This window comes from Arsenophonus endosymbiont of Bemisia tabaci Q2, assembly GCF_902713415.1.
Taxonomy (GTDB): domain Bacteria; phylum Pseudomonadota; class Gammaproteobacteria; order Enterobacterales; family Enterobacteriaceae; genus Arsenophonus.
Map to the genome: position 1 here is coordinate 1 of NZ_CACTIE010000009.1, position 57,671 is coordinate 57,671.

At 37.4% G+C, this 57,671-nt stretch carries 56 protein-coding genes and 14 pseudogenes (1 of these 70 running past the window's edge); 51 read left to right on the plus strand and 19 right to left on the minus strand.

Going from position 1 to position 57,671, the window contains the following annotated elements:
- Positions 1 to 182: 182 nt before the first annotated feature.
- From pspF to fabI, 7 genes and pseudogenes are all read left to right on the plus strand, one after another.
- Positions 183 to 1,173: pseudogene (gene pspF / locus ARSQ2_RS00685) on the plus strand (phage shock protein operon transcriptional activator).
- 247 nt (positions 1,174 to 1,420) lie between these two features.
- Positions 1,421 to 3,091 (plus strand): ABC transporter substrate-binding protein SapA, encoded by a 1,671-nt coding sequence (gene sapA / locus ARSQ2_RS00690; RefSeq protein ID WP_181994014.1) that lies wholly within the window; start codon positions 1,421 to 1,423, stop codon positions 3,089 to 3,091.
- On the plus strand, positions 3,088 to 4,053 hold the full coding sequence (gene sapB / locus ARSQ2_RS00695; protein WP_181994015.1) for a putrescine export ABC transporter permease SapB: 966 nt from the start codon (positions 3,088 to 3,090) through the stop codon (positions 4,051 to 4,053). Before sapA ends, sapB begins: the two co-directional genes overlap by 4 nt.
- The gene (gene sapC / locus ARSQ2_RS00700) at positions 4,040 to 4,930 is read left to right on the plus strand and encodes a putrescine export ABC transporter permease SapC (RefSeq protein ID WP_181994016.1); all 891 of its coding nucleotides are present in this window, start codon (positions 4,040 to 4,042) and stop codon (positions 4,928 to 4,930) included. The genes sapB and sapC overlap by 14 nt, the downstream gene beginning before the upstream one ends.
- Positions 4,930 to 5,925: a putrescine export ABC transporter ATP-binding protein SapD gene (gene sapD, locus ARSQ2_RS00705; protein ID WP_181994017.1), complete on the plus strand. Its 996-nt coding sequence runs from the start codon at positions 4,930 to 4,932 to the stop codon at positions 5,923 to 5,925. Before sapC ends, sapD begins: the two co-directional genes overlap by 1 nt.
- Entirely contained in the window at positions 5,922 to 6,731 is an 810-nt protein-coding gene (gene sapF / locus ARSQ2_RS00710; RefSeq protein ID WP_181994018.1) for a putrescine export ABC transporter ATP-binding protein SapF, read from the plus strand. Before sapD ends, sapF begins: the two co-directional genes overlap by 4 nt.
- A 173-nt stretch (positions 6,732 to 6,904) precedes the next feature.
- Positions 6,905 to 7,696, plus strand: a complete 792-nt coding sequence (gene fabI, locus ARSQ2_RS00715; RefSeq protein ID WP_181994019.1) for an enoyl-ACP reductase FabI — start codon at positions 6,905 to 6,907, stop codon at positions 7,694 to 7,696.
- Positions 7,697 to 7,774: 78 nt separating this feature from the next.
- On the opposite strand, the gene ARSQ2_RS00720 is transcribed toward fabI, so the two are convergent.
- The 3 genes from ARSQ2_RS00720 to ARSQ2_RS00735 all read right to left on the minus strand — a co-directional run bounded on the left by ARSQ2_RS00720 (position 7,775) and on the right by ARSQ2_RS00735 (position 10,771).
- Entirely contained in the window at positions 7,775 to 8,104 is a 330-nt protein-coding gene (locus tag ARSQ2_RS00720; protein ID WP_181994020.1) for a hypothetical protein, read from the minus strand.
- A 39-nt stretch (positions 8,105 to 8,143) separates the two neighbouring features.
- The gene (locus tag ARSQ2_RS00725) at positions 8,144 to 8,485 is read right to left on the minus strand and encodes a hypothetical protein (protein ID WP_181994021.1); all 342 of its coding nucleotides are present in this window, start codon (positions 8,483 to 8,485) and stop codon (positions 8,144 to 8,146) included.
- 1,014 nt (positions 8,486 to 9,499) lie between these two features.
- Positions 9,500 to 10,771: a hypothetical protein gene (locus ARSQ2_RS00735; RefSeq protein ID WP_181994023.1), complete on the minus strand. Its 1,272-nt coding sequence runs from the start codon at positions 10,769 to 10,771 to the stop codon at positions 9,500 to 9,502.
- Positions 10,772 to 11,266: 495 nt separating this feature from the next.
- On the opposite strand from ARSQ2_RS00735, the gene ARSQ2_RS00740 reads away from it, so the two are divergent.
- The 5 genes and pseudogenes from ARSQ2_RS00740 (at position 11,267) to ARSQ2_RS14420 (ending at position 13,154) form a co-directional block, all read left to right on the plus strand.
- Positions 11,267 to 11,548 carry an IS630 transposase-related protein gene (locus ARSQ2_RS00740; protein WP_202880350.1) on the plus strand — a complete coding sequence of 94 codons (282 nt, stop codon included), beginning with the start codon at positions 11,267 to 11,269 and terminating at the stop codon, positions 11,546 to 11,548.
- Between the two features lie 94 nt (positions 11,549 to 11,642).
- Positions 11,643 to 12,074 (plus strand): IS630 family transposase, encoded by a 432-nt coding sequence (locus tag ARSQ2_RS00745; RefSeq protein WP_238334231.1) that lies wholly within the window; start codon positions 11,643 to 11,645, stop codon positions 12,072 to 12,074.
- Positions 12,023 to 12,265 (plus strand): YegP family protein, encoded by a 243-nt coding sequence (locus ARSQ2_RS00750; protein WP_181994024.1) that lies wholly within the window; start codon positions 12,023 to 12,025, stop codon positions 12,263 to 12,265. The genes ARSQ2_RS00745 and ARSQ2_RS00750 overlap by 52 nt, the downstream gene beginning before the upstream one ends.
- Before the next feature lie 166 nt (positions 12,266 to 12,431).
- Positions 12,432 to 12,592: pseudogene (locus ARSQ2_RS14415) on the plus strand (glutathione transferase GstA); the annotation flags it as partial.
- Between the two features lie 133 nt (positions 12,593 to 12,725).
- Entirely contained in the window at positions 12,726 to 13,154 is a 429-nt protein-coding gene (locus ARSQ2_RS14420) for a glutathione binding-like protein (RefSeq protein ID WP_202880351.1), read from the plus strand.
- A 67-nt stretch (positions 13,155 to 13,221) separates the two neighbouring features.
- Here the strand turns inward: ARSQ2_RS14420 and pdxY are convergent, their stop codons facing one another.
- The 5 genes and pseudogenes from pdxY to ARSQ2_RS14090 form a co-directional block, all read right to left on the minus strand.
- Entirely contained in the window at positions 13,222 to 14,085 is an 864-nt protein-coding gene (pdxY, locus tag ARSQ2_RS00760) for a pyridoxal kinase PdxY (protein ID WP_181994025.1), read from the minus strand.
- Positions 14,086 to 14,248: 163 nt separating this feature from the next.
- Positions 14,249 to 15,523 carry a tyrosine--tRNA ligase gene (gene tyrS / locus ARSQ2_RS00765; protein ID WP_181994063.1) on the minus strand — a complete coding sequence of 425 codons (1,275 nt, stop codon included), beginning with the start codon at positions 15,521 to 15,523 and terminating at the stop codon, positions 14,249 to 14,251.
- A gap of 115 nt (positions 15,524 to 15,638) precedes the next feature.
- Positions 15,639 to 16,295, minus strand: coding sequence for a pyridoxamine 5'-phosphate oxidase (gene pdxH / locus ARSQ2_RS00770; RefSeq protein WP_181994026.1), 657 nt, complete (start codon positions 16,293 to 16,295; stop codon positions 15,639 to 15,641).
- A gap of 34 nt (positions 16,296 to 16,329) precedes the next feature.
- A pseudogene (locus ARSQ2_RS00780) lies at positions 16,330 to 17,061 on the minus strand (anhydro-N-acetylmuramic acid kinase).
- A complete protein-coding gene (locus ARSQ2_RS14090; RefSeq protein ID WP_338078217.1) occupies positions 17,052 to 17,360 on the minus strand; it encodes an anhydro-N-acetylmuramic acid kinase in 309 nt (102 codons plus the stop codon). The pseudogene ARSQ2_RS00780 and the gene ARSQ2_RS14090 overlap by 10 nt, the downstream one beginning before the upstream one ends.
- On the opposite strand from ARSQ2_RS14090, the pseudogene ARSQ2_RS12125 reads away from it, so the two are divergent.
- Both ARSQ2_RS12125 and ARSQ2_RS12130 read left to right on the plus strand, forming a co-directional pair.
- A pseudogene (locus tag ARSQ2_RS12125) lies at positions 17,352 to 17,663 on the plus strand (IS630 transposase-related protein); the annotation flags it as partial. The gene ARSQ2_RS14090 and the pseudogene ARSQ2_RS12125 overlap by 9 nt on opposite strands.
- 62 nt (positions 17,664 to 17,725) lie before the next feature.
- Positions 17,726 to 18,103: pseudogene (locus ARSQ2_RS12130) on the plus strand (IS630 family transposase); the annotation flags it as partial.
- Here ARSQ2_RS12130 and ARSQ2_RS00795 read toward each other — a convergent pair.
- The gene (locus ARSQ2_RS00795; RefSeq protein ID WP_181994027.1) at positions 18,061 to 18,426 is read right to left on the minus strand and encodes an anhydro-N-acetylmuramic acid kinase; all 366 of its coding nucleotides are present in this window, start codon (positions 18,424 to 18,426) and stop codon (positions 18,061 to 18,063) included. The pseudogene ARSQ2_RS12130 and the gene ARSQ2_RS00795 sit on opposite strands and share 43 nt — an antisense overlap.
- Before the next feature lie 321 nt (positions 18,427 to 18,747).
- On the opposite strand from ARSQ2_RS00795, the gene ARSQ2_RS00800 reads away from it, so the two are divergent.
- Entirely contained in the window at positions 18,748 to 19,215 is a 468-nt protein-coding gene (locus ARSQ2_RS00800; RefSeq protein WP_181994028.1) for an outer membrane lipoprotein, read from the plus strand.
- Between the two features lie 98 nt (positions 19,216 to 19,313).
- Here the strand turns inward: ARSQ2_RS00800 and ARSQ2_RS12135 are convergent.
- Positions 19,314 to 19,556: pseudogene (locus ARSQ2_RS12135) on the minus strand (transcriptional regulator SlyA); the annotation flags it as partial.
- 105 nt (positions 19,557 to 19,661) lie between these two features.
- A pseudogene (slyA, locus tag ARSQ2_RS00805) lies at positions 19,662 to 19,853 on the minus strand (transcriptional regulator SlyA); the annotation flags it as partial.
- Between the two features lie 874 nt (positions 19,854 to 20,727).
- Here slyA and gloA point away from each other — a divergent pair.
- Positions 20,728 to 21,135: a lactoylglutathione lyase gene (gloA, locus tag ARSQ2_RS00810; protein WP_181994029.1), complete on the plus strand. Its 408-nt coding sequence runs from the start codon at positions 20,728 to 20,730 to the stop codon at positions 21,133 to 21,135.
- Between the two features lie 118 nt (positions 21,136 to 21,253).
- A complete protein-coding gene (gene rnt / locus ARSQ2_RS00815; protein ID WP_181994030.1) occupies positions 21,254 to 21,895 on the plus strand; it encodes a ribonuclease T in 642 nt (213 codons plus the stop codon).
- Positions 21,896 to 21,967: 72 nt separating this feature from the next.
- Here the strand turns inward: rnt and ARSQ2_RS00820 are convergent, their stop codons facing one another.
- Positions 21,968 to 22,315 (minus strand): Grx4 family monothiol glutaredoxin, encoded by a 348-nt coding sequence (locus ARSQ2_RS00820; protein ID WP_181994031.1) that lies wholly within the window; start codon positions 22,313 to 22,315, stop codon positions 21,968 to 21,970.
- Positions 22,316 to 22,571: 256 nt separating this feature from the next.
- Here ARSQ2_RS00820 and sodB point away from each other — a divergent pair, with 256 nt between their 5' ends.
- On the plus strand, positions 22,572 to 23,153 hold the full coding sequence (gene sodB / locus ARSQ2_RS00825) for a superoxide dismutase [Fe] (protein WP_181994032.1): 582 nt from the start codon (positions 22,572 to 22,574) through the stop codon (positions 23,151 to 23,153).
- Between the two features lie 224 nt (positions 23,154 to 23,377).
- On the opposite strand, the gene ARSQ2_RS00830 is transcribed toward sodB, so the two are convergent.
- Positions 23,378 to 23,785, minus strand: coding sequence for a hypothetical protein (locus ARSQ2_RS00830; RefSeq protein ID WP_181994033.1), 408 nt, complete (start codon positions 23,783 to 23,785; stop codon positions 23,378 to 23,380).
- Positions 23,786 to 23,893: 108 nt separating this feature from the next.
- On the opposite strand from ARSQ2_RS00830, the gene ARSQ2_RS00835 reads away from it, so the two are divergent.
- The 10 genes from ARSQ2_RS00835 to ARSQ2_RS00880 all read left to right on the plus strand — a co-directional run bounded on the left by ARSQ2_RS00835 (position 23,894) and on the right by ARSQ2_RS00880 (position 30,016).
- A complete protein-coding gene (locus tag ARSQ2_RS00835; RefSeq protein ID WP_181994034.1) occupies positions 23,894 to 24,079 on the plus strand; it encodes an IS630 transposase-related protein in 186 nt (61 codons plus the stop codon).
- 358 nt (positions 24,080 to 24,437) lie between these two features.
- Positions 24,438 to 24,590 (plus strand): hypothetical protein, encoded by a 153-nt coding sequence (locus ARSQ2_RS00840; RefSeq protein ID WP_181994035.1) that lies wholly within the window; start codon positions 24,438 to 24,440, stop codon positions 24,588 to 24,590.
- Between the two features lie 4 nt (positions 24,591 to 24,594).
- Positions 24,595 to 24,888: a hypothetical protein gene (locus ARSQ2_RS00845; protein WP_181994036.1), complete on the plus strand. Its 294-nt coding sequence runs from the start codon at positions 24,595 to 24,597 to the stop codon at positions 24,886 to 24,888.
- Positions 24,889 to 24,945: 57 nt separating this feature from the next.
- Positions 24,946 to 25,971, plus strand: a complete 1,026-nt coding sequence (gene mltG, locus ARSQ2_RS00850; protein WP_181994037.1) for an endolytic transglycosylase MltG — start codon at positions 24,946 to 24,948, stop codon at positions 25,969 to 25,971.
- Entirely contained in the window at positions 25,968 to 26,603 is a 636-nt protein-coding gene (gene tmk / locus ARSQ2_RS00855) for a dTMP kinase (protein ID WP_181994038.1), read from the plus strand. The genes mltG and tmk overlap by 4 nt, the downstream gene beginning before the upstream one ends.
- Position 26,604: 1 nt before the next feature.
- Positions 26,605 to 27,603, plus strand: coding sequence for a DNA polymerase III subunit delta' C-terminal domain-containing protein (locus ARSQ2_RS00860; RefSeq protein ID WP_181994039.1), 999 nt, complete (start codon positions 26,605 to 26,607; stop codon positions 27,601 to 27,603).
- A gap of 11 nt (positions 27,604 to 27,614) precedes the next feature.
- Positions 27,615 to 28,400, plus strand: a complete 786-nt coding sequence (locus ARSQ2_RS00865; protein WP_181994040.1) for a metal-dependent hydrolase — start codon at positions 27,615 to 27,617, stop codon at positions 28,398 to 28,400.
- A 38-nt stretch (positions 28,401 to 28,438) separates the two neighbouring features.
- On the plus strand, positions 28,439 to 28,801 hold the full coding sequence (hinT, locus tag ARSQ2_RS00870; RefSeq protein ID WP_032114612.1) for a purine nucleoside phosphoramidase: 363 nt from the start codon (positions 28,439 to 28,441) through the stop codon (positions 28,799 to 28,801).
- Between the two features lie 152 nt (positions 28,802 to 28,953).
- A complete protein-coding gene (gene lpoB, locus ARSQ2_RS00875; RefSeq protein ID WP_181994041.1) occupies positions 28,954 to 29,529 on the plus strand; it encodes a penicillin-binding protein activator LpoB in 576 nt (191 codons plus the stop codon).
- Positions 29,522 to 30,016: a protein kinase family protein gene (locus ARSQ2_RS00880; RefSeq protein ID WP_181994042.1), complete on the plus strand. Its 495-nt coding sequence runs from the start codon at positions 29,522 to 29,524 to the stop codon at positions 30,014 to 30,016. Before lpoB ends, ARSQ2_RS00880 begins: the two co-directional genes overlap by 8 nt.
- 400 nt (positions 30,017 to 30,416) lie before the next feature.
- Here the strand turns inward: ARSQ2_RS00880 and ydiK are convergent.
- A pseudogene (gene ydiK / locus ARSQ2_RS00885) lies at positions 30,417 to 31,534 on the minus strand (AI-2E family transporter YdiK).
- Between the two features lie 242 nt (positions 31,535 to 31,776).
- Between ydiK and ARSQ2_RS00890 the strand changes: the two are divergent.
- Positions 31,777 to 32,452: pseudogene (locus tag ARSQ2_RS00890) on the plus strand (FAD-binding oxidoreductase); the annotation flags it as partial.
- Positions 32,453 to 32,473: 21 nt separating this feature from the next.
- Here the strand turns inward: ARSQ2_RS00890 and ARSQ2_RS11800 are convergent.
- From ARSQ2_RS11800 to ARSQ2_RS12140, 3 genes are read right to left on the minus strand one after another with little or no spacing between them, the layout of a single operon-like run.
- Complete coding sequence (locus ARSQ2_RS11800) at positions 32,474 to 33,004, minus strand: IS630 family transposase (RefSeq protein WP_202880354.1); 531 nt, start codon at positions 33,002 to 33,004, stop codon at positions 32,474 to 32,476.
- A gap of 16 nt (positions 33,005 to 33,020) precedes the next feature.
- Positions 33,021 to 33,122 carry an IS630 transposase-related protein gene (locus ARSQ2_RS14425; RefSeq protein ID WP_202880355.1) on the minus strand — a complete coding sequence of 34 codons (102 nt, stop codon included), beginning with the start codon at positions 33,120 to 33,122 and terminating at the stop codon, positions 33,021 to 33,023.
- A 53-nt stretch (positions 33,123 to 33,175) separates the two neighbouring features.
- Positions 33,176 to 33,292, minus strand: a complete 117-nt coding sequence (locus ARSQ2_RS12140; RefSeq protein WP_238334230.1) for an IS630 transposase-related protein — start codon at positions 33,290 to 33,292, stop codon at positions 33,176 to 33,178.
- A 210-nt stretch (positions 33,293 to 33,502) separates the two neighbouring features.
- On the opposite strand from ARSQ2_RS12140, the pseudogene ARSQ2_RS00900 reads away from it, so the two are divergent.
- The 8 genes and pseudogenes from ARSQ2_RS00900 to ARSQ2_RS00935 form a co-directional block, all read left to right on the plus strand.
- Positions 33,503 to 33,783 (plus strand): annotated as a pseudogene (locus ARSQ2_RS00900) (hotdog fold thioesterase); the annotation flags it as partial.
- Positions 33,784 to 34,094: 311 nt separating this feature from the next.
- Entirely contained in the window at positions 34,095 to 34,466 is a 372-nt protein-coding gene (gene sufA, locus ARSQ2_RS00905) for a Fe-S cluster assembly scaffold SufA (protein WP_181994065.1), read from the plus strand.
- A 12-nt stretch (positions 34,467 to 34,478) separates the two neighbouring features.
- A complete protein-coding gene (gene sufB, locus ARSQ2_RS00910; RefSeq protein ID WP_181994043.1) occupies positions 34,479 to 35,978 on the plus strand; it encodes a Fe-S cluster assembly protein SufB in 1,500 nt (499 codons plus the stop codon).
- Between the two features lie 44 nt (positions 35,979 to 36,022).
- Positions 36,023 to 36,763 carry a Fe-S cluster assembly ATPase SufC gene (gene sufC / locus ARSQ2_RS00915; RefSeq protein ID WP_181994066.1) on the plus strand — a complete coding sequence of 247 codons (741 nt, stop codon included), beginning with the start codon at positions 36,023 to 36,025 and terminating at the stop codon, positions 36,761 to 36,763.
- Positions 36,744 to 38,063 carry a Fe-S cluster assembly protein SufD gene (sufD, locus tag ARSQ2_RS00920; RefSeq protein ID WP_181994044.1) on the plus strand — a complete coding sequence of 440 codons (1,320 nt, stop codon included), beginning with the start codon at positions 36,744 to 36,746 and terminating at the stop codon, positions 38,061 to 38,063. Before sufC ends, sufD begins: the two co-directional genes overlap by 20 nt.
- A 1-nt stretch (position 38,064) precedes the next feature.
- On the plus strand, positions 38,065 to 39,321 hold the full coding sequence (sufS, locus tag ARSQ2_RS00925) for a cysteine desulfurase SufS (protein ID WP_181994045.1): 1,257 nt from the start codon (positions 38,065 to 38,067) through the stop codon (positions 39,319 to 39,321).
- 29 nt (positions 39,322 to 39,350) lie between these two features.
- Positions 39,351 to 39,779: a cysteine desulfuration protein SufE gene (gene sufE / locus ARSQ2_RS00930; protein WP_181994046.1), complete on the plus strand. Its 429-nt coding sequence runs from the start codon at positions 39,351 to 39,353 to the stop codon at positions 39,777 to 39,779.
- Between the two features lie 80 nt (positions 39,780 to 39,859).
- The gene (locus ARSQ2_RS00935; RefSeq protein WP_181994047.1) at positions 39,860 to 40,777 is read left to right on the plus strand and encodes a L,D-transpeptidase family protein; all 918 of its coding nucleotides are present in this window, start codon (positions 39,860 to 39,862) and stop codon (positions 40,775 to 40,777) included.
- A 174-nt stretch (positions 40,778 to 40,951) separates the two neighbouring features.
- Here ARSQ2_RS00935 and ARSQ2_RS00940 read toward each other — a convergent pair whose 3' ends face one another.
- Together ARSQ2_RS00940 and pykF are read right to left on the minus strand one after the other, a co-directional pair.
- Positions 40,952 to 41,188 (minus strand): major outer membrane lipoprotein, encoded by a 237-nt coding sequence (locus ARSQ2_RS00940; RefSeq protein WP_181994048.1) that lies wholly within the window; start codon positions 41,186 to 41,188, stop codon positions 40,952 to 40,954.
- Positions 41,189 to 41,747: 559 nt separating this feature from the next.
- Positions 41,748 to 43,160, minus strand: a complete 1,413-nt coding sequence (gene pykF / locus ARSQ2_RS00945) for a pyruvate kinase PykF (protein ID WP_181994049.1) — start codon at positions 43,158 to 43,160, stop codon at positions 41,748 to 41,750.
- Between the two features lie 343 nt (positions 43,161 to 43,503).
- Here pykF and ARSQ2_RS00950 point away from each other — a divergent pair, with 343 nt between their 5' ends.
- The 14 genes and pseudogenes from ARSQ2_RS00950 to ftsQ all read left to right on the plus strand — a co-directional run.
- Complete coding sequence (locus ARSQ2_RS00950; protein ID WP_181994050.1) at positions 43,504 to 43,635, plus strand: IS630 transposase-related protein; 132 nt, start codon at positions 43,504 to 43,506, stop codon at positions 43,633 to 43,635.
- Between the two features lie 161 nt (positions 43,636 to 43,796).
- Positions 43,797 to 44,254, plus strand: a pseudogene (gene mraZ, locus ARSQ2_RS00955) (division/cell wall cluster transcriptional repressor MraZ).
- A 1-nt stretch (position 44,255) separates the two neighbouring features.
- Complete coding sequence (gene rsmH / locus ARSQ2_RS00960) at positions 44,256 to 45,209, plus strand: 16S rRNA (cytosine(1402)-N(4))-methyltransferase RsmH (RefSeq protein WP_181994067.1); 954 nt, start codon at positions 44,256 to 44,258, stop codon at positions 45,207 to 45,209.
- A pseudogene (gene ftsL / locus ARSQ2_RS00965) lies at positions 45,209 to 45,530 on the plus strand (cell division protein FtsL). Before rsmH ends, ftsL begins: the two are co-directional and overlap by 1 nt.
- A 22-nt stretch (positions 45,531 to 45,552) precedes the next feature.
- A pseudogene (ftsI, locus tag ARSQ2_RS00970) lies at positions 45,553 to 47,322 on the plus strand (peptidoglycan glycosyltransferase FtsI).
- Positions 47,309 to 48,799, plus strand: coding sequence for a UDP-N-acetylmuramoyl-L-alanyl-D-glutamate--2,6-diaminopimelate ligase (gene murE / locus ARSQ2_RS00975; protein WP_181994051.1), 1,491 nt, complete (start codon positions 47,309 to 47,311; stop codon positions 48,797 to 48,799). The pseudogene ftsI and the gene murE overlap by 14 nt, the downstream one beginning before the upstream one ends.
- Complete coding sequence (murF, locus tag ARSQ2_RS00980; protein WP_181994052.1) at positions 48,796 to 50,178, plus strand: UDP-N-acetylmuramoyl-tripeptide--D-alanyl-D-alanine ligase; 1,383 nt, start codon at positions 48,796 to 48,798, stop codon at positions 50,176 to 50,178. The genes murE and murF overlap by 4 nt, the downstream gene beginning before the upstream one ends.
- A complete protein-coding gene (gene mraY, locus ARSQ2_RS00985; RefSeq protein WP_181994053.1) occupies positions 50,172 to 51,254 on the plus strand; it encodes a phospho-N-acetylmuramoyl-pentapeptide-transferase in 1,083 nt (360 codons plus the stop codon). The genes murF and mraY overlap by 7 nt, the downstream gene beginning before the upstream one ends.
- A 2-nt stretch (positions 51,255 to 51,256) precedes the next feature.
- Positions 51,257 to 52,564 (plus strand): UDP-N-acetylmuramoyl-L-alanine--D-glutamate ligase, encoded by a 1,308-nt coding sequence (gene murD / locus ARSQ2_RS00990; protein ID WP_181994054.1) that lies wholly within the window; start codon positions 51,257 to 51,259, stop codon positions 52,562 to 52,564.
- A gap of 2 nt (positions 52,565 to 52,566) precedes the next feature.
- Positions 52,567 to 53,766 (plus strand): cell division protein FtsW, encoded by a 1,200-nt coding sequence (gene ftsW, locus ARSQ2_RS00995; protein WP_181994055.1) that lies wholly within the window; start codon positions 52,567 to 52,569, stop codon positions 53,764 to 53,766.
- A complete protein-coding gene (gene murG, locus ARSQ2_RS01000; protein WP_181994056.1) occupies positions 53,763 to 54,830 on the plus strand; it encodes an undecaprenyldiphospho-muramoylpentapeptide beta-N-acetylglucosaminyltransferase in 1,068 nt (355 codons plus the stop codon). The genes ftsW and murG overlap by 4 nt, the downstream gene beginning before the upstream one ends.
- Positions 54,831 to 54,933: 103 nt before the next feature.
- On the plus strand, positions 54,934 to 56,367 hold the full coding sequence (gene murC, locus ARSQ2_RS01005; RefSeq protein ID WP_420837716.1) for a UDP-N-acetylmuramate--L-alanine ligase: 1,434 nt from the start codon (positions 54,934 to 54,936) through the stop codon (positions 56,365 to 56,367).
- On the plus strand, positions 56,360 to 57,280 hold the full coding sequence (locus ARSQ2_RS01010) for a D-alanine--D-alanine ligase (protein WP_181994057.1): 921 nt from the start codon (positions 56,360 to 56,362) through the stop codon (positions 57,278 to 57,280). Before murC ends, ARSQ2_RS01010 begins: the two co-directional genes overlap by 8 nt.
- A 1-nt stretch (position 57,281) precedes the next feature.
- Positions 57,282 to 57,671: pseudogene (gene ftsQ, locus ARSQ2_RS01015) on the plus strand (cell division protein FtsQ); it runs 408 nt beyond the window's last position.

The window sequence follows — 57,671 nt, forward strand, 5'->3', positions numbered from 1 at the left end:
CAATATGGTGTAATCAAAATTAAGTCGCTTAGCTATAATATTAATTGATAAACAATATTCACACAAATTTTACAAAAAATAACCATATGAAATAATTAAAATTTTATTTTGTTATCTTTTATTCCAATTTTCGTTATAATTTGCTGATGAATTAAAATGACCAATAAATGGCTAAAATGACCATGCAACTCTCTACAGATAATATTCTTGGCACTGCAGATAATTTCTTAGAAATACTGGAGCAAACTTCTGCACTTGCCAAACTGAGTAAACCGGTTTTAGTTACAGGTGAGCGAGGAACAGGCAAGGAGCTGATTGCTAGCCGTCTTCATTACCTTTCACCACGTTGGCAAGAATCATTTGTTTCCCTTAATTGCAGTGCACTGAATGAAAATTTATTAGATTCCGAATTATTTGATCATGAAGCAGGCGCATTTACTGGAGCACAAAAAAGACATTTAAACCGATTTGAACGGGCAGATCGAGGCACACTTTTCCTTGATGAGTTGGCAACTGCCCCCATGATTGTACAAGAAAAATTATTACAGGTGATCGAATATGGCCAACTAGAGCTTGTCGGTGGTAGTCAAAGCCTTAAAGTCGATGTTAGGCTTATTTGCGCAACCAACGCTAATCTACTCCAATTAGCTAACAAAGGCTTGTTTCGTGCCGATCTACTTGACCGTCTAGCCTTTGATGTCATCCACATTCCGCCCTTACGTGAGCGATTAGCCGATATTATGTTACTGGCTGAACATTTCGCAATTAATATATGCCGTGAGCTCAACCTCTCTTTTTTCCCTGGATTTACTGTTAAAGCACAAAAAAACCTGTCAGCTTATCCCTGGCCGGGTAATGTACGTGAATTAAAGAATGTTATTGAGCGTTCCGTCTATCGTCATGGCGATAGATCTGAACCATTAGATTTGATTGTCTTCAATCCCTTTGCTAATGAGCCAATGATGTCGGTGGTAACAAACGATGAGCTACCTCAACTTCCCATTGATTTGAAACAATGGCAGCAAGTGGCAGAAAAAATTTGCTCGAACAGACATTACAAATAAGCCAGTTTAATCAGCGCTTGGCCGCTTCACAATTAAAATTAACTTATCACCAATTGTGAGGGGACTACTGAAAAAAGATAACTTGCCAGAGAATCACAATAACAAATAAGAATTAGTAATCGAGAAAGTGGCCATCCGATGCTGGCAAGAAAATTAAACCACTGGGAAAAATCTAAGCAATATGGTGTCAGCAATAAATTAAAGTTACTATAATTATCAATTTATCAATAACGTTAGCAAAGCAGTTCGTTGACAATTTTTATCAACAAATTACTGATAATTTTATTAACTCTATTTTGTTGCATAACAGGAGTTAAGCTACAATAAAACCATTCGCACTTATAATAGGTTTTTATATGCGGTACCTAATTTTATGGATTATTTTAATAAATGTAGGGACAATAAATGCATTAGCAGATACCCTTCCACCACAAATTCGTCAAAACAGTTTTATATATTGTGTTAATGGCATTGTCACTACATTTAATCCGCAAATTTCCAGCACCTGGCTGATTATTGATCCACTAGCCGCTCAACTTTATGATCGATTATTAGAAGTTAATCCATTTACTTACAAATTAAATTCCGAACTTGTCTCGCACTGGAAATCATTTGATAAAGGAGCAACTTATCGATTTTATTTAAAACGTAATATTCCATTTCAAACAACCGATTGGTTTACACCGACACGAACGCTCAATGCCGATGACGTTGTGTTCAGTTTTTCCCGTATGTTTGATAAAAATCATCCTTATCACTATGTTGGGGGAGGCAATTATCCTTATTTCGATAGCCTGCAATTAGCTAACAATATCCGTAGTATTCGTAAAATTGATAATTATACTGTTGAATTTAAATTATATACCCCCGATGCATCATTTCTCTGGCATCTTGCAACTCGCTATGCACCAATACTTTCACAAGAATATGCGCAATATCTCAATAAAATTAATCATAAAGAATTTATTGATTGGCAACCTGTTGGCACTGGTCCTTTTATGTTGGTAGGCTATCAAACCGGTCAATTTATCAAGCTAAATCGGCATGATAACTACTGGAAAAGCAAACCTTTAATGCAGCAAGTGGTGATTGATCTGGGTGCGGGCGGTACAGGACGCATATCTAAATTATTAACCGGCGAATGCGATGTATTAGCCTATCCAGCTACTAGCCAATTAAAGGTGCTACCTGAAGATGCCCGTTTGCGGCTATCGATCCGAGCCGGCATGAATATCGCCTATCTGATTTTTAACACTAGCAAACCACCGCTTGATCAATTAAAGGTTAGACAAGCCATAGCATATTCAATTAATAATGAAAGATTAATGCAATCTATCTATTATGGCACCGCTGAAACAGCAACTTCTTTTCTACCTAGAGCTTCATGGGCTTATGATAATCAAATTAACGTGACAGATTATAATCCTGAAAAAGCCAAAAAAATGCTAGAAGAGCTCGGTTTGTCGGGTATGAAATTAGATATTTGGGTTCCCGTTATTTCTCAATCCTATAATCCGAGCCCGTTAAAAACTGCCGAGCTTATCCAGGCAGACTTAGCAAAAGTAGGCATTAAGATGAATATTCATCCGGTAGAAGGCAATTTATTAGAAAATAAGCTGAGTGATCGTAACTATGACATGATTCTTGACGGTTGGTCGACGGATAGTAATGATCCTGATAGTTTTTTCCGCCCTCTACTTAGTTGCGCTGCTAAGGAATCACATGCTAATTTGAGTAAATGGTGTAATCCTTACTTTGATGAACTTTTATGTAAGGCGCTAGTAAGCCAAAGTATTTCATCTCGCATTAATTATTACCACCAAGCGCAATCATTACTAGCAAAAGAATTACCCGTATTACCGCTAGCTTATTCATTACATTTACAGGCTTATCGGTATGATATCAAAGGGCTAGTTATTAGCGCCTTTGGTAACTCCTCTTTTGCCGGGGTTTATCGTGATGGGTCGATTAAAAACCCACTACCGGCTGACTCCTATTTTAATGACGAAGAAGGAGCAGCGTGGTGATTATTTACGTATTAAGGCGGTTATTACTTTTAATTATTACTTTATTTTTACTAACGCTGGTTAGTTTTAGTTTGAACTATTTGACTGCTGATGCTCCATTAAGTGGACTATCATTATGGGATGCCTATATTTTTTATTTAACCGGCTTATTACATTGGAATTTTGGTTTTTCTAGTATTAATGGTCAACCGATTAGCAGTCAGCTGAATGCCACTTTTCCTGCCACTATGGAGTTGTGCTTTTTAGCGTTTATTTTAGCTTTAATAATCGGCATCCCTACCGGCATTATTGCGGGTGTCTGGCGCAATAAACCAATTGATTACATTATTAAAATTTTTACCCTACTCGGTTTTTCTATGCCAATTTTTGTGTTGGCTTTATTATTTATCCTGCTTTTTTCATTGAAATTAGGCTGGTTACCGGTCTCTGGCCGAATTAATTTACTGTACGATCTTGAACCTGTGACCGGTTTTGCCCTGATCGATGTGTGGTTATCGAATTCAATCTATCGTAGCCAAATGTTTATTAATCTATTAGAGCATTTGATCTTACCCGTTATTACATTAGCTATTGCGCCAATTTCTGAAATGATACGTTTAATGAAAAATAGTACTGAAGCTGTTATGGGTGAAAATTATATTAAAGCAGCAGCAACCAGAGGACTCTCTCGCATTACCATTATCAAACGTCATGTCTTACACAATGCGCTGCCTCCTATTATTCCAAAACTTGGTCTGCAGTTTTCTACTATGATAACACTAGAGATGATCACTGAACTTGTATTTAATTGGCCAGGCTTAGCGCGTTGGTTAGTCACAGCCATTCGACAAAATGATTACTCAGCAATTTCTGCCGGCGTAATGATTATTGGTACTTTAGTTATTTTCGTTAATGTCATATCAGATATTTTAGGCGCTATGATGAACCCTTCTAAATATAAGGATGGGTATGTCTTCAGATAATTTTTATCGTGAACAAAAGATGCCATCCCCTATCCGGGTTGTCTGGCGATTTTTCTCTAATGATATTCTAGCAATGACTGGATTTTATGGTATTGTTTTTCTCCTGGTTTTGACTTTATTTGGCAGCTACTTAGCCCCCTATACCATTAACCAACAATTTTTTGGCTACCAGCTACTACCTCCATCCTGTTCGCATTATGGTAATGTGGCATTTTTTTTGGGTACTGATGATCTTGGTCGTGATATTTTAAGTCGATTACTTATAGGTACAGGATCTACCTTTGGCTCTGCACTTGTGATCACCATTAGCACAATGCTGGTCGGATTAATATTAGGTTGTTTAGCCGGCATTACCCATGGGTTAAAATCAGCTATTTTAAATCATGTGTTAGATACGCTGTTATCAATTCCCTCGCTACTCCTGGCGATTATTATTGTCGCTTTTGCCGGTTCAAGCCTTGAAAAGGCTATGATAGCAATTTGGTTAGCCTTATTACCAAGAATTGTTAGAACAATTTACAGCGCTGTTCGCGATGAATTAGATACCGAATATGTTCTTGCCGCTCGACTTGACGGTGCTTCAAACTTTTATATCCTTTGGTATACCGTATTACCCAATATCACACCTATCTTGGTAACAGAAATTACTCGCACTCTCTCTATGGCCATTCTGGATATGGCTGCGTTAGGCTTTCTTGATTTAGGCGCCAGATTACCGACTGCTGAATGGGGCACTATGCTCGGTGATAGTTTAGAATTGATTTATGTAGCACCATGGACACTTTTTCTTCCTGGTGCAGCCATTATGATCAGCGTTTTATTTGTTAACTTACTTGGTGATGGCTTACATCGCGCCATTAATGCTGAGGTCGAATAATGCCATTATTAAATATCCGTAACCTCACTATTGAATTTATGACCGCCAAAGGACCAGTGAAAGCGGTCGATAATGTTTCTTTACAGCTCAATGAAGGCGAAATTCGTGGCTTAGCTGGCGAGTCTGGTTCAGGTAAAAGTTTGATTGCTAAGGCTATTTGTGGCGTTACTAAAGATAACTTAAAAATGACTGCCGATCGTTTTTATTTTCTTGATATTGATCTGTTAAAGCTCACCGCACGCCAACGACGTAGCGTGATGGGCCATAATATTTCGATGATTTTTCAAGAACCCCAGTCTTGCTTAGATCCAGCTGAAAATATTGGTAAACAACTTATCCAATCAATACCACAATGGACTTTTAAAGATCGTTGGTGGCACCGATTTAGTTGGCGTAGGCGACGCGCAATTGAATTACTCCATCGCGTCGGAATTAAAGATCACGATGATATTATGTACAGCTATCCTTATGAACTTACTGAAGGTGAATGTCAGAAAGTGATGATAGCCATTGCGTTAGCAAATCAACCACGATTATTGATTGCCGATGAACCCACCAATGCAATGGAATCGACAACTCAAGCACAAATATTTCGCCTGCTTGATAAATTAAACCAAAACAATAACATGACAATTTTACTAATTAGTCATGATATGCAAATGATGAGCAAACTCGTTGATCGGATTAGCGTACTCTATTGTGGCCAAACCGTTGAAAGTGCAACCCCTGAAGAGTTACTGGTCCGCCCCCATCATCCTTATACACAAGCATTAATCCGTGCTGTACCGAATTTTGGCAGCCCGCTTCCGCATAAAAGTCGACTAAATACCCTACCTGGGGCGATCCCTTCTTTAGAGCACCTACCAATCGGTTGCCGTCTTGGCCCTCGTTGTCCATATGCACAAAAAACGTGCATTATCACACCGCCGCTACGCAGCATAAAAAATCGGGCCTTTGCATGTCATTTTCCTCTTAATATGGAGGAAACATCATGAAAACACCGTTACTGGCAATCAAAAATCTGACTAAAACCTTTCGTTATCGCACCGGGTTATTTCAAACTCAACTATTAGAAGCAGTAAAACCGTTAAGTTTTACCTTAAGAGCTGGTGAAACCTTGGCTATTATTGGTGCTAACGGTTCAGGTAAATCAACCCTGGCCCGCATGTTATCGGGTGTTATTGAACCTAGTGGTGGTGAAATCTTTATTAATGGTCATCAACTTAACTTTGGCGATTATAGTTATCGCAGTCAACGCATACGCATGATATTTCAGGATCCAAGTACTTCGTTAACCCCCAGGCAGCGTATTGGGCAAATTCTTGAGATCCCTTTAATTCTAAATACTTCACTTTCCTTTCATGAACGGGAAGAACGTATAGAACAGACTCTTCGTCAAGTTGGGCTATTACCGGATCACGCTGGCTATTATCCGCATATGTTAGCAGCGGGTCAAAAACAGCGAGTAGCGCTGGCAAGAGCGTTGATCCTGGAACCAGAGATTATTATTGCCGATGAAGCACTGGCGTCATTAGATATGACTATGCGTTCCCAAATCATCAATTTAATGCTTGAATTACAAGAAAAACAAGGTATTTCCTATATTTATGTTACTCAACATCTAGGTATGATAAAGCATATCAGCGATAAAGTGTTGGTAATAGATAATGGTGTTGTCGTCGAAAGAGGTAATACCCCCGAAGTACTTGCTTCACCTTTACATGAAGTCACCCGACGCTTAATTGCCAGCCATTTTGGTGAACTTTTATCTGCCGATGCCTGGCGGCAAGATGTTAGCTAATATAAAGGCAGCAAAAACTGTTCGGATCAGCGAGATAATACAACATATTTTCTTCTGTCATGATAAACTCTCTGCCGTTTATCAAAAAAATAATGCATAAATACCATCTACAATAGATAATTTATGCCGTGTATATTATTGTTATTATTTAAAAATTTACAAGGATACGGCTTATGGGCTTTATGAGCGGCAAGCGCATTCTGATCACTGGTTTAGCTAGTAAACTATCTATTGCTCACGGTATTGCACAAGCAATGCACCAACAAGGGGCTGAACTGACTTTCAGTTATCAAGGTGATAAACTGAAATCTCGCGTAGAAGAGATAGCAAACAGCTTTGGCTCTAGTATTGTTTTGCCATGCGATGTCGCTTCCGATGAAAGTATCACTACCTTATTTGCCGAGCTGGCGAAAGTATGGCCAAAATTTGATGGTTTTGTCCATTCAATTGCCTATGCACCAGCCGATCAACTTGATGGTGATTATGTCGATACAGTGACACGCGAGGGCTTCCGGATTGCCCACGATATTAGTTCCTATAGCTTTGTTGCGTTAGCAAAAGCTTGTCGAAGTATGTTAAATCCTCACTCTGCCCTGGTTACCCTAAGTTATTTGGGGGCTGAGCGTGCGATCCCTCACTATAATATTATGGGATTAGCAAAAGCTTCTCTTGAAGCAAATGTTCGTTATATGGCTAACGCAATGGGGCCTGAAGCTATTCGCGTTAATGCCATTTCAGCCGGTCCAATCCGCACATTAGCAGCATCGGGCATAAAAGATTTTCGTAAAATGCTATCACATTGTGAATCAGTAACCCCCATTGGCCGTACGGTAACAACGGAAGATGTTGGAAATTGTGCTGCTTTCCTTTGTTCTAATTTATCAGGCGGCATGACAGGTGAAATTTTACACGTTGACGGTGGTTTCAGTATTGCTGCTATGAACGAACTAGAGTTAAAAGCTTAGTACAATAATCAGCCCCCAAAATCTATTGATTGATAATGACACAATTTAACGGCGGGCTTACTGTATAAGCAAGACAAATTAATGATACTGAATAAGATAATTTGCCATCAAATCGATAATTATCCCTCTTTGATCGTTATAACTAATAAAATTTTCAGGCGTTATATCGATAATCCTAGGTAACATTAATGTCACAATACTCGATTTTGTTAAGCCTTGAATACCCTGATTACTGTCAACCAAACGCAACGCCTCTGCCATTGAAGCAAAACAAGCTTGCAGATTATTTTGTTTTTGTTCTGAGCCGCTAGCATTAATTTTTTCCTTGATTAAACTATCAAAGTCCTCTTGCGCCAAGACCTTGTCTAATTGTTGCAATGCTTCTGGATTACTGTTATCGATTGACAAAATATTTTTTAATTCATTCCTATCGACGTTGGGGAAAATTCACCTAAAAAGGTTTTTAGCATCCATGATAAAGAAATAAGGTTCAGATTGAAGTGCTTCGTTGCGAAATGCCTTAATCAATTTGCTATTATCATCTTTATTGTATATTGCTTTATTCGGCTCTCCTCTAAAAATACCCTCAACATTTTTGTCCTTTATAAATTGATTTAACTTGTCACAAATTCCTGCGATATTAGCATGCATTGCTTGTTCTACTGCTATACGCTCTTTAGCAACTTGACCTGCTTTTATTTTGTTCTGCTCTACATTATCGCTGGCTGAGGACATTTTTCTCTGCCAAAAACTGGAATTACTCAATTTGAGTAAACCATCGTACAACATATTAAAGCCAGCTTTCTATGGTTTTTCATTTAAAATAGCACTTTCTGATTTTACTGTAGTTGATTGCGCTGACTCAGGCGATTTTTGCCAGTTAACGTCATTCCTTCTGATGATATTGAACTCACTCTACGCAATTCAACGGGAAATTTTTACGGTTGAGATGAATAACTGAATGAATCATGTGATTTCCAGTCAAATTCGCTGGAACTATTTTTTACGCCAATCAAACTGTTCACCAAACTAATTGTTAAATCTTTAAAATTATTAAAGCTTTTTTGAATGCTTGATAACAGTGAAGTGGTCGATGCTTCAGTATTATTGGTGTTGGAAAAACTATCTAAACGCATGTTAACTTCATTATTCATTTTATATATTTTCCCAAACAAGTGTAAATATAATTAAATAACACCAATACCAAATTTAGCTTTTATATTATTTACTATTTACAAAATAAATATCTGACTTTTTATAAACAGTAAATATATTATCTGTAGATAAATAACTATTTATAAAATAAATTTATTTAATTATGCTAATAACCAATACGAAAATAAAAAACATTAAAAATTGTAATGATATTGTTTGTTATATAATAAAGGTGAAATTTGTATAATTGTTGATATCTGGTTAAATTAAATAAAGAGTATTGCGTTTGATAAAGTTTAAGTATTAATATGAAAAATATCGAAATTATTACTGGCTAAATATTATAAACCCGTCAATAAATAAACTTTTTAAAACTAATTACTCTGTTATTAAAACATTATTTATAAGACGGGATTTTTTAATTTACTTATTGATAATTTTCAATAAGATAATTTGGAATTAAATCGTTAATCTGATTAGCTTCCTCTTTATGTGTTACGATATACATAATATCGACAAACGAGGGTAGCATTGAAATAACAATACTTTATGTTGTTAATCCATCAATCTTATTTTCACCAGTAGCTAAACGCAATGTGTTTGCTATTGTCGTCAAGACAGTTGGCAAATGTTGTTTTGCAGGATATTTCAACATGAAGTCTGCCAATTTTTATCTAACAACTGATTAAATTTATTAGTTGAAAAGCCTATATTAGTTAATTCTGATAATTCAATTTTAGGAAAATTACTCCCAATATAGGCCTTTATCAAAAATGATAATTCAATGTGATCGTGCTGACGGCTATATTTATTAAATGTATGTACCAATTTTTTATTATCAGTCAGGCTATACTCTGAGCCTGGTTGTTGCCTGAATGCACCTGAGATTATTTTCTTCTCTATACATTCATTAAATCTATCACAAATTTCTGTTATATTTTCACGCATAGCACAAGCGACTAACTCAGCTGGCGGTACTATCTTTGATTCATTTTTTGAACCAGACACAGCATTCCATATAGAGCTGGGAAGACGCGAAATAAAAGATTTAGCTAGAGCGAATGTTTGTTCTGCGAATCGCGTTATTTCATTTCGTACCATGTTAATTGCAACAGATTTTTCCAAGCTAGTCAGACCATTTTCTACATTCGTCTCTTTATTGCTATTTAAATAGCTCGATGTTTTATCACTAACATAATCAGAAATTGTTTCATAAATATAGCTAAGCGACTTAATTTTGATTACACCATATTGAGTGCGAAAAAAATATCTGTGTCGCATCCGAGCGCTCTTTTTTTGGCATTTATAGCTAAGCGACTTAATTTTTCCAAACCCATCATAGTAAGTTTCGTTTTCCATTTTTTCTCTTTTTTCTAAAACATAATCAGAAATTGTTTCATAAATATGCTCTTCATTTTTTCTAAACGCATCATAGTAAATTTTGTTATCAATTTGTTCTCCTTCTTCTAAAGCATAATCGCTGATTTTTTCATAGATATGTTTCTCTTGTCCTACAATAGAATATCCTTCTGCATCATAGTAAACGTCATTACTAGCATATTGTTGTTTTTCAACACTCTCATAACGAGCTGCATAAGTAGGCTCCACTTTTACACCGTCATTTTGATTGGTAAACTTTACTATGTCATTATCAGCATAATGAAGTTGGTTATTAGCGGCTGTTAAATTAGCTAAATTATTTTGCTCTAATGGATTGTTTGCATTCTTTATAGTAATATAAACATCAGCTAAATAGCTGTGAAGAAAACCAGAAACATTAGGCTTAATTGAAACCGTGTTTTGTTCGCTCGTTAATGCAAAATGATTAGATTTTACATTATTTGTAATATTTTGATGACTATTTTTAATATCCAAAATTTTTATGCAAACGTGTTCTGGATTAATAGCCATGACATCCATATTGGAATTTAGTGCTGTAAATTTAATTAACTGAACTGGTGCAATATTTTTTATAAAAAACCATTTTGTTCCCTTATTATTTTGATAATTCCCAATAACCATTATAAAATTTGCCAGTGAAAATAAATATAAAATTACGTTCAAATATTAATAATGTAAACCATGTTTATATAAGAATCAGTTATATTTAATCAGCCATTAAATAATATAATAAATATTTTTGTATTATATAAAAGAATATATATAGTTTTCATTTAAATAATAGATGACATTAATTTAATCTAACTGCCTATAAATTTGACAAATTTTCAAATTACTTCCATGTTTAGAGATGGTTAAATCAATATACTCTAGGGTGTTAAGGTTATAAAAATGTCATCCATATTCAATAAGTTATTAGTATTCTTTTCAATAGGAGCACGCATGAGTTACTATGAAATCAAAAAAAGTATTAAAAGTATAGCTAAGCGACTTAATTTTGATGACATTATTTATATGAGCTATTCAATTGATTTTAGACGTAAAGTGATATTTACGATCAAAGAAGGGTTGAGTATCCGAGAAACAGCGAAGCGATTTTGGATTCGCTCTGCATCTGTATCGCGTTGGATTAATCAAATAGAGCCAAAAGCATCGACTACGCGTCATCGAAAAATCGATAAATCCGAGTTGATAAAAGATGTTGAACAATATCCAGATGCTTACCAAAAAGAGCGTGCAGAGCGTTTTGGCGTTTGTCAGAAGGCCATTTGGCAAGCTCTTAAAAAATGGGATTGACCTATAAAAAAACTCTACGTCATCCGAAAGCCGACGAAAACACTCGACAAACGTTTCAACAAAAAAACAACAGTATGAAAAAGAAGGAAAGCATATTGTTTTTATTGATGAAAGTGGTTTTTCACACGATACCCCGCGGACTCACGGCTATTCCCCGAAAGGTCAACGGTGTGTTGGTCTCAAGAACTGGGGAGCTAAAGGAAGAACAAATGTTATCGGCGCTTTATTGGGCAAAACGCTGTTTGCTATCGGATTATTTGATATCAATATTAACAGCGATGTTTTCTATGCATGGGTCACCCAAGTCCTTATCCCAGTACTTTCTAAAAACAGTGTAATCATGATGGATAATGCAACTTTTCACAAGAAACAAAGTATTCAACAAGTCATCATCGATGCGGGGCATATGGTGAAATATTTGCCTACCTATTCGCCAGATCTTAATCCAATTGAACATAAATGGGCACAAGCTAAATGCAAAAAAAAGAACGCTCGGATGCGACACAGATATTTTTTTCGCGCTTAATATGGTGTATCAAAATTAAGTCGCTTAGCTATACTGAGCAACCATACTACTTTGTCTTAAAAGGCGCTAATCATAAAGTTATTGCCACTAGTGAGATGTATAAAACCAAAGCCGCAGTACAAAAAGGGATCGCTTCAGTGCAAAAAAATGGTCCAACCAAACAAGTTAAGGATCTTACCAGCGAAAGCTAAGCATGCATTATTTTTCTAAAAGCTGTAGCTACTGGCAGCTTTTCCTTTTGCCTGTTTTCTCTTGCTATCTCTAGCCTGACTAAAAATAAATCCATAAAATCTTTGGTAGCTGCTATGCTGTTACTTTAACCGCAATAAACCGGATCGAATCCAAAGGAAGGTCACCATGAAATTCTACTATTCTGCCGGCGCTTGTTCACTTGCCCCACATATTGTATTATAAGTGAAACCGGCTTAGATTTTAGTATTGAACGGGTTGATCTAAAGAAAAAATGTACCAAAAAAGACGTTGATTTGTATACAATTAATCCTAAAGGCCAGGTACCGGTATTACAGTTATAGCTAGGCGACTTTAAAATGATTACAAGTAATTACTCTATATCAGTAAATTTATATTGGAGAAAAACATATATTTTTGTAATCAAAATTAAGACGCTTAGCTATAGATAACCATGATATTTTGACTGAAAATGCAGTTATTTTGCAATATATTGCCGATCAAGCCGCTGACTCAAATGATAAATTAATCGCGCCAATGGCCAGCTTGCAACGTTATCATCAGCTCGAATTGGTTAATTACATTGCAACAGAATTACATAAAGGTTTTAGTCCGCTATTTTCACCTTTAAGACCGGATAAATACCGTAAGATTGTGATAAAATGCTTGATCACTAAATTTAGCTATATGGAAAATTTGTTGGTTAAGCGTAAATTTATCAGCGATGAACATTTTACTATCGCTGATGCTTATTTATTTACTATTTATCATTGGGCTACGTTAGTTAATATTGACCTCAGCCAATATCAACATCTAACACAGTATGTTGAAGAAAAAATTAGCCAACCTAAAAGTGTACAGGAAGCATTAACTACAGAAGGTTTAATCTGATTTTAGCCTTGTTTGTTGCTCTTCAGTTTTGATTTAGCTTGAAGAGCAATGTCCTGCGATAAAATGATTAATCAAGCTGTACCGCTTTAAAGTGATAAGCTGGATTTACCATTTTATCTTGCGCAGCAACCAGTTGTAATTCATATTTATCCATTGATTTCGTCTTTAACACCATTTCATAAACCGCTGCCGCTACATGCTCTAATGCACTAGATAACAATTTACCGTTTAATAAATTGACCAACATTAAGCCGCTGGTGAGATCGCCAACCCCAACCGGCTGCTGTTTACCAAAATCAATAAGTGGCCGACTGATATGCCAGCAATGCGCTTTGGTCACTAATAGCATTTCAAAACAGTCGGCATGATAACCGGCACGACTGAGATGTTTTACTAAAACCGTTTGGGGGCCTTGTTGACACAATTCTCTCGCTGCTAATTGCGCTTGTTCAACATTAGTAATTGATTTTCCAACTAATGTTTCTAGCTCTAATAGGTTAGGCGCCATTATGTCGCAGATAGGTAAAGCTTCATGACATAAAAACTCAGCCACACCCGGGGCAACAATACAGCCTTTTTCAGCATGTCCCATTACCGGATCACAGAAATAGCAAGCAGCAGGATTACTTATTTTTATCTGTTTAACAATATCAACAATCGCTTTACCTTGTTCGGCAGAACCAATATAACCCGTCAGAACCGCATCACAATGTTCTAATTGGTGGATCTTAGCAATTCCGTTAACAATATCTGTTAAATGTTCAAGCGGCATAACACTACCTGTCCATTGTGGATATTGTGTATGATTAGAAAATTGCACCGTATTCAGGGGCCAGACATCAATTCCCATCCGTTGCATGGGAAAAACCGTGGCACTATTACCCGCATGGCCAAAAACAACATGCGACTGAATTGATAGAACACTTTTCATATATAACTCATTTTATTTTTAATAATATTCGCTGTTACAAAACAAAGTCGTTACTTTCTAAACAAGCAATTAGCACATTAGTAATTAATCTAATAAATACCAATAAGTTAATCGCTATGTTAGACAAAACTTATAGTGATTAAATTTACCCTACTATGCCCCATTATTGCCAATTAACTAAGCAGTAATGTTTTTTACCACGCCTGATCAAAGAATAACGGCCAAATAGACAATCTTCCGCAGTAAAAACATATTCAGCATCAATACATTTCTTACCATTAATTGCGACCGCATTTGAGCTTATCATCGTTCTTGCCTGACCACGTGACGGGACCAATTTCGCCTCGACTAATGCCTGCTGTAAATCTGCCCCTGAATTTAATTTGATCATAGGCATGCCATCTTGCGCCAACTGAGCAAAATCAGCTGCAGTTAATGCAGTAATCCTATCGGAAAATAAGCTTTCGGTGATCCGCTTGGCAGCCTGTAAGCCCTCATCGCCATGTGCTAACTGGGTAACTTGCTCCGCTAATACATACTGTGCTCGTGGGGCTTTACCACTGTTTTGATCCTCACTTTGCAAGGCGTCAATTTCTTCAATTGGCATAAAGGTAAAAAACTTAAGAAAACGGTACACATCCGCATCAGCAGTATTAACCCAAAATTGATAAAACTTATATGGGCTGGTTTTTTGCGGATCTAACCAAACCGTCCCCGCTTCGGTCTTGGCAAATTTAGTTCCATCAGATTTAGTAATTAACGGCACCGTCAAACCAAAAACCTGTTTTTGATGTAAACGTCGAGTGAGATCAATGCCTGAAGTAATATTGCCCCATTGATCAGAGCCGCCTATCTGTAATTCAACATTATGTTGGTGACAAAGGTTGGCAAAATCATAAGACTGAAGCAAATTATAGGAGAACTCAGTAAAAGAGATGCCGGCATCATCGCGCTCAAGTCGTTGTTTAACAGCTTCTTTATTGATCATTTGATTAACAGAAAAATGTTTACCGATATCGCGCAAGAAAGTCAAGACATCCATTTGACAAAACCAATCATAGTTATTAACTACCTTGGCACTATTTTTACCACAATCAAAATCAAGAAATGGCGAAACCTGTTGACGAATTTTTTCTACCCATTGCTGCACTGTTTCATTGGTATTTAATTTACGTTCAGTGGCTTTAAAACTTGGATCGCCAATTAAACCTGTCGCCCCACCCACTAAAGATACTGGTTGATGTCCCATTTGCTGGAAACGCTTTAAACATAGTAAAGGAACCAAATGCCCTAAGTGCAAGCTATCAGCGGTTGGATCAAATCCACAATAGAGCGCTACTGATCCCTGGGATAGTTTCTCTATTAATGCCTTTTCATCCGTCAGCTGAGCTATTAAACCCCGCTCTTGCAATCGTTCAATTAGGTTCTTGCTAACCATCAATAACTCCATCAATTTTTTATTTCGTCGATTTTGTGGATAAATATAATATAAATAAGCGCAATAGAATGAAACGCGAGTCATATAAGTGCCAGTTAAAAATCATTTTTTCCATTTATGGCGCCAAGCGATCCATTTGCCAATGATCATGTTGCCATTGATACAAAAATCGATCATGTAGCCGTTTAGTGCCACCTTGCCAAAATTCAACACTGTTAAATCTGACGCAATAGCCGCCCCAAAAACTAAGTAAGCGAATTTCACCATTTTTAAATTTTTGTTTTAATTTAAAAAATTTATTTTCCAATAGACTTCTAGCAAAAATTTTTGCTGATTGTTGTGAAGCCCTTGCCGCTATTTGACTATCTTTTGGTCGACTATGAAAATATTTTATTACCTCAAGTAGAGTGAGTTTTTCTGCTTCACCTAAGAAGCAAACCTGACGCTCTAACTGATACCAGGGAAATAGCAAACTGACTTTATTGTTATGAGCGATATGTTGTGCCTTACGACTAGATAAATTGGTATAAAATATCAGTCCATTTTTATCATAATGTTTAAGTAATACAATGCGTTGGTATGGTTGTCTATCGCTGTCTACGGTTGCAACAGACATGGTTGTTGGATTGGCTAATTTTGCTTCATAAGCCTGCTTTAACCAACGGTCAAACAATACTAATGGCTGGTCGTCGGTTAAATCCTTACGTCTTAAAGCACCTTGGGTATATTCCCGTCTTAAACTAGGAATATCCAAGTGAATTTTTTCTACCATTTTTTTCCTCTGTCTTGTTACGATAGATATCATGTTATTCACTATTGGCCGGATAAATTGCGCCTAATACTGTTTTGTGATTAGCGCCAGTAACAGAGGGTAAATTGCCAGGCAAACCCGATAAGGTAAGAGCCGCTAGCCAAGAAAAAGCCAAAGCTTCGACATTATTTCCACTCAAACCATATTTATAGCTAGGCGACTTTAAAATGATTACAAGTAATTACTCTATATCAGTAAATTTATATTGGAGAAAAACATATATTTTTGTAATCAAAATTAAGACGCTTAGCTATATCTGTTGATGCGCCACCACAATATTGGTTAACAATTCGCTTAACCTTGCCATAAGATAGCTATTTTTAGCTCCTCCACCACAAACCAACAAACAATCCGCTTTGTCATGAAGCAAAACCTGATCAACGATTAAACGGATGGTTAATTCTGCCAAAGTGGCCTGTACATCCTAGGTTGATAAATTTAAGTACGATGTCAGATATTTTTGTAACCAAGCAGAATTGAAATATTCTCTACCCGTACTTTTGGGCGCTGGCCGCTTGAAATAGGGATCCGCTAGCATTTCAGTCAGCAGCGACTTATTAACCCGCCCTGAGCGCAGCCAATCACCGTTATTATCATAAAGTTTATTTAAATGTTGATTGGCCCAGATATCCAACAGCATATTTCCAGGTCCGGTATCATAGCCTTTAATTATTGAATTCCCAAATAAAGTAGTGAGATTAGCGATGCCACCTATATTTAAAATAATACGATTTTGATCAGGATGACTAAGTAAATTATGATGAAAAGCAGTACTAAAGGTGCACCTTGCCCACCATACACCATATCTCTACGACGAAAATCGCCTACTACGGTCATGTTTCTTAACGCAATAACTCTATTATTATCGCCTAATTGCAGAGTAAAAGGCCGTTGACCAGTAGGTTGGTGGCAAACTGTTTGCCCATGGCACCCTATCGCGGTAATATCTGTGGCCGATAATAATTTCTGTTTTAATAGGTTATAGCTAAGCGACTTAATTTTGATGACATTATTTATATGAGCTATTCAATAGATTTTAGACGTAAAGTGATATTTACGATGGAAGAAAAAGGGTTGAGTATCCGAGAAACAGCGAAGCAATTTCGGATTGGCTCCGCATCTGTATCGCGTTGGATTAATCAAATCGACCCAAAAGCATCGACTACGCGTCAGCGAAAAATCGATAAATCCGAGTTGATAAAAGATGTTGAACAATATCCAGATGCTTACCAAAAAGAGCGTGCAGAGCGTTTTGGCGTTTGTCAGAAGGCCATTTGGCAAGCTCTTAAAAAAATGGGATTGACCTATAAAAAAACTCTACGTCATCCGAAAGCCGACGAAAACACTCGACAAACGTTTCAACAAAAAAACAGTATGAAAAAGAAGGCAAGCATATTGTTTTTATTGATGAAAGTGGTTTTTCACACGATACCCCGCGGACTCACGGCTATTCCCCGAAAGGTCAACGGTGTGTTGGTCTCAAGAACTGGGGAGCTAAAGGAAGAACAAATGTTATCGGCGCTTTATTGGGCACAACGCTGTTTGCTATCGGATTATTTGATATCAATATTAACAGCGATGTTTTCTATGCATGGGTCACCCAAGTCCTTATCCCAGTACTTCCTAAAAACAGTGTAATCATGATGGATAATGCAACTTTTCAAAAGAAACAGAATATTCAACAAGTCATCATCGATGCGGGGCATATGGTGGAATATTTGCCTACCTATTCGCCAGATCTTAATCCAATTGAAGATAAATGGGCATAAGCTAAATGTAAAAAAAGAGCGCTCGGATGCGACACAGATATTTTGTTCGCACTCAATATGGTGTAATCAAAATTAAGTCGCTTAACTATATTGATCGCTTCACCATATAACGAGCCGAGCTGATAATCAATTTCACCTATTGTTGCTAAAGTGACCGCCTGACATTGACATATAGACAAGACTTGATTTTTTAATTCAATGGGAAAAGGAAAGGAAATCGCACCTAGCTGAATCACATTTTTGTCATCAATCTCAGGCAAAACAACATCAACCCTATCAAGACTGGTACCTGACATCACTCCTATATAGCGACCTGCTTTCATGTTTGACCTCTGATTATTTTATCTATACTTCGTTTTAGTCATTCAATATACTTATTGGCATAGTTTTTCACTTCAAAAATTTAACTCATTGAAATAAAATAAAAAAGCAACAGTATAAAAATATTTAAATTAAAATTAATTAAACTGAATTTATTACTTTAAGAAAAAATTATTAATATTTAGACTATATTTAGATTGTAGAAAGTAAATTAATTTTACTATTTTTCTAATTATACAGTTCGTTTATATACAATAAATTATGATATTTTTGTATGCATGATTATTATTACACTGTAAATCAGATTTCCAAAAGGAGTAATCATGTTAAAGCAAGTTCTCGTCGGTATTTTTACAATAACAGCGTTATCTGGCTGTATAAATACAGGTAGTCTTTCTGGGGACACTTATACCGCATCTCAAGCTAAACAAGTACAAACTGTCACCTATGGTACCCTTACTCGCATAACCCCGGTTAATATTCAGGCCGGTGGTGACGAAAACATCATAGGAGCACTGGGTGGTGCTGTTCTGGGTGGGTTATTGGGTAATACGGTTGGCGGCGGCACAGGAAAAACCCTTGCAACGGCAGCCAGTGCGATCGCCGGTGGTGTTGCCGGTCAAAATGTTCAAGGGGCGCTTAACAAAAAAAAAGGCGTTCAACTGGAAATCAGGTTGGATAATGGGCGAGTCATCTCTGTGCTGCAAAAAGGTGATCCAAACAGCTTCCGTAATGGCCAGCGTGTATCTATCATAGGTAGTGGAAATAACATTACTGTTTCACCTCGTTAATTCAACTTAAATAGCATACGCGACTAGGTTTAGATAATTAGCCGCGTATGCATTATATTATAACACCATTTTTTCTTTTTTTATTCCGCTATCATTTATTACGAATGATTATGTAACCGAATAATATTTTTCTCGAGTTTTAATATCAATGAATAAAGTGTATTTAATTCATCATCTGTAATAGCTCCTAATATCTCTTTTCAGGTTTTTTCAATCACATCATCAACTTGTTTAATAAATGGCATCGATTTTTCTGTTAATTTAATTCTTTTTGCTCATCTGTCGTTGACACAGCTGTGACGCGTGATCAATTTCTTTTCTTCTAATTGATCGAGTATTCTATAGCTAAGCGTCTTAATTTTGATTACAAAATATATGTTTTTATCCAATACAAATTTACTAATATAGAGTAATTACTTGTAATCATTTTAAAGTCGCCCAGCTATAACTAGCGACGGTTTTTCAATACCTATTGCTTTAGCCAATTGAATTTGTGATTGATCAGGTCGTAACTGGCTAATGTTATATAAGGTTACCCAATGATTTTGGGTGAGCTTTAATGGTTTCAGACGATGATCAGTCAATGCCCGCCAGACTCGAACTAAACGCGCAAGATCAGTTCCTATTTTTGATTCCAATTGTTCCTCCTTAAAAATAAAATACCATCTACATCTATAATTATTAAATTGCCAATTAATATCCCAGAAACATATATCCATTTCTATTCACTAAGATATTAATATAGAAATGGGTAAAGATTTAAATTTATATTTAGAATAATAATATATAAACTTATATTTCATTATTAGTATATTAAATTGACTTAATTAGTTTTCTAATCATTACCCACTTATTTACTATATAAAAAAGGCTATTAGTTAAATATCATTATAACAATAGCCTTCATATAAATTCTATTCTATATGTTTTTATATTAATATTTTTTAATTTTCAAAAATAGACAATAAAAATAAAAATTATTATAAAACAAGTTATTGTAAATATGCTTAAAAGTATTTATTCAGCTATACTTAGCTACTAAGTCTATATTGATTTTTAATAAATTGCCTGAAAGTTGAAAAAACTAATAAAACAACATTATATCTTAAATAAATAATACCAAATAAAATAAGCTAACAAGTCAAAAAATAATTTAAAAATAAAAATTATAGCAAGGTAATAAATTAATATATTGACCATTATCAATAATAAAAAAGCAATTTTTATGCATTACTAATGCATAACTTGTAAATGAAAAATATCTGTTCAGATTACAATATTATAATAACAAATAGCTTATAACAATATCAGTGATTAGTTATAATTAAATAGCTACTATAAAGTTAACTGAACGATATTTTCAAGCCATCAACAGTTGAGACTAAAGTAACGCAATCAATTATATTGTAAATTTTAATTAATAAACCAACTATATAAAATTTAAATAATAGTCAGGTTCACGTTATATTAATATCAGTAATGAATAGTTTTTAAACTTAAAAAGAGGCTTATATGCGCTTACTTCATACCATGTTACGGGTTGGCGATCTGCAACGCTCAATTCATTTTTATACTGAAATATTAGGTATGCGTCTATTACGTACAAGTGAAAATCCTATCTACAAATACTCCCTCACCTTCGTCGGCTTTGATGATGAAAGTAAAGATGCCGTAATCGAATTAACCTATAATTGGGGTCTTGAGCATTACCAGATGGGTACAGCCTTTGGTTACATTGCATTACGTGTTGATAACGTTCCAGATACCTGTAGTAGCATAAGGCGAGCAGGCGGCAAGGTGACGCGCGAAGCAGGCACCATAAAAGGTGGCTCAACAATTATTGGATTTGTGAAAGATCCTGATGGCTATCAAATTGAATTGATTGAAAATAAAAATACCAGTAATGCTTTAGGTAACTGACGCTTTTCGTCATTGATCGAGCATCTATCCATAGATTTTCTATACTTAAGCCAATTTTATGCATTTTAGCCAAAATTTGGCATAATATCTTTATTCTCAAGTATAAAGTCTTAAGCAAATGTCTAATAAAAAAAATGGTGTTAACACGCTGGAAAAGCGTTTTCGAGGTTATTATCCTGTCGTTATCGATGTAGAAACTGGTGGGTTTAATGCACAACAAAATGCGCTATTAGAAGTTGCGGCTATCACGCTAAAAATGGATCAATGGGGTTGGTTAGAGATTGATGAAAAACTCCATTTCCATGTTGAACCTTTTGCAGGAGCAAATGTAGAAGCAACTGCACTGGCTTTCACTGGCATCGACCCAACTAATCCTTTACGTAACGCTGTCGATGAGTATACCGCTTTACATGCAATTTTTAAGATGGTTAGAAAAGGCATTAAAAATAATGATTGCAATCGGGCAATTATTGTTGCCCACAATGCCAATTTTGATCATAGTTTTATTATGGCTGCCGCTCAACGAGCAAATCTAAAACCTAATCCGTTCCACCCTTTTGCGATTTTCGATACCGCAACCCTCAGCGGGCTGGTTTTTGGTCAAACAATTTTAGCTAAAGCTTGTTATACCGCAGGGATCCCTTTTGATGGTAAACAGGCACATGGCGCTCTTTACGACACCGATAGAACGGCATTACTGTTTTGTGAAATCGTCAATAAATGGAAAAAATTAGGTGGCTGGCCATTAATAACCGATTAATAATCGAAGGCAGTGGTAAGGCATAATTTTACTGCCTTATAATTAACTATTTATTTTATAAGGATTATTTAGCTATTCAGTGCCTGGCTGTTCTGAAGTGCGATATTTATCAGCAGTGGCGGTGATCAATTGTTGTAATTTACCCTGCTGATACATTTCAATAATGATATCGCAACCACCAATTAACTCACCATCAACCCATAACTGAGGAAATGTTGGCCAGTTTGCATACTTAGGTAACTCACTACGAATATCAGGGTTTTGCAAAATATCTACATAAGCAAAACGTTCACCACAAGCAGAAAGAGCTTGAACCGCCTCGGCAGAGAAACCACAGCTTGGAAATTTAGGTGAACCTTTCATGTATAAAAGAATTGGATTTTCTTTTACCTGGCGTTTAATTTTTTCTATTGTCGTCATTGTTACTTCCTTAAAAACTAAATCTATTATTTTGCACTACGCGAACATAACATTGATATAGAATACCATTTTCTATCAATACTTGATAACCCTTTGCTGCTATCTTTATTATATTCCAATCGTATTTAATAAAAATTGATTAACATAATTATTAAGTTATCTATATAAAAAATGATAATTCCAATATGTTTATATTTTTTATTTATCAACTGGTTGCACGATACGAATCGCGATACGAATAAAAAAGGAGTCTGCAATGTCTTTCCAATTACCACCATTACCTTATGCTAAAAATGCTTTAGAGCCCCATATTTCTCAACAAACGTTAGAATACCATTATGGCAAACACCATAGCACTTATGTCAACAATCTAAATAATTTAATTAAAGGGACTAACTTTGAGGGTAAATCATTAGAAGAAATTATAACAACCGCCCAAGGCAGCATATTTAATAATGCCGCCCAAGTCTGGAACCATACCTTTTATTGGCACTGCTTAGCGCCTAACGCTGGTGGCGAACCAACAGGTAAAATAGCTGAGGTCATTAATCAACATTTTGCCGATTTTGAAAAATTTAAGCAGCAGCTTACCGATGCGGCGATCAAAAATTTTGGTTCCGGCTGGACATGGTTAGTCAAACAGGCAAATGGAAAGCTTTCCATCGTCAATACTTCTAATGCCGCAACACCAGTCAGCGGTGATGATAAACCATTACTGACTGTTGATATATGGGAGCATGCTTACTACATTGATTATCGTAATTCACGAGCAGAATACTTGACAAACTTTTGGTCGCTGGTTAACTGGCAATTTGTCGAACAAAATTTGTTGCCATAATTTATTGGATATGATTTGAAAAAGTGTTAAAAATTAAGCAGCCATAACAGACTCCTGGCTATGGCTATTATTAAATATTGTCACGACCAGCAATTACATAATTAATATTAAATAACATCGTAAATTACATTATTTATAATACTGGGTTAGTAAATAAACGAATTTTATCATTGATCTAGCCGCTACATCACTGTGAGTTTTTCTCTTAATTATTTGTCTATTGATCAGTTAATTGATGGATCATCATCATCTTCAATTGGCGCTCTAACTAAAGAAATGCTTTCATTTGGCATTTCAGCTTCATCATTGACAGTAAGCGCTGAATTTTCCCTTAAAGTTGCCCGATATTCGGCTGCTCTTATGGCAAGAAGATTGGCTTCTTCAAAGTCTTCTTGCTCTCTTTGTGCTAGCAACCTATCAAACTCATCAACATTGAGAGTAGAATTTATACTATTTTCTTCGCTATTTAACGATAAAAATTCACTTCCTGCTGCTGGCTGAGAGGCTCGCGCACGTTCTAATTGTTCGATATAGGGTCTGAGATCGCAGAATGTTTCTTCAAAGCACTCCACTTCTTCAGCTAAATCAAAATTGGGATTACTAAGTGGTGAAAGCCGAATATTACCATCCAAGTTGAATCACATATTCAACCGCTGATAAAGAGATATTCCAGGAGCAATGTCTATAGTCATATTCAAGGTCATATAGCTAAGCGACTTAATTTTGATGACATTATTTATATGAGCTATTCAATTGATTTTAGACGTAAAGTGATATTTACGATCGAAGAAGAAGGGTTGAGTATCCGAGAAACAGCGAAGCAATTTCGGATTGGCTCTGCATCTGTATCGCATTGGATTAATCAAATAGAGCCAAAAGGATCGACTACGCGTCAGCGAAAAATCGATAAATCCGAGTTGATATAGCTAAGCGTCTTAATTTTGATTACAAAATATATGTATTTCTCCAATATAAATTTACTGATATAGAGTAATTACTTGTAATCATTTTAAAGTCGCCCAGCTATAAAAGATGTTGAACAAAATATCCAGATGCTTACCAAAAAAAGCGTGCAGAGCCTTTTGGCGTTTGTCAAAAGGCCATTTGGCAAGCTCTTAAAAAAATGGGATTGACCTATAAAACTCTACGTCATCCGAAGCCGACGAAACACTCGACAAACGTTCAACAAAACAACAGTATGAAAAGAAGGCAAGCATATTGTTTTTATTAATGGTAGTTTTCACACGATACCCCATGGATTGACGGCTATTCCTTAGGTCAACGGTGGTTGGTATCAGAACTGGGGAGCTAAAGAAGAACAAATGTTATCGGCACTTTATTAGCAACGCTGTTTCATCACTATTTGATATCAATGTGAACACGATGTTTTTATGCATGGGTTCCAAGTCCTTATCCCAGTACTTAAAAACAGTGTAATCACTTGATGGATAATGCAACTTTTCACAAGAAACAAAGATTCAACAAGTCATCACGATGGGGCCTGCTGGAATATTTGCCTACCTATTCGCCAGATCTTAATCAATTGAACATAAATGCACTGCTAAATGAAAAAGAGCGCTCGGATGCGACACAGGTATTTTTTTCGCACTCAATATGGGGTGTAATCAAAATTAAGTCGCTTAGCTATAACGCGCAGCCTAAGCAACCCCTATGGAACTATTATTCTCGTGAATTATTCAATTTTCTTATGCTATATTTTTTGGGGTTAACTTAATTTTGTGATTAATATTAGATTAATTTTTATAGTGTAATATTAGGAAATGAATGTTAAATGAAGTATGCAAAAAGAATATTGTGGTTGATCATTTTTTTATTAATATTGAGTGGCTGTATTCTTTATACATTTTACCGTCAGATACAAAATTACGCTGATACAGCGATTAATATTCATGAAACAACTATTTTTACTTTGCCAGTAGGTGCAGGGCGAGCCGGATTAGAATCATTGTTAGCAGAGCAGAAAATAATAAATTCGGCGAATAATTTTCAATGGTTACTAAGATTAGAACCACAATTGGCGCAATTTAAAGCGGGAACCTATCGATTAAATCCTGGCATGTCTTTGCGGGCAATATTAGCAATGTTTTATTCTGGTAAAGAAGCGCAATTTAGCTTGCTGTTTATTGAAGGCTCTCGTTTTGAAGACTGGAAAAAAGAATTACATCAAGCGCTTTATTTAAAACAGACTATTGAAAATCAGTCTGCTGATAAACTAGCGCAGCAATTAGGATTACCGCCAGGCCTCTCACTAGAGGGATGGTTTTATCCAGATACTTACTATTATACTGCAGAAATGAATGATATTGACATATTGAAGCGTGCGCATCAGAGAATGTTAACGGTTGTTGAATATGAATGGCAGGGACGAGCGTCAAATTTGCCGTATAAAACGCCATATCAAATGTTAATTATGGCTTCAATTATTGAAAAAGAAACCGGCATTGATATAGAGAGAACTAAAGTGGCATCGGTATTTATTAATCGATTAAAGAAAAAAATGCGGTTGCAAACGGATCCTACTATTATATATGGTTTAGGCGATAAATATCGTGGGGTTCTTTATCGTAGTGACTTAGATAAGCCGAGTCCTTATAACACTTATTTAATTGTTGGGTTGCCTCCTTCGCCAATTGCTATGCCAGGTAGAGCTTCAATTAAAGCAGCGGCTCATCCTCATGAAACCCATTATTTTTATTTTGTAGCCACAGGTAATGGTGGGCATACTTTTACTACCAATATTAATGATCATAATCAAGCCGTTAAACATTATCGTCAGACAAAAGATAAAAATGAATGAAAAGTCGTTATATAGTTATTGAAGGTCTCGAAGGTGCAGGGAAAACTACGGCGATAAAAACAGTTGTAGAAACTCTCGCTAAGGTAGGAATAACTGAGATTGATTTTACCCGTGAGCCGGGAGGAACGCCGTTAGCAGAAAAATTGCGACAATTAATTAAACATGGTATTGCCGAGGAAAAAGTCGCTGATAAAGCGGAGTTACTAATGCTTTATGCCGCGCGTATTCAATTAATTGAAAATGTTATCAAGCCTGCTCTTGCAAAGGGAAGGTCGGTGATTGGTGATCGCCATGATCTCTCATCACAAGCATATCAAGGTGGAGGACGTGGGCTTTCTGCCGAACTGATGCAAGTATTGCGCAATACGATATTGGATGATTTTCGACCTGATCTAACACTATATCTTGATATAGAACCCGCTCTTGGCTTGCAGCGAGCGCGGGATCGTGGTGAACTAGATCGGATAGAAAAAGAGTCATTGGACTTTTTTGAACGAACCCGTCAGCGCTATCTTGAATTAGCTGCGAAAGATGACACAATTATCACAATCGATGTTAACAAATCACTAGAAGAGGTGCAAAAAACCATTCGCCACACATTGTCGAATTGGTTGGTAGCGCAAGGCAAGTAGAATGAATTGGTATCCATGGTTAAATCATGCCTATAGACAGATAATTGCTTTCCATCAGAACAAGCAAGGACATCATGCATTGTTATTACATGCTAATGCTGGAATGGGAAGTGATTCACTCATTTATGCTATTAGCCGCTGGCTGATGTGCCAACAACCAGTGGGTATGAAAACCTGTCATAGCTGTCATAGCTGTCATAGCTGTCAACTGATGTTAGCAGGGACACATCCTGACTGGCATAAAATTACCGCTGACAAAGGTAAAAATACGATAGGTATTGAAAGTATTCGTTGTTTAACTGACTTTTTAGTTAGCCATGCACAGCAAGGTCGTGCCAAAGTTATTTGGTTTCCTGCAGTGGAAGCACTAACAGAAGCGGCTAGCAACGCATTATTGAAAACTTTAGAAGAGCCGACAGACAATACCTATTTTTTTTTAGAGTGTCGAGATCCAGCTTTATTGCTAGCCACGTTACGTAGTCGATGTTTTTATTATTACCTTTCAGTACCTGAGTGTAAAACCGCGATTTCATGGTTACAAAAACAAAAAATATCGTTAGCGCAAGTTGATATTGAAACGGCAATAAAACTGAATGCAGGTGCGCCTCTTGCCGCTTTGACACTGTTACAACCGGATAATTGGCTGAAAAGAAAGCAATTTTGCCAATCATTAATGCAGCATTTATCAACAAAGACACTTTTAAACTGGTTACCTGAATTGGATCAGCCAGACGCTGTCTGCCGGATCAGCTGGCTGATAAGCCTATTATTGGATGCAGTAAAATATCAACAGCAAGCAGGTAATTATTGTCTCAATCAAGATCAGTCATCATTAATTACTAAATTGGCTGGCATCAACTCTCTAGACATCTTATTGAAGAGCGCTACTGAATGGCAAAATTGTCGCCATCAATTAATGTCAGTGATGGGATTGAATCAGGAACTACGATTGACATCTCAGTTAATCAACTGGCAAAACACACTTCATCACCATAATTAAAAGAGTTTATTATGTTTTTAGTGGATTCACACTGTCATCTCGATTGTTTAGATTATAAGAATAAACATAAAGATATCGATGATGTTATCGTAAAAGCAGCGGCTAATGAGGTAAAATATATTTTGACTGTTGCAACAACCCTGCCAGGCTTTATTAACATGAAAAAACAGATTGGCCAGCGTGACAATGTGGCCTTTTCTTGTGGCATACATCCGCTTGATCTCAATCAAGGTAATGACTTTGATGAGTTGGCACGTTTAGCGTCAGGCGATGAAGTTGTTGCGTTAGGTGAAACCGGTTTGGATTATCACTACCAAAGTCAAAATGCTAAATTGCAACAAACATCTTTTCGTCAACATGTTCGTATAGGTTGTCAATTAAAAAAACCTCTTATTGTCCATACACGAGCAGCCCAGCAAAACACATTAGCGATATTGAAAGAAGAACAGGTGGCTAATTGCGGCGGGGTTTTACATTGTTTCACGGAAGATGAGCAGATGGCTAAAGAATTATTAGATTTAGGGCTTTATATCTCATTTTCCGGTATAGTGACATTTCGTAATGCCGAACAGATCCGCCAGGCTGCCCGTATGGTGCCTTTAGATCGTATTTTAATTGAAACTGATGCTCCTTACCTGGCGCCTGTTCCCCATCGCGGCCAAGAAAATCAACCCGCATATGTAAGAGATGTAGCACAGTTTTTAGCCAAATTGAAAGGTATAGATATTGAAGAAATTGCGCGAGCTACTACACAAAATTTTTGTGATCTTTTTCATTTAACCATTAAACGTGATTAAGATACTTGCATCTTCATAAAAATTTAAAGGATGAAATTATGGCAGCAGAAACAATTTTTAGTAAAATTATTCGCCGCGAAATCCCCGCTGATATTGTTTATCAAGATGATTTAGTGACGGCGTTTAGGGATATTGAACCACAGGCTCCGGTCCATATTTTAATTATTCCTAATATTTTGATCGCCACTATCAATGATGTAAAACCTGAGCATGAACAAACGTTAGGCCACATGATTACGGTTGCGGCAAAGATTGCTAAGCAGGAAAACATTGCTGATGATGGTTACCGTTTAATTATGAATTGTAACCAACATTCCGGCCAGGAAGTTTTTCATATTCATATGCATTTAGTGGGAGGTCATCCTTTAGGGCCGTTATTAACCAAAAAGATAGATAGATAAATTTTGTACCGTTATTTTGTTGATTTGTTATTAGAAAGACAAAAGTAATTTTTTGGCTAATATTTAATTATAAAGCAATTTAAATTGGTATTTTGGCGCAGCCTTTGTTATTCAGTTTACCTTGCAATTAAAGGTAAACAGGAGAAGAGTAAATGAGACGTATTTTTCAACTTATGGTTGTGACATTCATATTAGTTGGTTGTTCATCGATAACGAGTAAAAAACCAGCACCTGTTATTACAATCGAACCGACTGAGCCTACCGAACAACCAACAACACCAACGTCTCCAGATACTGTACCGCAGCTACCAAAGGTAAAAACAGTAGATTGGTCAACAGCCGTGATTCCTTTAGCCCATCAATTGGTACAAGCTCAAGGGGTTGAGTCAGGCATGGTGTTATTAATTGATTCAATAAAAAATAATACCAATATGTCAATTCAATCAATGCAAGCAACCGATGCGATTATTGAGGCGGTTAATAACCAAAATGTGTTCAAATTAGTTCCACAAGATGTGGTGGCAAATGCACGTAAAGCACTCGGCTTATCTCAGGAAGACAGTTTAGTTACGCCGAGTAAGGCTATCGGCTTAGCGCGTTATGTGCAAGCTGACTATGTGCTTTATTCGCTCATTTCGGGCAATCAACAGCAAAGTGAAATTGAAATGCTGCTAATGGCAGCAAAAACGGGTGAGATCCTCTGGTCGGGATCAAATCGCATTGAATAAAAAGAAAACACTTATTAACTTGTTATTACAAAAATATCCAGCACTAACTAGTGATAAGTGGCGAATTAAGGCAGTATCAGGAGTGAGCGCTGGAAGCTTTTACGCTGAAGCAACTGCCAATATTAAATTCATTGCCCGTTTTGCCGGCAAAGATCAGCGCTTATTAGGTATTAAGCGGCAAAAAGAGCGTAAAATATTACACCAGCTTACTCAATTTATTGCTGCTCCGAAGGTACTGGGAGCTAATAATGACTGGTTACTATTAGAATGGATGGAAGGTAAGGCAGTTACTGATACCACCTATTCTTTACTGGGATTATATCAACCATTAAGTCGGATACTCGCATCATTACATTCATTTCCATTATCTGGTTATTCACTGCATCTGAAACAACATTTAGCTAGTTACTGGTATCAAATTGATCGGCGCAGGCCATCAGCTAATTGGTTAAATTTACATCATTTTTCAACATGCCTGCCAACCTAAAACCAGTAAAAAAGTACTTACCCATAATATTTCTATTTGCAATAGAAAAAGCCTGTCATGGGCTGACAGGCAAAGACTACACACAGCAATATTTTGTGGGTTTGATCATTTATTATTTCATAATAATGCTAGGAATATTGAAACTAATAATTTATAAAGAGGTTAACCTATAAGCATTATATTAAGATAACTCTAAGGTTTTATCACTAAGAATTATCTCAATAAAAATTTCACTTTATAGTATAATTATATAAGATTATTATTTAATTATACTAATGTTAAAATTAATGAAATTTAATTGTACGGTATTAATCGGTGTTTTGGAAAATTTTTAGCGCAACAAATTTCAAATAATTTAAGTATAATGATTAACAATATTAATTAAGTCAATCATTTTAATTTAAGGATCTTTCTTATATAAATTAGATTTGCTTAAATTATTTGATAACTTAGCTGGTTTCGCAACCTCATTCATCCAGGCGGTTAGTAAATTATGTGAGACAGCTAAAAAAACTGGACCAATAAGACCAATAAAAAGACCAATTACGCCAAATGATAAAATTCCACCAATAACGCCAATCAAAATAAGTATCATTGATAAATTCGCCCCCATTCTTATTAAAATAAGACGTAGTACGCCATCCATTGTTGCGACAATTATGCTCCATACAATCATAATAATGGCCCAGCTGGTATTGCCTGACCAGAATAACCATACTATGGAGGGTACCATAATCAATAATGATCCAAGTTGGGCAACACAACATAAAAAGATAAGAATTGTTAATATCGCAGCATAAGGAATATCTGCTAAATCTAAACCAATACCACTGGTAATCGCTTGTATTAATGCGGTAACTACTACACCTAATGCAACAGCGCGAATTGATTGGCCTGGAAGTAGGATCGCGGTATCGCCTCGCATACTTGCCAGGCGAATGGCAAAATGCCGAATACTTAATATAACACTTTCTCCCTGCAAATAGAGTAAAGCACTAAATAGTAACATTACGACAAGATGAAACACGAAACGCCTGGCATTAATGGCTTGCGATAAGAACCAGCTGGTTGCTTCTCCAACATACGGTTGCAGTTTAGCAATTAATGTATTACCGCCATTAGCGACCAATATATGCCAACCATAAAAGAGTTTATTACCTACAAAAAGTAGGTTTTTTAACCACAATAGCTCTGGTAATCTAATTTCAGTTGGTGATTTTGCCCATTCAATCAGTGGGCCAGTGTTTTGAATAAGGCTACCAATTAGTATTGCAAAAGGAATAACAAATAATAATATTACTAATAGAGTCATCGCTATACTTGCTAGCCATTTTTATGCCATAGTTTACTTTCAATTTTTTTAAATAATGGCCAGGTTGCAATAACCACCATGCCTGCCCAGAGAAAACCAAGTATGAATGGTTTCAATACCCAAAAACATGCAGCTATCATCAATAAAATAGCAGTTATGCTAAAAATGAATTTAGGTAAATCATTAGGGAATTGCGCTTTTTCCATATATAGGGGATTGCGCTTTTTCCATATATTAGCCTGATTATAAAGAATGATGGGTGCATATTATCAATTGTCTATTACATGATTAATCATGTTTTTTGTATCTAATAATAAAAGTAGGGTGATGATGGAAATTGTATTGTTTACAAAATGTTAATTGCCAAATTTTGTCTGGTATGTATTCTCAATCAAAGATAGTACATAAATTGCAAAGTGAACACTAATTAAAAAGAGTTACTAGTATAATGATCCCACGTATAGGACGCGCTGATCAAATCAGTCAGCAGATAACAATCTATTTAACAACCTATTTAACAACCTATTTAACAACCTATTTAACAACATTAAAAGACCGAGGTTTTAGCGGAGATTTAGGCACCAGTTATGCTGAACGTTTATCAATGGCAACAGATAATAGTATTTATCAACTTAAATCTCAAGCTGTTGTCTATCCACGTTCGACTAGCGAGGTTCAATTGTTGGCGAAACTTGCCATTGATAAACAATTTCAGTCATTAACCTTTACACCCAGAGGTGGTGGGACAGGGACCAATGGCCAGGCTCTGACTGAAGGCATTGTGGTTGATATGTCGCGCTATATGCAAAAATTTTTGCAAATTAATGTGGCAGAAAAATGGGTTAGAGTCGAAGCTGGTGTGATAAAAGATCAACTTAACCAATTTTTGGCACCTTATGGTTATTTGTTCACCTGAATTATCAACCAGTAACCGAGCCACCTTGGGTGGCATGATCAATACTGATGCCTCAGGTCAAGGCTCATTAGTTTGTTGTAAAACATTGGATCATGTACTGAGTGTTAAAGCTATTTAACTTGGTGGAGAGGTATTAGAAACCTATCCGATGATAGTTGAGTTGGCGGAGCGTTTTTCACAGCAGCAATCAACTATTGGTCGCATATATAGCTAAGCGACTTAATTTTGATTACACCATATTGAGTGCGAACAAAATATCTGTGTCGCATCCGAGCGCTCTTTTTTTGCATTTAGCTCGTGCACATTTATGTTCAATTGGATTAAGATCTGGCGAATAGGTAGGCAAATATTCCACCATATGCCCCGCATCGATGATGACTTGTTGAATACTCTGTTTCTTGTGAAAAGTTGCATTATCCATCATGATTACACTGTTTTTAGGAAGTACTGGGATAAGGACTTGGGTGACGCATGCATAGAAAACATCGCTGTTAATATTGATATCAAATAATCCCATAGCAAACAGCGTTTTGCCCAATAAAGCGCCGATAACATTTTTTCTTCCTTTAGCTCCCCAGTTCTTGAGACCAACACACCGTTGACCTTTCGGGGAATAGCCCTGAGTCCGCGGGGTATCGTGTGAAAAACCACTTTCATCAATAAAAACAATATGCTTCCCTTCTGTTTCATACTGTTGTTTTTTTGTTGAAACGTTTGTCGAGTGTTTTCGTCGGCTTTCGGATGACGTAGAGTTTTTTATAGGTCAATCCGATTTTTTAAAGATCTTGCCAAATGGCCTTCTGACAAACGCCAAAACGCTCTGCACGCTCTTTTTGGTAAGCATCTGGATATTGTTCAACATCTTTATCAACTCCGATTTATCGATTTTTCGCTGACGCGTAGTCGATGCTTTTGGCTCTATTTGATTAATCTAACGCGATACAGATGCAGAGCCAATCCGAAATTGCTTCGCTGTTTCTCGGATAGTCAACCCTTTTTCTTCCATCGTAAATATCACTTTACGTCTAAAATCAATTGAATAGCTCATATAAATAATGTCATCAAAATTAAGTCGCTTAGCTATATTTGCCTACCTATTCGCCAGATCTTAATCCAATTGAACATAAATGGGCACAAGCTAAATGCAAAAAAAAGAGCGCTCAGATGCGACACAGATATTTTGTTCACACTCAATATGGTGTAATCAAAATTAAGTCGCTTAGCTATACTTGTAATCATTTTAAAGTCGCCCAGCTATACCGTGCAGCGGTTTGGATTACTACATGGTGGTGCTTCGCGGTGGTATTAGCCGAATCGTTAGGCTCGATAACTGGTTATCTCTGTACTCAAGATAACCAAAAAGTAGTTGGCACCGAAATTAATGTTAGCCATATTAGGCCGGTATCTTCAGGGAAAGTACGTGGCGTATGTAGTGCAATTCATCTAGGTCGCCGGCAACAAGTCTGGTCGATAAAAATCTTTAATGAACAATTAAGACTGAGTTCTATTTGTCGTTTGACAACAGTAATCATTAAATGATTACTGTTGTAAAACGACAAAAACTGGATGATTTAGCGATACTTTGTTCGTCACGTTAAATATTGCTGAATTTGCGAGGTTATTTTATTTTTTTAATTTTTATCAACATGTTAATATGATTATAAATTAAGAATTGTAAAAAAAAGTAAAATAAACGCTACTTTTTGCTGAAAAACACTCTAATTAAAATATCCGTTTAAAATAAATGGTTGAAGTGAGAAATGTTATCATTACCATATATAATATTAAACAAAAAAAGTCTAGCTACATTGATAGTGTAATCTAGTCAAAATATTAGTTTCGTGAGGTCAATAATGGCAGAGCATGTTGATACTTTTTCTTTGAATGAAACAACTTGGCAGGGCCTTACCATAACCGATAAAGCAGCTGCTCAAATTCTTAAATTAATGAAAAAAAATCCTGCTAGTCAGGGATTATCTCTTAATATCAAGCAATCAGGTTGTGCAGGATTTGGTTATGTCATTGCATTGATAGATAATCCAACTAAAAAATATTTGCTGTTTGAAAATAATGGCGCCAAACTTTTTGTGCCTCTAAAAGCAATGCCATTTATTGATGGTACTGAGGTTGATTATGTTCGTGAGGGACTTAATCAAGTATTCAAATTTAATAATCCTAAGGCTCAACACGCTTGTGGTTGTGGTGAAAGCTTTGGTATTTAAGTGAATAAAATTATGTCACAGCGTAATATAGAAATTGGTGATGATGTTCAACAATGGCTAGCGGAGCATCGTTATAAAGAGGGGTTTTTCACTCAGGTTGCAACGGATGAATTAGCTAAAGGTCTCAGTGAAGAGGTCATCAAAGCGATTTCAGTCAAACGTAATGAACCTGATTGGATGTTGCAGTTTCGTTTAGAGGCTTATCAACATTGGTTGGGTATGGAAGAACCTCACTGGCTTCAAGGCTATTATCCTGATTTAAACTACGAGGAATATAGTTATTATGCAGCGCCATCCTGCAATAGTTGTGATGATACTTGTCAAACTGAAACTGATTCATCGGCACCGGGTGGGGATGAGCATAGCAATAATTATCTGACCGCCGAAGTTGAAGAAGCATTCAATAAACTTGGTGTACCAGTCCGTGAAGGTAAATCGGTTGCGGTAGATGCTATTTTTGACTCTGTTTCTGTTTCAACAACTTATCGTAGCGAATTAGCGAAACTGGGTATTATTTTTTGCTCTTTTGGTGAAGCTATCCAACAGTATCCTGAGTTAGTAAAAAAATATATTGGTACGGTCGTTTCTAATCGCGACAATTTTTTTGCGGCATTAAATTCTGCTGTCGCTTCTGATGGGACATTTGTTTATGTGCCAAAACGAGTTCGTTGCCCGATGGAATTATCAACCTATTTCCGTATTAATTCAGCTAATACCGGTCAGTTTGAGCGCACTATCTTGATTGCTGATGAAGGTAGTTACGTTAGTTATATTGAAGGATGCTCTGCTCCGGTGCGAGATAGCTATCAATTACATGCTGCGGTAGTTGAAGTTATTATTCATAAAGATGCTGAAGTAAAATATTCTACCGTACAAAACTGGTTTTCAGGTGGTGAAAGTGAAACCGGTGGCATTTTAAACTTTGTCACCAAACGCGCCTTATGCGAAGGTGAGAATGCCAAAATGTCCTGGACACAGTCTGAAACAGGTTCGGCTATTACTTGGAAATATCCCAGTGTTATTTTGCAAGGGGATAATTCGGTGGGAGAATTCTTTTCAGTGGCATTAACCAATGGTAATCAACAGGCTGATACCGGTACAAAAATGATCCATATTGGTAAGAATACCCATTCCACCATCATCTCTAAGGGGATCTCAGCTGGTCGTAGTCAAAATAGTTACCGCGGTTTAGTAAAGATCTTACCGACGGCAGAAAATGCCAGAAATTATACCCAATGTGATTCTATGTTAATTGGCACTCAATGTGGCGCGCATACTTTTCCTTATATTGAAGTAAAAAATAGTAGCGCACAGCTAGAGCATGAAGCTACAACATCTCGTATTGGTGAAGATCAACTCTTTTATTGTTTGCAACGAGGTATTAGTGAGGATGACGCCATTTCGATGATCGTAAATGGTTTCTGTAAAGATGTCTTTTCTGAATTACCATTAGAGTTTTCCGTTGAAGCACAAAAATTGTTAGCAATTAGTTTGGAACATAGTGTCGGTTGATGGTTCCTATTAAAAGAATACTCAGTTATTCAAAGGCCAATGAAATGTTAAGTGTTAAAAATTTAAATGTCAGTATTGAAGGTAATCAAATTCTTAACGGATTAAATATAGAAGTAAAAGTGGGTGAAGTACATGCAATCATGGGGCCTAATGGATCCGGCAAGAGTACATTATCAGCGACAGTGGCAGGACGTGAAGAATATCAAGTAAAACAGGGTGAAATTCTATTCAAAAATAAAAATTTGCTTGAGTTATCGCCGGAAGAACGTGCCGGAGAAGGTATATTTTTAGCCTTTCAATATCCAGTGGAAGTTCCTGGCGTAAGTAATCAATTTTTCTTACAAACCTCGGTTAATGCAGTAAGAGAGTATCGTAAGCAGCCACCACTAGATAGATTTGATTTTCAGGATTTTATTGAAGATAAAATTGAACTACTTGATATGCCGAAAGATTTACTTACTCGATCAGTAAATGTCGGTTTCTCTGGTGGAGAAAAAAAGCGTAATGATATTTTACAGATGGCAGCGTTAAATCCTGAGTTATGTATTTTAGATGAAACCGACTCGGGTCTTGATATTGATGCCTTAAAAGTTGTGGCTAATGGCGTGAACTCACTTCGTAGCACTGAAAGAGCTTTTATCATCGTTACTCACTATCAGCGTATTTTGGATTATGTACAGCCTGATTTTGTTCATGTTCTCCATCAAGGCAAAATTATTCAATCAGGTGATTTTACCTTGGCCAAAAAACTGGAGGTACAAGGCTATGGCTGGCTTATTGACTAACAGTGAAAGAGCAGAAAAACAGCAGAAAGTCAAAAAGTTAAATCAACAGGCGCTAAAAAGCTTTGCGACACTTTTTTATGCCAGTAAAAGAGCAAATGAAAAACAAGCTCAGGCTTATTGGCAGCAAGTAGAGAAAATTGGTTTTCCGCCATTTCGCCATGAAGAGTGGCATTATACGCCGTTGGCAAAAGTACTTAACGCTCAATACCAATTAAATAGTAATAAAGTTAACATAATTACTGCTGAGCAATTAAAACAGCTGGCTGTCTCCCTTGACGGCTGGCGAATTGTTTTGTTTGATGGATGTCTTATCCCTGACTTAAGTAGTGATAACTTTGCCCCTTATCAAATTCAAATGATGGATGCGCAAGCACAGCTTCCAGCGCCTATCGTGACCGATGAGATATTCCTGTATTTAACTGAGAGTCTGGCCGCTCAACCCTTAATGATTAAATTGGCCGCTAATCAACAGGTAGAAAAACCGCTCTATATATTGAATATTACCTCTGGTTCAAATCACCATAATTATGTTAATACTAGTCACTATCACTATCATTTAGAGATTGGTGCCAATTGCAAATCACAAGTTATTGAACATTTTGTTTCTGTTGATGATAAGCCGCATCTGACAGGCAGTCGATTGAGCGCTAATATAGGTGATAATAGTCATTTTAGTCATATTAAACTTAGCGTTGAAAATAACCAAAGTCACCATTTTGCCCATAATGACATCTTGTCAGGTCGAGATAGTCAAATAAACAGTAGTGGTATTTTTATCGGCTCAGCATTACTTCGCCATCATACCAGCGTGAAATTAAATGGAGCGGGTAGCAGATTAACACTCAATAGCTTATTGTTTCCAAAAAATAGAGAAATTGTCGATACCAGAACTTATCTTGAACATAATCAGCCATTTTGTGAAAGTCGCCAGTTGCATAAAACGATCGTGCAGGATGAAAGTAAAGCTGTTTTTAATGGTATGATTAAAGTTGCGCCACAGGCACTTAAAACCGATGGCCAAATGAAAAATAATAATTTGTTATTAGGTAAACAAGCCGAAATTGACACCAAACCGCAGTTAGAAATTTATGCTGATGATGTTAAGTGTAGTCATGGCGCTACAGTAGGTCGGATTGATGATGAACAACTGTTTTATTTACGTTCACGGGGTATTCATCTCAATGATGCAAAACATATGATTATGGTGGCCTTTGCAGCTGAAGTCATCGAAGCTATTGATAGTGAAGCTGTAAGTAACAAAGTAATGGATATTATTCAGCAGTGCTTAGCAGGGATTTAATATGACATTTTCAGTGGGATTGATTCGCAAAGATTTTCCTATGCTGGCAGAAAAAATCAACGATCAACCGTTGGTTTATTTGGATAGTGCTGCCAGTGCGCAAAAACCGCTCCAAGTGATAGAAAAGGAAAGGCAATTTCTTTGTCATTACTATGCGGCGGTACACCGAGGGATCCATCGCTTGAGTAGTGAAGCCACGGCGATGGTAGAAAATGTTCGTCAGCAAGTCGCTGATTTTATTTATGCAGCTGATTCTGAAGAAATTGTTTTTGTTAAAGGAACAACGGAAGGCATAAATTTAGTTGCTAATAGTTATGGACATGGTTTTATTAAACCAGGCGATAATATTATCATTAGCCAAATGGAACATCACGCTAATATAGTTCCTTGGCATCTGCTTGCAGGCCAGATTGGTTTTGATATTCGTATATTACCTATTGATAATAATGGGAAATTAATTTTTGAACAATTAGATAGGCTAATTGATAGCCGGACTCGGTTACTCTCTTTTACCCACATGTCGAATGTTTTGGGAACCGTTAATCCAGCAAAACAGATTATTGCCTATGCGCGCCAATGTGCAGAGCAAAAAGCAGCACAATTGCATATTTTGCTTGATGGTGCGCAAAGTATTATGCATCAAATGATTGATGTCCAAGATTTAGATTGTGATTTTTATGTTTTTTCCGGTCACAAACTGTATGGACCTACTGGTATAGGTGTTTTATATGGCAAAAAGGAATTATTAAATGCTTTACCACCTTGGCAAGGTGGAGGAGCCATGATTGATAAAGTCAGTATGACCTTATCTGAGCCAGCAATAATAAATATCACTTACGAAAAGGCGCCATGGCGATTTGAAGCAGGCACACCCAATATTGTTGGCATTATTGGTTTAGGTGAGGCTTTAGGTTATGTTAATAATATTGGTTATCAACAAATATCGGCTCATGAAACCGCATTAATGCAGTATGCCAATCAGCGTTTAAGTACGGTAAACTCTTTGCGTCTTTACGGCTCAGATGAGCGCCAGGGAGTTATTGCCTTCAATTTAGGCGAGCATCATGCTTATGATATCGGTAGTTTTTTAGATAATTATGCAATTGCAATACGGACAGGCCACCATTGTGCGTTGCCATTGATGGATTTTTATGAAGTACCAGCTATGTGTCGAGCTTCGCTAGCGGTTTATACTTCTAAAGAAGAGATTGATATTTTGGTTGAAAAACTACAGCATATTGAAAAATTACTAACTTAATCTGTTTTAAAGTATATAAGGGTAGAATGATGTCAGCCTTGCCTGATGAGAATAAATTGTTGCGTAATTTTTCACGTTGTCAAAACTGGGAAGAGCGATATCTTTATTTAATTGAATTAGGGGAAAAATTATTACCTCTTAGCGATAGACAAAAACAAGTGAAAAATCAGGTCTCAGGTTGTCAAAGCCAGGTTTGGATTTTTATGGAGTCAGATAGTGACGGTAGGATCCAATTTGCTGGTGACAGCGATGCTGCTTTAGTTAAGGGATTGATTGCGTTAGTAATAATTATTTTTCAAAATAAAACCGGACAACAAATTTTGACCACAGATAGCAAAGCATTTTTTCAAAAGTTGTCATTGGAGCAGCATTTGACGCCATCAAGAAGCCAGGGATTGCATGCTATGATCAGAACAATCCGTCAGCGAGTCGAAAAAATTATCCAATCAAGCACTTAAACATTTAGTTAACTACTGATATTATTAAAGCGACGCTTATTCATCCGATAAACTTTGTACGTTCCTTAGGAGGAAAAAGTATGAAGAGAATTCTATTTTTTATCGGCTTGTTGTTTTTAAGCGAGCTGACTTTCAATGTCAGTGCTGCTGGATACTCCTTGCCATCCACTACAGCACGCTTAATTGGTGAAAATAGTCATTATGTGGTGCCTAATGATGGGCGTCCACTGGAAGCTATTGCAAGTGAATTTCAGATAGGTTTGCTGGGTATCTTGGAAGCTAATCCAGGAACCGATCCATATTTACCTAAAGCGGGTAAAACATTGATTATTCCATCGCAAATGTTATTACCTCCGACTAAGCGTGATGGTATCATCGTTAATTTAGCCGAATTGCGACTGTATTATTTTCCTAAAGGAAGCAATAAAGTCATGGTTTACCCTATTGGTATCGGCCAATTTGGCGCCAATACGCCTAAAATGGTGACGACTGTTAGTCAATTAATTAAAAATCCAACCTGGACACCAACGCCGAATATCCGTAAACGTTATGCTGCCCATGGCGTTATTTTGCCGGCGGTATTTCCAGCCGGGCCTGATAATCCTATGGGGCTTTATGCCTTGCGATTATCTTATGGTAAGGGACAATATTTGATCCATGGTACTAATGACAATTTTGGTATTGGATTACGTGTCAGTTCCGGTTGTATTCGTTTAAGACCTGAGGATATACAAGCATTATTCTACTCTATACCGGTAGGAACTCGTGTACAGGTAATTAATGAACCGATCAAGTACTCTAAAGAGCCAGATGGAAGCTATTACATCGAAGTTCACCAACCATTATCTAAACGTGAATCTGATGATCCGCAAACGATGCCATTAGTGTATAGCAATGAGTTTAAGGCATTTTTGCAACAACCTGGTATTGATCAGAGATTAGTTGATCAAGTTGTAGCACGTCGCTCAGGAATGCCGGTTAGGGTAAATAAGAGTTAAATTAATATTAGATGGTGATGTATTATGAGTAGATTTACTCTATTTTATAAAAAATAGTGAATTAATTAATAATCAGATAATGGTATTATTAAAAATTAGTTCTATGTAATAAATAATAAGGCACCCATCCGGTGCCTTATTATTATATCGAGTGATCCGTTAAATGGAATTGGATTACTTTTTATATCTACTAACTTGATTATCCAAACGTTGATTAGCACGAGCAGCTTCATCTTTAGCAGTCTGAACATCAGTACGTAATGACTGAACGTCATTGGATAGTTGATCGACTTTACCGTTTAACGTTTGTACATCTGAGGACAGTTTGTTAATTTGGCTACTGTTTGAACAGCCTGCTAGCAAAGCAGAAGCCAGAACCATAGAGCCCAGTACAACTTTAGTACGCTTCATTATATTACCCTCTAGATTTAGTTAATCTCCAAGTAGCAAGGTAAGTATTGCACATTCCTGGTAAAACAGAGAATAAATTTCTGTCTCTAACTTTGAATTATTAGATCTTTTTCAAATTCAGGCAGAATACTTACTTATTCTTATGCTAGTACTTAATTAAAATATTTTCTACTTAAAATCTGACAAGTTGTTTAATAAAATTAAGAAAACAGAATAAATTTGTTTGTTTTTTTGTTCATTTTTCTTGAGTAGACAGCAATTTTTAATTATCTCATGGCGTTATTTTGTCAATTATTTTTATTGCAAATATAAAATAAAATTAATGCGATAATAGTTATTTTTTAAATAACATGTCGATTATGATCTTTTGGCCTGGAAATATTAATTTTTGGCTAATAGAATGCGTCTTAAATAAATGCTAAATGGCAAAAATGATTAATAGGTTTTTTGATTATAAATTACCAATATTAGATATTAGCCCTCTAATTTTCTTTATAAAAAAAAGAAAAAATAAATTCCCCGCTATTTTATTTGGAGGAATTTATTTTGGCTAATAGAATTATAAGATATGGACAGATGAGGTATTTGTTGTACCACTTGGCACTAATGCACCTGAAACCATAACAACAACTTCACCTTTTTCGGCCATATTATTAGCTAAGGCAACTTGTTTACTAATACGATAGAAATCGTCTGTAGAGGCAATTTCTTTGACTAATTGTGGAATAACGCCTTTAACTAATAATAATTGACGGGCAGTTTCTTCATTAGTTGTTAAAGCAATGATCGGTGCTGTTGGAAAATATTTACGTACTGATTTTGCTGATTTACCGCCATAGGTTGCCACGATAATCAATTGAGAGTTTAACTTTTCTGCCATTTCAACCGCACCGCGACAAACTGCTTCAGTAATGCGTAATTTTTGGTTTATTTTACTATCATCAATACGGCTTGGGATAACACGATCGGTACGATCGCAAATAGTCGCCATAATTTTTACCGCTTCGATAGGATATTTTCCTTTCGCGCTTTCACCAGATAGCATAACGGCATCTGTACCGTCCAAAATAGCATTAGCAACATCACCGGCTTCCGCACGAGTAGGACGCGGATTTTTGATCATTGAATCTAACATTTGGGTGGCCGTAATGACAACTTTACGGGCAGCAACGCATTTTTCGATCATCATTTTTTGCGCAAAGATAACTTCTTCGACTGGGATCTCGACTCCAAGATCACCACGTGCCACCATGATCCCATCAGAGGCTTCTAAAATTTCATCGAAGTTATTTAATCCTTCCTGATTCTCAATTTTAGAGATTATTTGGATATTTTTACCACCATGCTGCGCTAGATGGGCACGGATTTCTTCTACATCAGCGCGTTTACGGATAAAGGAAGCAGCAACAAAATCAACACCTTGCTGGCAACCAAAAATCAGATCTTGTTTATCTTTTTCCGCCAGTGCCGGCAAGCCAATTGAAACGCCAGGTAAATTAACGCCTTTATTTTCACTTAAATCGCCATTATTAAGTACTCGACAGATGACATCACTAGCAGTAACGGATAAAACTTCCATACCAATTAAGCCATCATCAACCAGAATAGTATTACCTGGTTTAAGATCATCAGGTAAACCGTTGTAGGTCACAGCAACCCGATCTTGATTACCAATCACTGAGGTGTCGGTGGTAAAGGTAAAATTTTGTCCAGCGATTAACGATACATCGTTGCCATCTTTAAGCCGCATTGTGCGGATCTCTGGCCCTTTTGTATCTAATAATATCGCAGCCTGTTGGTTTTTTTGGCTACAGACCGCACGTAGATTTTTAATGCGTTGACCATGTTCTTCATGATCACTATGTGAGAAATTTAGCCGCATGACATTCATGCCAGCATTAAGTAATTGCGAGAGTTTTTCTTCAGATTCAGTTTTAGGGCCGATAGTACAAACAATTTTGGTTTTTTTCATGACAATTAATCTACAGGTTTTATAGCAGTATTTTATTAATTAATTCCGGTGTTTATATCAGGTTTTTGTTTTGATATAGGTTATACGCCGTAACGAATAGCTAAAAATTCACTGGTATTTAATAACGATAAAGTAAGTGGCACAAGTATAAATATCATGCCTTATTATTGCAATTGGCCACTATATTGTCAGTTGAATCATTTGAATGATATATAACTTATTATGATATTGTAGTTATTACTATTCATGCTATCAACGAGAAACCAATATAAACATAGGCTAATCACCACAATATTTACTAGCAGATATAGCTAAGCGACTTAATTTTGATGACATTATTTATATGAGCTATTCAATTGATTTTAAACGTAAAGTAATATTTACGATGGAAGAAAAAGGGTTGAGTATCCGAGAAACAGCGAAGCAATTTCGGATTGGCTCTGCATCTGTATCGCGTTGGATTAATCAAATATAGCTAAACGTCTTAATTTTGATTACAAAAATATATGTTTTTCTCCAATATAAATTTACTGATATAGAGTAATTACTTGTAATCATTTTAAAGTCGCCTAGCTATAGCAAGTGGGAAATTGTGGTGTAATGTGTTGATTTTTTTAATATAAGGGTTGAAGAGATATGTTTCGTGGCGCAACACTCGTCAATCTCGACAGCAAAGGGCGATTAACCGTGCCTACGCGTTATCGCGGTATGCTAAACGAGGAGTCTGAAGGGCAGATGGTTTTTACTATCGACCTTTGTCAGCCGTGCCTATTACTTTATACATTACCTGAATGGGAAATTATTGAAAAAAACTATCACAACTTTCTACTATGAATCCGGCTGAACGTCGTGTTCAGCGTTTATTACTTGGGCATGCCAGTGAATGTCAGATGGATAGTGCAGGTCGTCTTTTGCTCGCTAATACTTTGCGGCAACATGCCAGGCTCAAAAAGGCAGTTATGCTGGTTGGTCAAATTAATAAATTTGAGTTATGGGATGAGCAGACTTGGTATCAGCAAGTACAAACGGATATTAAGGCTCAACACAGCACAAATGAACCATTATCAACGCGGTTACAGGATCTATCTCTTTAATATGGCAGAGAGTCGGTTTAAACACATCAGTGTGCTTCTTGATGAAGCAGTCAATGGATTGAATATAAAAGCAAATGGCATTTATGTTGACGGTACTTTTGGCCGGGGAGGGCACTCGCAATTAATTCTCTCCCGATTAGGCAGAGGAGGGAGCCTGATCGCGATAGATAGAGATCCGCATGCAGTGGCAGCCGCTGAAAAAATGATCACTGATGACAGATTTTTAATTAAACATGGTTCTTTTTCTCAGTTACAGACATTTATTGCAGAAGAGGAATTAGTTGGGAAGATTGATGGCGTACTCCTTGATTTAGGTGTTTCATCACCGCAATTAGATGATCCAGAGCGAGGCTTTTCTTTTATGCGTGATGGACCATTAGATATGCGAATGGATCCGACGACAGGTCAATCTGCCGCTGAATGGCTGATGAAGGCGGAAAAATCGGATATAGCTTGGGTATTGAAAACTTATGGTGAAGAACGATTTGCAAAAAAAATTGCAAAAGCGATTGTGACTCGTAACCATCATTCAGCGGAAGAGCCATTAACACGGACAAAACAACTGGCAGAATTGATAGGACAAGTTAGTCCGTTTAAAGAGAAACATAAGCATCCAGCAACGCGATCGTTCCAGGCAATTCGTATTTATATCAATAGTGAATTGGAAGAAATAGCAAAAGCATTAGAGGGTTCATTGAAGGTATTGGCACCGCACGGACGGTTGTCGATTATTAGTTTTCATTCATTGGAAGATAGATTGGTTAAGCGTTTTATCCGCGAGCATAGCAGAGGACCAAAAGTCCCGGTCGGATTACCATTAACCGATGTCCAATTAAAAGCAATTGGTAGCCCGATATTAAAAGTGTTAGGCAAAATGAAACCGACAGCAAGAGAAGTTATCGAAAATCCACGAGCAAGAAGCTCAGTTGTACGTTTTGCTGAAATGTTGGAATGATAATGACTGCAGAAAAATATAGCTTAATTAGGATCATTGGTTACGATATTTTTGCGGCACGCAGCTGTCCCGTTGATTCTATTGATAGTGATTATCATATCAGCGATTTCAATTGTCACAGTCAGTCATCGAACACGATTATTAACAGCACAAAAGGATTTGATGACAGAAGAAAAAGAATCTTTAGATATAGAATGGCGCAATTTGATTTTGGAAGAAAACTCATTAGGAAATCATAGTCGAGTTGAACGTCTTTCGGTTGAAAAGCTACAAATTGTCCATGTAGATCCGACACAAGAACATATTGTGATTGCAAAATAGTTTTAGTCAATAGGTAAACAACATGAAGCCTGCGCGCTCAGTGAAGTATAGAAGACGGTATGAAGAAAAAGTTAGCTATGTTAGCTGGCGTTTCTTGCTATTGTGTGCGGGCATAGGATTGGCATTAATTGGTCTCATTATTCGTGTTACTTATCTACAAGTTATTAACCCGGAAGAGCTTGTTAAAGAAGGTGATATCCGTTCGCTTCGCGTTCAGAAAGTGACCGCTGCACGGGGTATGATAAGTGATCGTGAGTGGCGTCAGCTAGCAGTAAGTGTTCCGGTTTATGCTATTTGGGCTGATCCGAAAATAATTTACAAAAATGGTGGATTAACCAATGATGAACGTTGGAAAGCATTAGCGGATGAGCTAAGGCTCCCGCTCGAGCAAGTGAACCATAAAATTAGTCTTAACCCTAACAGTAGGTTTGCCTATTTAGCGCGCCAAGTGAATCCATTTCTTGGTGAATATATTAGCAAATTAAAAATAGCCGGTATTTATTTGCGTAAAGAGTCTCGTCGCTATTATCCATCTGGTCCAGTAGCCGGGCATTTAATTGGGGTAACAGATATTGATGGACAGGGAATTGAAGGAATTGAAAAAAGCTTTAACTATCTATTAACTGGGGCTCGAGGCGAAAGGATAGTGCGTAAAGATCGTTATGGGCGAGTTATCGAAGATGTTTCTTCCATTGATAGTCAGGTTGCTCACGACTTGGTATTAAGTATTGACGAACGCATACAGTCATTGGTTTATCGTGAATTAACACGCAGTGTAATGGAGAATAAAGCCGAGTCGGGTACTGCTATTCTAGTCGATGTTCATAAAGGTGAAGTATTGGCGATGACTAACAGCCCCTCCTATAACCCGAATAATCTTGCTGGTACTCCAACTCAAGTGATGCGTAACCGCGCGATCACCGATGTATTTGAACCTGGATCAACAGTTAAACCGATGGTAATCGTTAGTGAATTGAATAATGGAATTGTCAAAGCCAATAGTGTGTTAAATGCTCAACCCTATATAATTAATGGTTATGAAATTAAAGATGTAGCAAGGTATAGTGAGTTATCGATTACAGGTATTTTACAAAAATCAAGTAATGTTGGTGTTTCAAAGTTAGCGTTAGCGATGCCTGCCGATGAACTGGTAGACGTTTATGCTCGTTTCGGTTTGGGTAAACCAACAAATTTAGGATTAATTGGAGAAAGTAGTGGCATCTTTCCTAATAAAAAAATGCGGTGGTCTGAATTTGAAAGAGCCACCTTTTCTTTTGGTTATGGGCTAATGGTAACACCATTACAGTTAGCGAGAGTTTATGCAACAATTGGTAATTTTGGTATTTACCGCCCGCTATCAATTACAAAAGTTGATCCGCCGGTATCTGGAGCTCGTATTTTCCCTGAGGCGATCATGCGGACGGTGGTTCGCATGATGGAAAGTGTTGCATTGCCTGTTGGCGGTGGTGTTCGAGCCGCAGTGAAGGGTTATCGAATAGCAATTAAGACAGGTACAGCAAAAAAAGTTGGTAATGATGGGCATTATATTAATCAATATATTGCTTATACGGCTGGCGTAGTACCGGCAAGTAACCCTCGTTATGCCCTGGTTGTAATTATCAATTAGCTTACTGCGGGGAAATATTACGGTGGTGTTATTTCTGCGCCCGTATTTGGAGCCATTATGGGCGGCGTTTTACGTTTAATTAATATAGAGCCTGATGCATTGACTTCAGATGATAATGAATTAGTAATTAACAAGATAAAAGAGGATACAGGTGGCAGATCGTAATCTACGCGATTTACTTGCACCAGTGGGTGTTAACGCACCAGATAAGGTGTTACGAGAAATGACGCTTGATAGCCGTAAGGTAGCGGCAGGAGACCTATTTTTAGCAATTAAGGGCCATCAAACAGATGGACGACAATATATTTCTCAAGCGATAGCGCAAGGTGTCGCCGCAATTATTGCTGAAGCACAATGCGAGACAGAAGCTGGAACGATTCGATATATTATGCATGGCGTCCCTGTCATTTATATTAATGATCTGAATAATCAATTATCACTGTTAGCAGGAGAATTTTATCAACATCCAGCTGCAAAATTGCGATTAATTGGTGTAACAGGAACAAATGGTAAAACAACCACTACTCAGCTAATTGCTCAGTGGGCTAAAGGGCTTGGCGAAGTCAGTGCCATAATGGGCACGGTTGGTAACGGAATATTAGGACAAATTGTACCTAGTAAAAATACCACCGGCTCGGCGGTTGATGTTCAGACTGAATTGCAGTTGTTGGTTGACAAGCAGGCAACCTTAGTTGCGATGGAAGTTTCCTCCCATGGCTTAGTGCAAGGTCGGGTTGCTGCTATTCCTTTTACCGCTGCTGTGTTTACTAATTTAAGTTGTGATCACCTTGATTATCATGGTGATATGCAAAATTATGCAGCGGCAAAATGGTTATTATTTTCAAGCCATAAATCTGATAAACAGATTATCAATGTAGATGATGATACCGGTTTGCAGTGGCTTGCAAGATTACCAGAAGCATGTGCAGTTTCGATGGAGGATCGCATACCCACCGATTGGCAGGGTGCTTGGGTGCTAGTGCAGCAAGTTGATTATCATGATCGTGGGGCGACTATTCATTTTAATTCGACTTGGGGGAAAAGTTCGCTAGAAAGCCCACTAATGGGGGCTTTTAATGTTAATAATGTCATGTTAGCCATGGCGACACTTTTAATGATCGGTTACCCATTTGATACGGTGATAAAATCATCACATGCCATACAACCGGTCTGTGGACGAATGGAAGTCTTCACCTCACCAGGACGGTCAATGGTTGTTGTCGATTATGCTCATACTCCGGATGCACTAGAAAAAGCATTAATTGCGCTTCGTCTCCATTGTCTTGGCAAACTTTGGTGTGTATTTGGTTGTGGTGGTGATAGAGACAAGGGTAAACGTGCATTAATGGGCAGTGTGGCTGAACAGTATGCTGATATTGTGGTAGTAAGCGATGATAATCCACGTAGTGAAGAGCCAAAAGCCATAATAGATGATATTTTAAGCGGTTTTCTTGATCCTGGTCGGGCAATGCCGATTGTCGGGCGAGTGGAAGCGGTCACTAGTGCGATTATGCAGGCCGATACTGATGATGTCATATTAATTGCCGGTAAGGGTCATGAAGATTATCAAATTATTGGTGATCGTCGGCTCGATTATTCCGATCGCTTGACGGTAGCCCGGCTATTGGGGGTGATGGCATGATCCCTATTTCATTGAAGCAATTGGCTACTGTAACACAAGGTGCTTTACAGCAAATAAATGATCAGCAAGCAGCGAGTTTATGGCTGGATACGGTAACAACCAATAGCCGCCAGCAACCCATTAATGGTTTATTTATTGCTTTAAAGGGTGAACTTTTTGATGGTCACCATTTTGCTAAAGAGGCTATTGCAGCTGGTGCTACGGCATTATTGGTTGAGCGGCCCTTAACTATTCACTGTCCACAAGTTATTGTTAAAGATACGCGTTTAGCTATGGGGAAGTTAGCCGCTTGGGTTCGATCACAAAGCAAAGCTAAGGTTATAGGGCTAACGGGCTCTTCTGGCAAAACTTTGGTTAAAGAGATGGTGTCCGCCATTCTATCACAATGTGGTATAACACTTTTTACTGCAGGTAATTTCAATAATGATATTGGTGTGCCGTTAACGTTATTTCGATTGACGGCAGAACACCAGTATGCAGTCATTGAAATGGGAGCCAATAATATCGGTGAAATTGCTTATACCACTAATATGGTTAGACCGGATAGTGTATTGGTTAATAATTTATTTGCTGCTCATCTTGAAGGTTTTGGTTCATTAGCGGGTGTTGCTGAGGCAAAGGGAGAGATTTTTCACGGATTAGCGGAAACAGGAACGGCAGTTATTAATTTGGCTAGCCATGATTGGAAAAATTGGCAATCTTATTTTAAACAAAAACAAACCATTTGGCGTTTTTCTATAGAGAAACAGCAACAGGCTGATTTTTATTCGGAAAATATTACCACGAAATCAATAGGTAGCGAATTTGAGTTGCATACACCAATCGGTATTGTCTCAACATTATTACCCTTAGCCGGTAAACATAATGTTGCTAATGCATTAGCGGCTAGTGCTTTAGGTATGTCTGCTGGTGCGACGCTTGAGCAAATAAGGCTTGGATTGGTAGCTGTTCAGCCGGTATCAGCTCGTTTATACCCAATTCATTTAGCGCCCGGTAAACTTATTTTAGATGACACCTACAATGCCAATACCGGCTCTATGATTGCTGCTGCTGATGTTTTATCTCAAATGCCTGGATACCGTATTTTGGTGGTCGGTGATATGGGTGAATTAGGCGATCAAACCGAAAAATGGCATCAAGCAGTCGGCTTGGCGACTCAACAAATGAAGCTTGACCGAGTGTTAAGTATTGGTCAACAAAGTATCGTTATTAGTCAACAGAGTGGTTGCGGTGAGCATTTTTCTTCTAAAAAAGAGTTAATTGCAAAACTGATCCCATTAATAAAAGAACACCAAACGGTATCAGTTTTAGTTAAAGGTTCGCGCAGTACAGCAATGGAAGAAGTTGTACACGCCTTACAGGAGTACTTTTTATGTTAGTCTGGTTAGCCGAATATTTAGTTAAATATTTTTCTGGCTTTAATCTTTTCTCCTATTTGACATTTCGGGCTATTACCAGTTTGTTAACGGCTTTGCTGATTGCGCTATGGATGGGGCCCCATTTGATTTCCTATTTGCAAAAATTACAAATAGGTCAGATTGTGCGTGATGAAGGTCCCGAATCGCATTTTTGCAAACGCGGCATACCTACCATGGGCGGTGTGTTGATTTTATCTTCTATTGTGATTTCAGTCATGCTATGGGCGCGGTTAAATAATCCATATGTTTGGTGCGTATTAGCCGTTTTATTGGGATATGGTGTTATTGGCTTTATTGATGATTATCGTAAAGTGGTACGTAAAAACTCTAGAGGGTTGATTGCTCGGTGGAAATATTTCTGGCAATCCGTATTGGCTTTGGGAGTAGCACTTGTTCTATATAGCACAGGTAAAGATACGGCAGTCACTCAATTGGTTGTGCCATTTTTTAAAGATGTCATGCCACAACTTGGTCTGTTTTATATTTTACTGACTTATTTTGTCATTGTTGGCACAAGTAATGCAGTTAATTTAACTGATGGATTAGACGGTTTAGCGATTATGCCAACCGTTTTTATTTCGGCAGGTTTTGCATTAGTGGCTTGGGCAACGGGTAATTTCAATTTTGCCAACTATTTAAAAATTCCTTATATCAGCCACGCAGGTGAATTAGTCGTAGTTTGTACGGCAATTGTTGGTGCCGGTTTTGGATTTTTATGGTTTAACACCTATCCTGCGCAAGTTTTTATGGGCGATGTTGGCTCATTGGCATTAGGCGGTGCATTGGGAACGATTGCTGTTTTATTACGGCAAGAATTTTTATTACTGATTATGGGTGGTGTGTTTGTTGTTGAAACCTTATCGGTAATTTTACAAGTTGGATCATTTAAACTGCGTGGTCAAGGCATTTTTCGGATGGCGCCGATCCACCATCATTACGAATTAAAAGGATGGCCTGAACCTCGAGTCATTGTGCGTTTTTGGATCATCTCATTAATGCTGGTATTAATTGGATTGCTAACATTAAAGGTACGTTAATAATGGCTAATTATCAGGGCAAAAAAGTTGTCATCATTGGGTTAGGCCAGACAGGTCTATCTTGTATCGACTTTTTTCTCTCTCGCCAGGTTTTGCCACGCGTAATTGATACCAGAATAACACCGCCAGGTAAGGATAAATTGCCGGCGGAAGTCGCCTCCCACTGTGGTAGTTGGAATAGTGAATGGTTGATGGCAGCTGATTTGATCGTTGCAAGCCCCGGTATTTCGCTTGCTACTCCAGAATTAAAAAAAGCCGCAGATAAAGGTATCGAAATTATTGGTGATATTGAACTTTTTTGTCGTGAAATAGATAAACCGATAGTTGCTATCACCGGTTCTAATGGTAAGAGTACGGTTACAGCATTAGTTGGTGAAATGGCAAAAGCAGCTAATTGGCAAGTGGCAGTTGGTGGCAATATTGGAACGCCGGTGCTGACATTATTAGCAAAAGATTATGATTTGTATGTATTAGAGCTTTCTAGTTTTCAGCTTGAAACAACATCAAGTTTAAAGGTTCCGGTAGCAACCATATTAAATGTGACAGAAGATCATATGGATCGGTATCCGACAGGTGTTGAACAGTACCGCGCGGCTAAGTTACGAATTTATGCTGGCGCTAAAGTTTGTATTATTAATGAACACGAACCACAAACTTGGCCACTATTGGGCCGTGATGCACGTTGTATCAGTTTTGGCATTAATAGTGGGGATTATCAATTAAATAGACGTTGCCAAGAACTACAAATAAAAGGGAAACCGATTATTGATACCGCTGAAATACGGTTAGTTGGGCAGCATAACTATCTTAATGGCGCGGCTGCCCTGGCTTTAGCGGATGCGGTGAAGATTCCAAGCAAAGCAAGTTTAACGGCATTAATTCAATATGCAGGCTTACCTCATCGTTGCCAATTAGTTCATCAGAATCAAGGTATTCAATGGGTTAATGATTCTAAAGCAACGAATGTTGGCAGCACAGAAGCCGCTTTAAAAGGTTTACAAGTAGCTGGAACGCTTTATTTATTATTGGGTGGGGAGGGAAAGTCAGCAGATTTTTCACTTTTAAAACCCTATATCTCAGCAAAAAACATTAAATTGTGCTGTTTTGGCAGTGATGGTTATCAATTGGCACAATTAAAACCGAATAGTTTGTTACTAGATACAATGGAGCAATGTCTGCGCGCCATCGCACCAGAATTGAAAGCCGGTGATATAGTACTTCTTTCACCTGCTTGTGCTAGCTTCGACCAATTTCGTAACTTTGAACAACGGGGTGATAGATTTAGCCAATTAGCAAAGGAGTTAGGTTAAGAATGATATTTAACTTCAAACGACTAAAAAATTGGGCTAACGGTGAGCCGGATAACAATGTTCTGGATACGATCCTTTATGATCGTACTTTGGTTTGGCTTACATTAGGTCTGGCTATAATTGGTTTTATTATGTTGACATCAGCATCGATGGCAGTTGGGCAGCGTTTAACGCAAGATCCTTTTTTCTTTGCTAAACGCGATGTTATCTATCTTATTTTATCATTTGGTTTAGTTTTATTAGTCTTAAATATTCCAATGGTCTGGTGGGAAAAATATAATTTTTTATTATTGATAACCTCCCTAATATTGTTATTAGTGGTATTGGTTGGCGGAAGCTCAGTTAATGCAGCTTCTCGTTGGATTAATACCGGTATTGTCCGTATACAGCCGGCTGAGATCGCAAAATTAGCCTTTTTTTGCTATGTATCCAATTATTTAGTCAGAAAAACCGATGAGGTGCGAACGCGGTTTTTGGGCTTTTTAGGCTTTATCAAACCGATTTGCATTTTAATATTAATGCCTATTTTACTGCTATTACAACCTGATTTAAGTACAGTAATTGTCCTGGTTATGACAATTTTAGCACTGCTATTCCTAGCAGGTGCTAGATTAGCACCGTTTATTATCGGTATTGTTATTTGTGCAGTAGGTGTTATTGGCTTGATCTATTTTGAGCCTTATCGTTTCCGTCGAATAACCTCTTTTCTCAATCCATGGGCGGATCCTTTTGGCAGTGGCTATCAATTAACACAATCTTTGATGGCGTTTTGGCGTGGTGAATTATGGGGCCAAGGTTTAGGTAATTCTATACAAAAATTAGAATATTTTCCTGAAGCACATACTGATTTTATTTTCTCAGTTTTAGCGGAAGAACTTGGTTATATCGGTGTTGTGTTAGTGCTTTTAATGTTATTTTTCGTTGCTTTTCGCAGCATGATGATTGGCAAACGGGCATTAGATACAAAGCAACATTTTTCCGGTTATTTAGCCTGTTCAATCGGTATCTGGTTCACTTTCCAAGCGTTGGTTAATGTTGGCGCTGCAGCCGGAATGTCACCAACTAAAGGGTTGACACTACCGTTAATTAGCTATGGTGGCTCTAGCTTATTAATTATGTTTATTGCCATTGCTATCTTGTTACGTATCGATTTTGAAACACGCCTTAAGAGAGCACAAGCATTTGTAAGGAGAACGAAATGAGCCAACCAAAACGCCTCCTGGTGATGGCAGGAGGTACTGGAGGACATGTTTTTCCCGGACTGGCAGTGGCTAATTATTTAAAGCTACAAGGTTGGGATATTCGTTGGTTAGGAACTGCTGACCGGATGGAGGCAGATTTAGTTCCTAAGCATGGCATTGAGATTGAATTTATAAACATTTCTGGTTTACGTGGTAAAGGTATCAAAGCATTTCTGGTAGCTCCGTTTAAAATTATTAAAGCAATAAAGCAGGCAAAAGTGATTATGCAGCGTTATCAACCTGATGTCGTATTAGGCATGGGAGGATATGTTTCTGGCCCGGGCGGTATTGCTGCCTGGTTATCTAATATTCCAATTGTACTCCATGAGCAAAATGGGGTAGCAGGTTTAACCAATCGGTGGTTAGCTAAAATTGCTAAGCGTGTTTTACAAGCATTTCCAAGTGCATTCCCTAATGCTACGGTACTTGGAAACCCAGTTCGTGAGACGGTATTAGCCTTACCTGAACCTGAAGAACGTTTAATTGATCGTGATGGCGCTATTCGAATTTTAGTGATAGGGGGTAGTCAAGGGGCAAGAATTTTAAACCAAACATTACCGGAAGTAGCCGCTCAACTAGATGGAAAAGTGACTATTTGGCATCAAGCGGGCAAAGGTGCTCAGCAAATGACGGAAACTTTATATAAAAAATTATGCGTTAAATCAGATAATTATAAAGTAACTAAATTTATTGATGATATGGCTGAGGCTTATGCTTGGGCTGATATCATCATCTGTCGAGCAGGTGCTTTAACGGTAAGTGAAGTTGCTGCTGCCGGCTTACCAGCAATTTTTGTTCCTTGTCAGCATAAGGATCGGCAACAGTACTGGAATGCGTTACCGTTAGAGAAGGCTGGAGCAGCAAAAATTGTTGAGCAGCCCCAATTTTCAACGGATGCGTTGGTGAATCTATTAAATCAATGGTCGCGTCCGCAGTTATTGGATATGGCAAAAAAAGCACGAGCGACATCGATTACTGACGCAACTAAACGTGTGGCGGCAATCTTAATTGAAGTTGCTAAATGAAACCGATTTTACATTGCAGAATGTTGAAATCAGCGATAGAAATAGTGAAGAGAATAAAGTGAATACACAACAATTAGCCAAATTAAGAGCAACAGTGCCTGAAATGCATCGGGTTAGGCATATCCATTTTGTTGGCATTGGCGGTGCTGGCATGGGCGGTATTGCTGAAGTATTGGCTAACGAAGGTTATGAAATTAGTGGTTCTGATTTGTTACCTAATACGGTTACTGAGCAATTAATAGAGCTTGGCGCAAAAATTTATTTTAATCACCGACCAGAGAATGTTGCAAATGCTTGCGTTGTTGTCGTATCTACGGCAATCGCTGCCGATAATCCAGAAATTATTGCAGCACGCGAAGCTCGTATTCCGGTCATTCGACGCGCTGAAATGTTGGCTGAATTAATGCGTTTTCGTCATGGAATTGCTATCGCAGGAACCCATGGAAAAACAACGACTACCGCAATGCTTGCCAGCATCTATGCGCAAGCAGGGTTAGATCCAACTTTTATCAATGGCGGATTAGTGAAAGCAGCAGGAGTTCATGCACGTCTAGGGACTAGCCGCTATTTAATTGCAGAAGCCGATGAGAGTGACGCTTCTTTCTTACATTTACAACCACTAGTTGCTGTTATAACAAATATAGAAGCAGATCACATGGAGACTTATGATGGTGATTTTGAGAAATTAAAACAGACTTTCATTAGTTTCTTACATAATCTGCCATTTTATGGTCGAGCAATATTATGTATCGATAATCCTGTGGTGCGTTCGCTGCTACTGCAAATAGTTCGTTATATTACCACTTATGGATTTAGTGATGACGCAGATGTGCGCATTAAATCCTATGAACAACGAGGCAATCAAGGTTTCTTTACTGTAGCGCGAGAAAACCGAACTGATTTAGCGTTTATCTTGAATGCACCAGGTCGGCATAATGCATTAAATGCAACTGCGGCTATTGCGGTAGCGACGGAAGAAGGAATTGATGATAGTGCTATCTTGACTGCCCTAGAAAAATTTCAAGGCACGGGTCGACGTTTTGATTTCTTAGGTAATTTCCCTTTAGCTGAAGTTAATGGCAAAAAAGGTAGCGTTATGCTGGTGGATGATTATGGTCACCATCCAACAGAAGTTAATGCTACTATTAAAGCAGCAAAAGAAGGATGGCCAGATAAACGTATCGTGATGGTTTTTCAACCTCACAGATATACTCGCACGCGTGATTTATATGATGATTTTGCCAATATTTTAGAGCAGGTTGGTGTATTGATAATGCTAGATGTCTATCCGGCAGGAGAGGAGCCTATTCCTGGTGCAGATAGTCGCTCATTATGTCGGACAATTCGCAATCGAGGCAAATTGGATCCTATTTTTGTCGCTGAACACGAGGAAATTATTGAAACATTAGCACAAATTATCGAAGATAACGACCTGATACTTATACAGGGAGCTGGTAATATCGGCAAGATAGCACGTAATTTAGCTGACACAGATTTACGGCCAATGCTAACAAATGAGGGAAATGATCATGGCTGATAAAGTTGCTGTGCTTTTAGGTGGAAATTCAGCCGAAAGAGAGGTGTCACTGCAATCTGGTGAGGCGGTAGTAAATGCCTTGCGTGATGCTGGAATAGATGCCTATCCAGTTGATATTAAAAATTTTTCTGTCATCAAATTAAAAGAAGCTGGTTATAATAGAGTTTTTATTGCTTTACATGGACGCGGTGGTGAAGATGGCACGGTGCAAGGGGTTTTAGAATTTTTAGGTTTACCCTATACCGGTAGTGGTGTTTTAGCTTCATCACTTTCGATGGACAAGCTACGTACTAAACAGTTATGGACGGGAATAGGTTTACCGATTGCACCCTATATAGCACTGGAGAAACAACAGTTAGCAATGATGTCAGATGAAATGCTTTTTGAGTCTGTTTATCATTTGGGCTCACCGCTTATTGTGAAGCCAAGTCTTGAAGGTTCAAGCGTTGGTATGAGTAAAGTAACCACTTTGCCTGAATTAAGAATAGCGCTCGAGTTTGCTTTTCGTTATGACAAAGATGTGCTGATTGAGAAATGGCTAAATGGGCCTGAATATACCGTGGCAATTGTACGGGAGCAGGTACTGCCTTCGATTCGTATTCAACCGTTAGGCGTTTTTTATGATTATGATGCCAAATATCTCTCTAATGAAACACAATATTTTTGTCCTAGTGGGTTGAAAACTGAAGAAGAACAACAATTGAATGAATTAGCGTTAGCGGCTTATAAGGCGGTTGGTTGTAGTGGTTGGGGACGCGTTGATGTCATGAGGGATAACAATGGTATTTTTTATTTATTAGAAATTAATACCTCACCGGGAATGACCGGTCATAGTTTAGTACCCATGGCTGCCAAACAAGCAGGAATGAGTTTTTCACAGTTAGTTAAAAAGATTTTGGAATTGGCTAAGTAATATGCTGCAGGCATCATTGAACGTTGATAATAAAAAGCCTAAAGAGCGTCAAAACGATGGCGGCCGAAGTAATGGTTCTTATTTGGCAGGCATGATCTTCTTCTTGATAGTATTAAGTACTATTATATGGAGTGGGTGGATGGTATTAAATTGGATGAAAGACGTTAATCGATTGCCTATTCCCAAGCTGGTGATCACTGGAGAACGCCTTTACACCCGTGATGATAATGTTAGAAAAGCAATATTGGCACTAGGTATGCTGGGTACATTTATGACTATTGATATAAATGCAATCCAGAATCAAATAAAAACCATGCCATGGATAAGGCAAGTTACACTACGTAAACAATGGCCGGATGAACTAAAAATTCATTTAGTGGAATATAAGCCT

Bases quoted from the DNA above. Each gene is read 5' to 3' on its own strand.
- sapA (WP_181994014.1), top strand. From the start codon at position 1,421: ATGCGGTACCTAATTTTATGGATTATTTTAATAAATGTAGGGACAATA.
- sapC (WP_181994016.1), top strand. From the start codon at position 4,040: ATGTCTTCAGATAATTTTTATCGTGAACAAAAGATGCCATCCCCTATC.
- sapD (WP_181994017.1), top strand. From the start codon at position 4,930: ATGCCATTATTAAATATCCGTAACCTCACTATTGAATTTATGACCGCC.
- sapF (WP_181994018.1), top strand. From the start codon at position 5,922: ATGAAAACACCGTTACTGGCAATCAAAAATCTGACTAAAACCTTTCGT.
- fabI (WP_181994019.1), top strand. From the start codon at position 6,905: ATGGGCTTTATGAGCGGCAAGCGCATTCTGATCACTGGTTTAGCTAGT.
- ARSQ2_RS00725 (WP_181994021.1), bottom strand. From the start codon at position 8,485: ATGTTGTACGATGGTTTACTCAAATTGAGTAATTCCAGTTTTTGGCAG.
- ARSQ2_RS00735 (WP_181994023.1), bottom strand. From the start codon at position 10,771: ATGGATGTCATGGCTATTAATCCAGAACACGTTTGCATAAAAATTTTG.
- ARSQ2_RS00740 (WP_202880350.1), top strand. From the start codon at position 11,267: ATGAGCTATTCAATTGATTTTAGACGTAAAGTGATATTTACGATCAAA.
- ARSQ2_RS00750 (WP_181994024.1), top strand. From the start codon at position 12,023: ATGCAAAAAAAAGAACGCTCGGATGCGACACAGATATTTTTTTCGCGC.
- pdxY (WP_181994025.1), bottom strand. From the start codon at position 14,085: ATGAAAAGTGTTCTATCAATTCAGTCGCATGTTGTTTTTGGCCATGCG.
- tyrS (WP_181994063.1), bottom strand. From the start codon at position 15,523: ATGGTTAGCAAGAACCTAATTGAACGATTGCAAGAGCGGGGTTTAATA.
- pdxH (WP_181994026.1), bottom strand. From the start codon at position 16,295: ATGGTAGAAAAAATTCACTTGGATATTCCTAGTTTAAGACGGGAATAT.
- ARSQ2_RS00795 (WP_181994027.1), bottom strand. From the start codon at position 18,426: ATGAAAGCAGGTCGCTATATAGGAGTGATGTCAGGTACCAGTCTTGAT.
- ARSQ2_RS00800 (WP_181994028.1), top strand. From the start codon at position 18,748: ATGTTAAAGCAAGTTCTCGTCGGTATTTTTACAATAACAGCGTTATCT.
- gloA (WP_181994029.1), top strand. From the start codon at position 20,728: ATGCGCTTACTTCATACCATGTTACGGGTTGGCGATCTGCAACGCTCA.
- rnt (WP_181994030.1), top strand. From the start codon at position 21,254: ATGTCTAATAAAAAAAATGGTGTTAACACGCTGGAAAAGCGTTTTCGA.
- ARSQ2_RS00820 (WP_181994031.1), bottom strand. From the start codon at position 22,315: ATGACGACAATAGAAAAAATTAAACGCCAGGTAAAAGAAAATCCAATT.
- sodB (WP_181994032.1), top strand. From the start codon at position 22,572: ATGTCTTTCCAATTACCACCATTACCTTATGCTAAAAATGCTTTAGAG.
- ARSQ2_RS00835 (WP_181994034.1), top strand. From the start codon at position 23,894: ATGAGCTATTCAATTGATTTTAGACGTAAAGTGATATTTACGATCGAA.
- mltG (WP_181994037.1), top strand. From the start codon at position 24,946: ATGAAGTATGCAAAAAGAATATTGTGGTTGATCATTTTTTTATTAATA.
- tmk (WP_181994038.1), top strand. From the start codon at position 25,968: ATGAAAAGTCGTTATATAGTTATTGAAGGTCTCGAAGGTGCAGGGAAA.
- ARSQ2_RS00860 (WP_181994039.1), top strand. From the start codon at position 26,605: ATGAATTGGTATCCATGGTTAAATCATGCCTATAGACAGATAATTGCT.
- ARSQ2_RS00865 (WP_181994040.1), top strand. From the start codon at position 27,615: ATGTTTTTAGTGGATTCACACTGTCATCTCGATTGTTTAGATTATAAG.
- hinT (WP_032114612.1), top strand. From the start codon at position 28,439: ATGGCAGCAGAAACAATTTTTAGTAAAATTATTCGCCGCGAAATCCCC.
- lpoB (WP_181994041.1), top strand. From the start codon at position 28,954: ATGAGACGTATTTTTCAACTTATGGTTGTGACATTCATATTAGTTGGT.
- ARSQ2_RS12140 (WP_238334230.1), bottom strand. From the start codon at position 33,292: ATGAGCTATTCAATTGATTTTAGACGTAAAGTGATATTTACGATGGAA.
- sufB (WP_181994043.1), top strand. From the start codon at position 34,479: ATGTCACAGCGTAATATAGAAATTGGTGATGATGTTCAACAATGGCTA.
- sufC (WP_181994066.1), top strand. From the start codon at position 36,023: ATGTTAAGTGTTAAAAATTTAAATGTCAGTATTGAAGGTAATCAAATT.
- sufD (WP_181994044.1), top strand. From the start codon at position 36,744: ATGGCTGGCTTATTGACTAACAGTGAAAGAGCAGAAAAACAGCAGAAA.
- sufS (WP_181994045.1), top strand. From the start codon at position 38,065: ATGACATTTTCAGTGGGATTGATTCGCAAAGATTTTCCTATGCTGGCA.
- sufE (WP_181994046.1), top strand. From the start codon at position 39,351: ATGTCAGCCTTGCCTGATGAGAATAAATTGTTGCGTAATTTTTCACGT.
- ARSQ2_RS00935 (WP_181994047.1), top strand. From the start codon at position 39,860: ATGAAGAGAATTCTATTTTTTATCGGCTTGTTGTTTTTAAGCGAGCTG.
- ARSQ2_RS00940 (WP_181994048.1), bottom strand. From the start codon at position 41,188: ATGAAGCGTACTAAAGTTGTACTGGGCTCTATGGTTCTGGCTTCTGCT.
- pykF (WP_181994049.1), bottom strand. From the start codon at position 43,160: ATGAAAAAAACCAAAATTGTTTGTACTATCGGCCCTAAAACTGAATCT.
- ARSQ2_RS00950 (WP_181994050.1), top strand. From the start codon at position 43,504: ATGAGCTATTCAATTGATTTTAAACGTAAAGTAATATTTACGATGGAA.
- rsmH (WP_181994067.1), top strand. From the start codon at position 44,256: ATGGCAGAGAGTCGGTTTAAACACATCAGTGTGCTTCTTGATGAAGCA.
- murF (WP_181994052.1), top strand. From the start codon at position 48,796: ATGATCCCTATTTCATTGAAGCAATTGGCTACTGTAACACAAGGTGCT.
- mraY (WP_181994053.1), top strand. From the start codon at position 50,172: ATGTTAGTCTGGTTAGCCGAATATTTAGTTAAATATTTTTCTGGCTTT.
- murD (WP_181994054.1), top strand. From the start codon at position 51,257: ATGGCTAATTATCAGGGCAAAAAAGTTGTCATCATTGGGTTAGGCCAG.
- ftsW (WP_181994055.1), top strand. From the start codon at position 52,567: ATGATATTTAACTTCAAACGACTAAAAAATTGGGCTAACGGTGAGCCG.
- murG (WP_181994056.1), top strand. From the start codon at position 53,763: ATGAGCCAACCAAAACGCCTCCTGGTGATGGCAGGAGGTACTGGAGGA.
- murC (WP_420837716.1), top strand. From the start codon at position 54,934: ATGCATCGGGTTAGGCATATCCATTTTGTTGGCATTGGCGGTGCTGGC.
- ARSQ2_RS01010 (WP_181994057.1), top strand. From the start codon at position 56,360: ATGGCTGATAAAGTTGCTGTGCTTTTAGGTGGAAATTCAGCCGAAAGA.